The following is a 57,173-nucleotide window of genomic DNA, read 5'->3' on the forward strand; positions in this document are numbered from 1 at the left end:
GAACGGTGCGGCGTACTTCAGCTGGCCGCCGCAGCCGCGCACCCTGGCCGTGACCATGGCCCAGGTGGATGCCCTGGCCAAGCTCGGCGCGTCGGTGACGGTCTTCATGCTCGGCGATGACCCCCGGTTGGCCGCGTTCGTCGACCTGGTGGCCCGCCGCAGCGGTGGCCGTGTCGTGGCCCCCGACCTCAACGGTCTCGGCGCCGCCGTGGTCAGCGACTATCTGCGTGGCAGGCGCGGCTGATCGCGACCTTCACAGGCCCTCGTCGAATGGATATCGGGCACCGAGAGCCGACCGGTCGCCGAGCCACAATGTCATCACGAGGTCATCGGCGACCTGGACCAGCACATCGCGTCCCTCGACCGCGGATACCCAATCCTTGGGCAACCCGGAGACACCATGGATGGCGCCGAGCAGGTTGCCCGCGACCGCGCCGGTGGAATCGGAGTCACCGGAGTGGTTCACCGACAGCAGCAGCGCTGCCTGCACATCGCCGGTCCTGGCTGCTTGCAGGGCGCAGTACACCGCGATGGCCAGGCACTCCTCGGCGATCCACCCTGCACCGACCTGCTCGACCTGTTCGGCGCCGGCCGCATGCTCGGACAACTCGACGGCTCGTGCCAGTGCCGCCACTGTTTCCGCACCGGCGGGGAACGCCGTGAGCTGAGTGAGAGTCTGCTGCACCGCGATCGGCAGCTCGATACCGCTCACCACGCGATCGACCAGTGCCGCGAACGCGCCCGCCGCGACATATCCCGTGGGATGCCCATGCGTCAACTGCGCGGCCCGCGCGGCCGTAGTGAATGCGTGATCAGGTCCCGCACCGGCCAGTCCGAACGGCGCGGACCGCATCACGGTGCCGCATCCTTTCGACCCCGGATTCACCTGTCCATTCTCGCCGAACGGACCCGGCGCGAGAAATCCTCGTGCCTGCTGACTCAGCCCGGACATGCACGCGTTCCCCGGCGCACGCGCCGCATACAGGAACGGCAGACTCGCCAGCCACCCATCGGGTTCGGCTGTGGGTGCCTCCTGTCTCTGGGTCTGTAACCAGCGCAGATAAGCCCGTCGCAGCGCCGGCACCGGGTCGGCGCCCGGCGCGGCCCGCAACAGCCCCTCCGCGGTGAACAGCGTCATCTGGGTGTCATCGGTGATCTGCTGCCCCGCCGCCTCGACATACTGCGGTAGAAAATCCGTCACGCCTTCGGCGCCATACCGCTGGCGAATCTGCGTCAGCTGCAGGAATTCGATAGGCCACCCGAGCGCGTCACCGACCGCCCCACCCAGCAGAGAACCCCGGACCCGGTCGAAGATCGTCATGTAATCCACCACGGGGCACCATCATTACGCATCCGTCGCACATGTGCCCCCCATGTCGTCTTCGGGGGTCACATCATCGACACCGGCGCCGACTGGGGGCAGCGACGGTCAGAGTCGATGCTCGTCGACCGATGTGCTCAGGCCCGTACCGTTGAGGTCCAGGTACAGCAGGCGCTCGGTGATCGACAGGGTGACGGTGTTGCGACGTTCGATCGCAGCGACGGCGGAATCGACGAAGTCACGATCGAAGCTGTAGAGGGGAATCGAGTCGGCGCGATGGATCCGCTTGCCGCCTAGTTGCGCCAGCACTTTGGCGGGCTCGCGATGGGTGTAGATGGCGACGCGTTCAGCCAGTTTGCTGCCTCGGTGCACCCGCTCCGCGTCGGGTGCGCCGACTTCGATCCAGGCGGTGAGGCGCCCGGTGAGATCGCGCACCAGCACCGCGGGCTCGTCGGTAGACGAAACGCCGCCGTCACTGAAGGCGATCCCCTCCTCGTACTCGAGGCAGTAGGCCAACAGTCGCGTCAGCATGAACTCGGCTGTTTCGGACGGGTGGCGCGCTACCCGCAACTCCAAATCCTGATAGACATCACGGTCGACGTCTGCCAGTTGAACGGCGAAGCTGTGCAGAGTTGCGCTGAGGGCCATAGGAGCAGGAGCTTAAAGAACCCCACGTGCACGCCCCACAGCGAGTCCCACCAGACCATCTACGGCACGAAATCCACCTCTGCAATCGGTCGACTTCCATCGAGCGCTCGCAATACCGCGTGACCGGCGTCCGGATCGCCGACCGCGATCCGCGCGCTCCCGTCGGGGTAGGACTTCGCGACGATACCGGCCCGGCGCAGCGCCGTCGCGACGCCGGGGCCGGGCAGGTACAGGAAGTTGGCGTGGCTGCGGGGCACCGCCATCCCGCGGTCGCATAACGCGCTGCGCAGGGAGTCGCGCTCCGCGGTGATCCGCAGGGTCCGCTCGGCGAGTTCGGGTTCGGCGGCGTAGGACGCGCAGACCGCGGCCACCGCCGCCGCACCCATCCCGAACGGCAACTGCAGCCTGCGGACCCGCGCGATCAGCTCGCTGCTGCCGAACGCGTACCCGATACGCAGTCCGGCCAACCCGTACGCCTTGGAAAACGTGCGCAGCACAAGGAGATTGGGGTATTTGCTGATCAGCGGCAGCGGGTCGACGTATTCGGCGGCACCGAGGAATTCCATATAGGCCTCGTCCAGAATTACCGGCACCCGGGGAGGAACACCGGACAGGAACGCCTTCAGCTCGCTCGCCGGGATCGCGGTGCCGGTCGGATTGTGCGGCCGGCACACCACCACCAGCGCGGTCCGCTTGTCGATGGCTCGCCGCATCGCCCACAGATCCTGATTGCCCGCGACATCCAGCGGTACCGGCACGGCCTCGACGCCGGTCATTTCGGCCAGGATCGGATAGCCGTCGAAAGTCGGTGCGCCGTAGACGATTTCGGCGCCCGGCGTGGCTACCGATTGGAGGATCTGCATTGCCACACCGGTGGCGCCCGACCCGACCACCACCTGATCCGACCGCACCCCGACATGCTGTGCGATCACCGCAGGCAGCCGTCGAGGCAGGAACTCTGGATACCGGTTCGCCTGCGTCAGCGCCGTATTCACCGCCCGCAACACCGAAGGCAGCGGTGGGAACGGGTTCTCGCTCAAGTTCAGGTCGAAGAGGGGCTGCACGCGCGGCGAGCGATGGTGGCGTGAAGGCCTGGTGTCGTGCCGGCCCGGCTCGTCGGCGAGACGCAGGCTCATCGCGCGGCTCCCCAGCGGACGGCCGCAGCGCCCGCGAAGTCGCCCGCATGCGCGAACGCCGCCATCATCACCAGCGATCCATTGCGCAGCCTACCCGCGCGGTTCTCCACATCCAGGGTCACCGGGATCCCCGCGGCGAAGAGATTGCCACAGGAGTCGAAGGTGTCCGGGTGCCGTTCGGGCGGAAGCTCCAGCGCGTCGTGCCAGTTGCGCAGGAACAAGCGGTTCGGCTGGTTGGTGACGAAGGTATCGATGTCGCGTCCACGCACACCGATCCGGTCGCAGACCGCGAGCGCCACCTCAGGGACCAGGCGGTTGCCGCGGGCGAACACCTTGGTGATTTTGGACTCGGTGAAGCTGACGCAGGCCTGCCCCTCGCCCGGCTCCCAGTACTTGCGCTCTCCATTGGTGGAAAAGTCCATGTCCCCGGCGAACTCGGGATAAGTCTGGCATTCGATGTCGAGGATCGGCGCGCTGTCGTCCTTCACCAGCAGACCGACCCCGCAGCCGTCACCGGGCACCGGCGCCTGGGCCAGCTTGCGGATCTCGGTCTGGGCGAACACCTGCCCGGAGCAATTCTGCGTCGCTGCTATCAGCGCGGTGCGGGCGTCGGTCGTCTGCAACACCATGCGAGCCATCGCCATCATGTGCACGAACGCCGCGCAGCCCCCGTTGTGCACGTCGTAGACGTACGAGGGACGAATGTCGAGCCGCCGCGCCACCTCGGGGCCACAGCCGAGCACCGGATTGTCCGGAAGCTGGGTGTGGGTGATCAGCACGTCGACATTCGCGATCATGTCCGCGCCGTGGCGGTCGATCAGCGGCGCGACCGCTCGCTCGACCATGTCCACCGCTGTCTCGTCTCGCGCCACATGGTGCCGGCCCTTGGGAGCGCGGAACATGACGTTCTTCGCCATCCGTTCCGAGCGTGCGAACTGGGTGAAGTACTCGGTGCCGACCGGGTCGCCGGGTAGGTAGCTGGCCACGTCGACCAGGCTGACCGGGGGCAGAGCAGGGGGGTTCGTGGAGTTCATCGGTGACGCCTCACTTCATCCAGTCGGGCTTGACGGGCAGGCCGTGCGATGCCCGGTACTCGCAGATCGCCTTGAGGTTGTCCATCTCCAGCTGGTGGCCGGCCGAGAACATGTCCCAGAAGTCGCCCACCCACACCGGCCGCTTCGGCGGTGCGGTCTCGGGATAGGGGTTCTCGTCGTAGAACGGATGCTTGCAATTCACCCACAGCACCACCGAACCCGGCTTGTTGAACACGACCTGCGCGTCGACCACGCGCATCAGGTAGATCATCCACAGGTGCTGTCCCTGGTCCCAGGCGCAGTGGTAGTCCACCGTCATGGCGTCTGGGTTCGCGACGGTGCGAGTGAAGATCTTGGTCGCGTCGCCGAGCCGGTCGTAGGCCAGCCACAGTCCGGGTTCCTCGGTCTCGACGAAACCGCGCAGGCTGTAGCTCCACTCCTCCAGCGACCGGGTGTCGGCGAGATACTCGTACACCTCGCGCGGCGGTGCGGCGATATACGCCTGGACCGGGCAGTATTCGCCGTAGATCTGGTCGTGCGGATACACCGACCGCAGCATGTCCATGATGATCGGGGTTGTCGCGTCCTTGTCGGAGTTCTCGATGCGCAGCACGCCGGGAACGGCACCCTCCGCGATGTCGCTGAGTGCGGGCAGGGAACTTGTGGTCACGGTGGTACTCCTCACAGTGGTGGACTCCTGCACCCGATCGGCCCCGGCCAGGGCGTCGCGAGTGTGTTTCATCAGGAAACCCCGGATTGTTCGATGGACGTCAGGAAGGGAAGGAACGGAGGGATCTCGTCGGCGTCGCAGTCGATCGAAAGGAACGACGGCCCTTCGGTTTCCCAGCAGCGACGCAGCGCGTCGGCGAGTTCGTCGGCGTCGCCCACGGAGAATGTGGACAGTCCGGGAAACATGCTGCCTACACCCCTGCCGATATGCGCGGGCTGGAATCTGTTGAAGCTGTATCGATCCCGGTAGTACAGCTGTTCCCTGGTCACGCACATGCCGTGCGCGTTGTTGTTGAGCACGATGAACGTGATCGGCAGCGCGTGCTCGATCGCGGTGTGCACCTCCATGCCGTGCATGAAGAACGCCCCGTCACCCGCGATGACAACGGTGCGGCGAACGCCGCTCGCTGTCCGGTGCCGCGCGAAGGCCGAGCCGATCCCGGCACCGAACGCGTAACCCATCCCGCCCATGCCGAGCGCGACGGTGAACCGTCCGCCCCGCGGTACCCGCAGGTGGTGCACGACGGAGGCGCCGGTGTTGCCCGCGTCCGCGAACACGTCCGTGCCATCCGGCAGTGCGGCGTCGATCGTCTCGACCAGGTCCCGGTAGCGCAGGCCGGGACCGGAGGATTCGGGCACCCGCAACGGCGTCGGTGGAGGTGCGGCGCGATCACGCTCGGAAGCCGTCGCGCCAGTGTCCAGTTCGTCGGCAAGGTCGGACAGCGTGCGCGACAGGTCGGTACTGGTGGCGTGGATGGCGGGGAGATAGGGCGGCGCGACACCGATGCTTGCCAAGGTGCCGTCGAGTCCATCCAGGCCGGTACTTGCGGTGACCGGCAGTTGCGTGCCCACCAGCAGGCACAGGGCCGCGGAGCGGACGGCCACGATCAGCTCGGGATGGCCCATGCTGCCTGCGACACCGCGGAATCCGGGGTCGGTGTTGTCATAGGTGTCCTTGGCGTCGGGGGTGACTCCTACGGCGGCGTCGAGGACCGTGGCCAGGCGGGCGAGCGCCTCGCGCGCGTTGTCGCGTGCGACCTGGTCACCGGCGATGATCACGATCTTCCCGGTGCGCCGGGCCGCCGTGAGCGCGGTGCGCACGTCGGCGAGTCCGGCCTTGTCCTGCCGATAGTTTTCGGCGGGCAACCGGAGCGGCGGAACGTCGCCGATGTCCTCCTGCTGCACATCCTTGGGCAGCAGGAGGACCGCGGGCCCGCCGCGCCGGGCGGCGCCGACCGCCCTGGCCACCTGATCGGGTAGGTCGGCGCCGGTCTCCACTCGCGCGCAGTAGGTGCTGACCGCGCCGAACAGGCGTACCGCGTCGATGGTGCCTGCCTGCCCGCTGGTGTCCTGAAAGGCGCCGTTGCCCTCCAGTGCGGTCGGCGGTTGCCCGACAAGTGCGAGCACCGGAACCCGGGAGGCGAACGATTCGGCGAGTCCGGCGACGAGATTCATGGCGCCGCCGCCGGATGTCGCCGCGACCACACCGATTCCGCCGGTCGAGCGGGCGTAGCCGTCGGCCATGGTGGCCGCGGAGAACTCGTGCTTGGCGACCACTCCGGTGAGGTCGCCTGACGCCTCGAATATCGCGTCGTACAGATCTTCGATATTGGCGCCGTCGACCCCGAAGATATGGCGCACGCCCAGTGCTGAAACTGCTTGCACCAGATAGTCGACTACCCGGTTCTGCATCGGCACTCCTTCCTGTACACGGCGTGTCGCCGAGCACACGCGATATTGCGTACACGAGTGATACGGGTGAGAACGCCGGATGGTTCAACCCTTAACCGTAGTCAGTCTCGTACGTGCGTATACATCTACGTATAGTAGGTTCATGCCGAACAAGACGATCTATGTTGCCGATGACGACCTCCCGCTCTTCCAGCGCGCGCAGGAGCTGGTCGGTGGCAACCTCTCCGGGGCGGTGGTCACGGCGCTGCGCCGTTTCATCGAACTCGAAGAAGGCCGACTGGAGGGCTACGACGAGATTGTGCTCGGCGTGGGTCGCGATGGTGTGCGGCAGGTCCGATTCTCCGGCACCTTGCTCGGGGAGTGGCGCGACGTCAACGACACTCGCATCGAGCACGTCCGGGTGTATCGCACCCGCAAAGGCAAGTATGTGATGCACGCCCAGTACTCGAACTGGGATGAGTATCCCGCCGACGCGGGCGCGAATTGGCTCAAAGACTGGAAGGATCCGAAGAGTTGGCGCCGTCTGCTCGGTGTCGGACAACAGGATTGGGGCGAGTTCCTCTTCGTTGTGGTGGATTCGCTCGACGAACTGAAGGGGCAACTACCCGGCAAGTTCTACCAGCGGGTCGTGGACGTGGCAGAGGGGCCGAAGATCGAGGATCTCGACATCTAGTCGAATCGCCCAGCACGACAATCGAGTAACGCATCGAAGCGCCGCACCAGAAGAGCGGATCGATTGCCTGGTGCGGGGGCATCGCGATGGTCGGATATGTGGTCGTCCTCGATCTTCCGGCGGCAGACGCGCTGATCGATTGCCGCACCGACGATCCCCCGCCGAAAGTATCGGCGGGGGATCGTTCGATCGCTCAGACCGTTCCGGCCAGCAAGACCTTGCCGCTGGCCGCGGACCGGATCTCGACGGTGCGAACCTGGTCGGGCGGGCCGTCGATGGTGTAATCGACGGTCAGCTCGGTGCCGGGGGACGCGGGCCAGCGGCCGAGTTCCTGCTGCTGTCCGTCGTTGCGGGTGACGTACAGGGCGAGGGGCCAGTTGTAGCGCTGGTCGCTCGGTGCGTAGCTGCAGGACATCACTACGCGCGTTCTGTCTCCGGCCGGAAGGAGTTTGAAGCTCGCCGAGACCGGCGTCGGCTCCAGCGGCTCCATCCGGCGTTCGGCGAAGACCTGCTCGGAGGTGCCGGTGTCCGACCCGGTCACTGTGACGGCGATGGGCACCGCGATCGCCACCGCGGCAGCAGCCGCCGCCACCGCCGTGCCGATGGGCACCCACCGGCTGCGGCGGCGTCGGCGCTCGGCCGCGTCGGCGAGCCGGGGCAGCAGCTGTGGCATCGGCGGCGCGGCCTCGGCCGCGGCGGTCTCGGTGGGCCCGATCATCGCCAGCGCGGTCTCGGTGTCGACCAAGGCGAGCATGCCGGGCAGCCCGGCGAGTCCGGTCACCGCGGCCTGGCAGTCGGGGCAGCCCGCCAAGTGCTCCTCGTACTTCTGACGCTCGGCCCGGGTGAGGGAGCCGAGCACATACGGCGCATCCCACGTGGTGTAGTCGTCGGTGACATCCGTCATTGATTCGTCACCCCCATCTCCTGAAGTGCCAGTCGTAAGGCCCGCATGCCGTAGTGCATTCGGGATTTCACCGTGCCCGCCGGAATGTCGAGTTCTTCGGCGATCTGATGAGTGGAAAGCCCTTGATAGTAGGCCCGCACGATCACCTCACGGTGGTCGCCGCTGAGCCTGCCGAGAGCGTCCGCGATCAGCCAGCCGTCCAGCGCGCGGTCCGACTGGTCCGGCGTGGGTTGTTCGGGCGGACTGTCGGTGCGGAACTCGCGTCGGTTGCGGGCGCTGCGATGCTCATCCACCACGAGATTGCGTGCCACGGTGAACAGCCACGCACGTGCCGAGGTAGTCGATTGATCCAAGACGTTCGGGCGTTGCCACGCACGCAGCAATGTCTCCTGCACGATGTCCTCGGCCCGCCCCGGGTCTCGGACCAGACCAAGCGTGTACCGCCACAAGGCGGTGGCATGATCGCGATAGAGAACCCGCATCAGCTCGGCTTGATCGTCCGGCTTGTCCGCCGCTCCCCGTATTCTGCGCACAAGTAGGTACCTCTCTGCTTGTGTTGCGGGGCTGGTTATCGGTCGTAAGCGATAAGTTACTCATGTTCTGCCGGATCAGTCGTCATGTCTCATACCGTGTCTCCTGCTATCCCTTCGAGGAGTACACGTACTCAGTTGCGTTCTAGTTCAATCGGGTGCGTCGCGAGCAACGAGAGAGGCAGCGGCTGGCGGCGCAGCACGTGGGCCCACAGGTCGGGGCGGCCGGTGCTGATCGGATCGGACGGCAACGCCGACAGCACGATCCAGTCGTCGTTCTCCAGCTCGCCTTCCAGCTGCCCGAAGGTCCAGCCCGCGTAGCCCGCGAAGACCCGGATGCCCTCGACGAGGGGGCCGATCCGTTGCGGGTCGGCGTCCAGGTCGACCAGGACGACCCGGCCGTCGATGCGGCGAAGTCCGGGCACATTCTCGATCCGCGCGCCGACCCGGACGGTGCCGAGGCACAGCGCCGCGTCCCGCTTCACCGGGCCGCCGATGAACAGCGTGCGCGGCGCGGCGACCGCGTCGGTCCAGCGGGGGAGCACGTCGTGCACGGCCGTGTCGCTCGGACGGTTCAGCACCACCCCCAGGCTGCCCGCCTCGTTGTGCTCGATGATGTAGACGACGGTGCGCCGGAAGGTGGGTTCGACCAGTTCGGTGGCCGATACCAGCAGTGTTCCCGCGCGCACCACCTGTTCGCCGTGCCGAGAATCGCGTCGTTTGCGGTCACCATGCCCGCCGCGAGTTTGCCGATCGTCCGGGTCTTCTGCGCGTGCCACCACGACATCATCTCAGCTGTTCGCCCACAATGCGCCTTCTGCGACCGACTTCTGTCTTCCGGATTTGCCCGAGCCGATGTCGGCGCCCGCCGCACCGGTTTTCCGGCATCGTAGAGTCCAGATCATGGAACCGCCCGAGGTGCTACTCGAGAACAGCGACAGCGTGTACGACTTCTATCGCGAGCACCGCCAGAATCGACTGCAGGCTTGGGGGGCGTACGCCATTCTCGGCCGCCGATACCATCCGCGTGTCGCCTACGCCGAAGGTGCGCGCGAACTGCTCCGCAGGGTGATCAAGCAGGGGCGGCCGCTGCTGATCGCCATCAACCACCTGTCCGAGAACGACCCGTACACCGTCGCGGCGGCGGCTTGGCGCAGCGGGCTGCGGCCGGTGATCGGGCGGGTGCGCGTGCTGGCCAAGGACGAGCTGTTCATGGAACCCGACCAGCGGCGCAAGATCGACATGATGGGCGGCATCCCGGTCTTCCGTGGCAAGGACCACGGCATCCGCGCGGTGAACGCGGCCGGTCAGCGCATGATGGATATCTGCGCTGAGCGGATGGCCCGCGGCGACGGCGTCGCGGTGTTCCCTGAGGGCACCTGCAACGATGTCGACCCGACCAAGGTGCAGACCGTAGGTAGCGGGATCGGGCACATCGCGTTCCGCGCGATGAAACTCGATGCCGAGCCGGTGCTGGTGTCCGTCGGGCTGAGCTACGGGCCGCGCCAGGATCCGACGGTGCCGCCGACGAGGGAAGAGGCGAAGTCGGCCAGCTTCTACTTCAGCGTGCCGGTGCTCGACCTGCCGACCCGGCCCGGTGACATCGCCCGCTTGGTGCGGGCGGACCTGCAACAGGCATTGGACGGCGCCGTCGCGGCGTACTGAGGGCTCATGCCGCTCGGCTCCGGCATGAGCGCGTCGGCGGCCGCGTCGCTCACAAGGGCAGGTTCAGCCGGTCCCGGGCCCAGTGCGGCACCATCGTCAAGTATTCGGGGCGCGTCTCGATGAAGTGATGGACCGTCCGGCACATCGGCAGCGCGCCGAGCTTGTCGTCTCGGGTGCTGTTCAGCGCGGTTTCGACCAGCAGCCGTGCATAGCCCTGGCCCTCGTAGCGCGGGTAGATCTCGGTGTGCACGAACGCCCGCTCGGACGCTGTGTCCTGGTATTCGGCATAGCCTGCGATCGCACCGTCGACGTAGATCTCGAAGCGTTCCAGTGCGGTGTTGTTGCTGACCTCGGTCGACATGGCTCGAAGCTACTCCGGTGCCTCGGTAACCGGGTAACCACCAGGTCGACCGGGCGAAATCCCGCCGCCGACTTGTCTGTCGACGCGAGTCTGCGCAGAATGCTCTTGATCGAGGCGTCCGCACCCGAGCGAGGCAGGCCCGGGAGGTAGACAACATGATGAGGACGCTGCGCATATCGCGGCTCGCGGCAACCGTGGTTGCCGCGAGCCTGCTCGGAGGATCAATCGTCACCGGCCTTGCGCAGGCCGAGCCGGGCATGGTGTTCGGGGCATGTCCCGACCGTGCCGTGACGGCCGACCGCGGCGTGCGGTGCGCTGTCGTCAGCGTGCCGATGAACTATGCCGAGCCGAACGGGCCGAAGATCGAGCTGACTGTCAGCCGGATGGCGGCCAGCGGCGAGCGCGCGGGCGTTCTCTTCGCCAATCCCGGTGGCCCCGGCGCCGACGCACTGGACTACTGGGCACGACGGTCCGAGGTATTCCCCCACGATCTCGGCGCGCACTACGACCTCGTCGCCGTACAGCCGCGTGGGCTGCGCTGGGCTACGCCGCTCGACTGCGCAGCGGGTACGAAAACCGAAGAGGGCGAGCGAGTTTCACTTGGTGGCGGCGACCGCGATGCCATCAAGAAGGCTTGCGACGCCGCACGCCCCGGTTACCTGGACACCATCACCACCGAGAACACCGCGCGCGACTTGGACGCCGTGCGCGCCGCGCTCGGGCTGGAGCGGATCAGCTACCTCGGCACGTCCTACGGCACCTATCTGGGCGCGGTGTACGCGGCGCTGTTCCCCGAACGGGTGGATCGGATGATCCTGGACTCCAATGTCAACCCGGACTGGGTGTGGACCGAGGAGTTCGCCCAGCAACAGGTGGCAGGCAAACAGCGCCTCGACGACCTTTTCGCTTGGATCGGTGAGCACGACGGCGAATACCACCTCGGCGACACGGCGCTGCAGGTCTACCGGAACTGGGTCCGGCTTGCGGCCGATCAGGGCGGCGGCTGGTACGCCAACCTGACGCCGCCGCCCGCGAGTGTCGCCGATCTGCCCGGCGCGCTGCCCGAGCCGCTCGCCGAGATCGCGCGTGACGGCTACAACGGCAGCGTCGAACAGCTGGGCAAACTACAGAACCTGTTGCGCACCTTGGTCTCCGGCGGTGTATCGGCGCAGGTGCCGCTGCTCGGCGCGACGGCCGTCGCCACCTACACGCGCACGTTCTGGCCGATCTTCGCCCGCGCGATGGCCGACGTGGCCGTCGACCCGGCCAACGTGCAGCGGCTGCGAGCCATCGAGGGCGCGACCTCGACCGACCCCACCGGGCGTTTCGTCTTCGCCGCCGTCACCTGCAACGAGAACGCCGTGCCTGGCAGGCCGGAGCTGCTCGGCGCCGCGGTCGGCACCATCGCCTCCGGCGGCGACGCCATGGACGCGCGCGCCGACCTGGTCCGGTCCGGGATGGCCTGCGGTGCCTGGAAACCGGTGACGAAGCCGGTGCGGATCACCGGGGCCGGCCTGCGCACCCCGCCGCTGGTCCTGCAGAGCCGTCACGACGCGCTGACCAAATACGAGGGTGGCCCAGCCATGGCGAAGGCACTGAACGGTGCGCTGATCACCGTAGACGGCGGCGACCACGGAACCTTCGGCCGCGGCAATGCCGCCGTGGACGGGGCGGTGCTGACCTATCTGCGGACTGGGCAGGTCACCATCACCCAGGCCGACCAGGCCCCCCTGCCCGCGAGCTGATGGAGGGCCGTCGTGCGGTTGCCCCGGCGGCGCCCGACAATATGGGGATGACGCGCATGTCCGCACCCCGGGTGATTCTCGCCCCGGACAAATTCAAAGGATCGCTCAGCGCACCGCAGGTGTCGGCGGCCCTTGCCGCGGGTTTCGCGCGGGTCGCGCCGGAAGCCGTCATCCGGCAGGTGCCGGTCGCCGACGGCGGTGACGGCACGGTCGAGGCGTTCGTCGCCGCGGGCTGGACGTGCGTCGAACTGACCGCTCCTGGGCCCACCGGTGTGCCGTGCCGCACCGCCTACGCCAGGCATGAAGCGACCGCGGTCGTCGAACTGGCCGCGGTGGTCGGTCTGGCGAAACTGCCCGGGGGGCAGCATGACCCGCTCGGCGCGAGCACCTACGGGCTCGGCGTGGTTGTGGCGCACGCCATGGACAACGGTGTCACCGACATCGTGCTCGGTCTCGGCGGCAGCGCATCCACCGACGGCGGCGCGGGCATGCTGCAAGCGCTCGGCGTCCGCATTCTGGACCCCGATGGGCAGGAATTACCCCCCGGGGGAGCCGCTTTGGCACGCGCCACGCGCGTGGACCGTTCCGGGCTGCATCCCGCGGTCGCCGGCACGACCTTCACCTTGGCCTGCGACGTCGACAATCCGTTGCTCGGGCCGACCGGCGCCGTCGAGGTGTACGCAGCACAGAAGGGCGCGGGCCCCGCCGACCTCGAGGTCCTCGAGTCCGCGCTCGCCACCTGGGCGCGCGTCACAGGCCCCGACTTCGCACTCCGCGCGGGCGCGGGCGCCGCGGGCGGCACCGGTTTCGGCGCACTCGCCGTGCTCGATGCGCAGGTGCGCAGCGGGATCGAAGTCGTGCTCGAACTTCTCGACTTTCCCGCGCTGCTCGCCACCGCCGCCCTCGTGATCACCGGCGAGGGATCGCTGGACCGGCAAAGTCTGCACGGCAAGGCGCCGGTCGGCGTGTGCGCGGCGGCCCGAGAAGCGGATGTCCCGGCGATCGCCGTTGTCGGCCGCACTTTGCTCGCGCCCCAAGAGATACGGGACGCAGGCTTCGCGCGCTGCTATGCGCTCGCCGACCTGGAACCCGATCCCGGCCGCTCGATGGCCGACGCGGCGGCACTGCTCGAGCGCATCGGTGCGCGGATCGCGGTCGACAATCCGGCTTAACCCGCGGACGCCAAGAGGTTGGCGGCGAGTTCGTGCCGATGCCGCTCGCCCCACTCCTCGAGCGGACGCAGGGCGACGGCCAATTCCTCGCCGAGCGGAGTGAGGGAATATTCGACGCGCGGAGGGACCTCGGCGTACACCTCGCGGTGCACTACACCGCCGGACTCGAGTTGACGCAGGTTTTCGGCGAGGACCTTCTCGCTCACGCCGTCGAGCAGGCGGCGGATCTGGCCGAAGCGCTGCGGGCCCGCGCCGAGCACCCACATCAGATGCAATTTCCACTTGCCGCCGACGACGTCGATCGCGACCGTCATCCCACACACATCGTGATCTGCATCACTGCTCATGTCCACCGCGCTCCTTTGACCTCATGTCGAACCTCGAGGTAAGCAACCACACCCCGACGTTCGGTCTTCCCGACTCTACCTGCGGCAACGACCATGGATCCCGGCGCCGACAACAACCGAACGAGAACTGAAGGGACACCTCATGTCCGAGCAGACCCCCCGCTCCGTCTCCGTCATCGGCCTCGGTCCGATGGGCCAGGCCATGGTCCGGGCATTCCTGGACGCGGGTGTCGAGGTGACGGTATGGAACCGTAGCTCCGACAAGATCGACGCCATGGTCGAACTCGGTGCGAAGCGCGCCGCGACCGTCGCCGACGCGCTCGACGCCAACGAGGTCACGGTGCTCAGCCTCACCCACTACGCCGCCATGTACGACGTGCTCGGGCAGGCGACCGACCACCTGAAGGGCAAGGTGATCGCGAACCTGTCCTCGGATTCCCCCGAGAAGGCACGAAAGGGTGCGGAGTGGGTCCGCTCGCACGGCGCACAGTTCCTCTCCGGCGGCGTCATGTCGGCGGGTGACAACATCACGCACCCGGCGTCGTACATCTTCTACAGCGGCCCACGCGAGGTGTTCGACGCGCACGCCGAGCTGCTGCGCCCGCTGAGCCCGCAGGAGTACCTCGGGGCCGACGACGGTCTGGCGCAGGTCTTCTACCAGGCCCTGCTGATCATTTTCCATCCTTGGCTGCTCGCCTTCGACCAGGCGACCGCGGTGATCGATCGCTCCGGCCACGACATCGCGAAGTTCGTCCCGTTCGCGATCCGCTCAGCCGCCGCGTTCCCCTACTTCATGGAGGAATTCTCGGTGGCCAACCAGAATGGCGGCTGGGCGACGTTGGCGAGTCTGAAGATGATGGACGCGGGCGCGCAGCACATCATCGACGCGAGCGAGGAAGTCGGCGTCGACGCCACGTTCTCGCATACGGCACAGGCGTTCTGGCGCAAGGCCGTTGCCGCTAGTGAGCAGGCGGGTACGGCGGTCTCCACGTATGCGTTGATGCGTGGCGACGGGTAAACGCCGAAGTCCCAGCAGGATTCGACAAGTGGCGGCGGTGGAGAAGACGACCTCACCGCCGCCTCGAGTCGGCCGCTCGGCGCGGCCCAGGTCCAGGCTCGGCCTGGGCGCTGTGCCCCGTCGGGCGCCCTATGCCTCATGTCCCCGCGCCTCGCGGTAAGCCGCGATCGAAGGTTCACCTTCGAGATCGCGCCTGCGGGCGACAAGGTGGCGAAGCTGACTGTGGTGCACGACGGCTTCGAGCCGGGCAGTCATCTGTGACTTCGAAGTCGAACACGCCGATGTTGTCGGTTATATCGCTCGCCGGGTTCGGGAGCGGTACCCGAAAGCCGAGCTGTATTTCGCCGTGTTCGGGGCGATGACCAAGGGGCGTGACTTGAAAGTGGCGAGCTTCGATGATCTGACCGGGGCCAAAATAATGCGCGCCGCCGAGTTCGAAGCTATCTTCATCGCAGCGACGATGAGCCCTCCCGGTATCGAACCCCCGCTAGAGTTGCGATGACACGGAAAAGAGGCGGTTGCCCGATGAGTAGTGTGAACATAGTCCCCGACCTCGCGCAACGTATCGCCAGTGTGGTTCGCCAGATGATGGGAGAAATCCGGCCACAACTGATCGATGCTGCGCTGACCGGTCGTCGCGCGGAAAATGAGAATTGCGCCATTCCGACAATTTCCTGTCCGATTATGACCTGTGGATGCATGAACGCTACAAAGAGGTGTTAGTCGAACACATCCCCTCGTTCATCTACGCCTCAGAGGAAGCTGATCCGGAAGTCATCGGAGATGAATCCGACCCGGATTTATGCGTGCTGGTCGATCCTCTGGACACTAGTGAGCTGGCCGTGCGCGGACTATACGGATACACACATATATTGGTCTACTCACGTACTCTGGCTCGGCCTGTTGCCGCTGTGGTCGGCGATATTTTTCACCATGTTCAGATATATTTAGCGTTCCGCGATGTCAGTGGTGGCGATTGCGCGTTCATCATTACCGAAGACGGCGATGAGCACCTTCTCGACAGGCCGTCGAGCGCGAGCCTTACCGAGGCATTGGTCACCAACTACATGATGCGCCCCGAGCAACGATTCCAGCCACTTGCTGTGCAGCAGGAGTTCATAAATGCGCTCAGCGCACCGGCTCGGGATGGAAAAGCAAGGGGTCGTATCGGTGTCGATTTCGGATCGATTGGCCTGTGTCACGTAGCCGCCGGGTTCTCCGACGCTATGATCGAATTCGCAAAGGGATTCGCAATCTGGGACCTATCCCCAGGGCACTATATTCTGCACGCTGCAGGGGGTAGCGTGATCGATCTTTACGGAGCGCTAATTCCGTTGGACTATGATCTGGGCTCATTGTCCGAAATCAAGAGCGCAATGAAGCGACGTCAAAAATTCATTGCTGCCGGAAATATCGAACTCGCAAACGAAATCCGCACAACGCTTCATACCTGAGACCTGTCAGCAGCTCATGGGGTCCGGTGGATGCCTGGCGTCTGCCGGGTTCGTCGTGTCGGGTGCGGCGGCCGTGATGCCGAACCAGCGGAACCAATCCCTCGCGATAGTCGACTTTTTCATTCCTGTGCACGTCCGGTTACGTGCGCCGACCTGGGGACGACGGTTCCGAGCGTTGTCTTCGACCGCAGGTCAAGAGATTTCGTGAAGAAGCCTTCGACGTTGGTATCCGCCAGAACCTTTGGCGCACCGCCAGGGAAGTGGGCTTCTTCCGTGTCGGCGACCTGGCGCACCGCGATCGTTCGGCCGAGCGTCTTCGCCAAGCATTATTGCTCGGGGACGATGAATATCGCAGCGCCCGTGCGGATGTACTCGCGGTCCTCGTGTCCGTTCGCCGCCGGGGCGACCGCCGCGACCAAGATCAACCGGACCGCCGTGGCCACGACACCGGCTCCGTGAACAGCCACTGAAGAAGCCGTGCGAGCGGCGCATGGTGGAGGCGAAGTGTGAGCGCGGCCTCCGTGGTGTGCCTCTCGTCGTTTTGTGGCGGGCAGGAGAAGAGAGAGCGGTGCTCTTGACTTTGGGTCCGGTCGGTGGAACGCTTCTCTCAATAGAGAGCAGTGCTCGCAAATAAGGAGTAAGTCATGGACCTCGGCACCCGCTACATCGGCCCCTCCGGCATCGATCCGATCATGAACCGGATCGCTAATCTGCTGCCCAAGCTGGGGATCAGCGTGATGGGATCGCGCCTGCTCGCGGTTCGGGGACGCAAGAGCGGCGAGTGGCGGACCACGATGGTGAACCTGATGGTGCGGGAGGACGGCGCCCGCTTCCTCGTCGCACCGCGAGGGCACACACAGTGGGTGCGCAACCTGCGTGTCGCGGGTGGCGGCGAGCTGCGGCTCGGCCGCAAGGTCGAGGCGTTCGCCGCCACCGAGATCGCCGACGCCGACAAGGTGCCAATGCTGCGGCTTTACCTGCGGAAGTGGGGCTGGGAGGTCGGCAAGTTCTTCGAGGGCGTGACCAAAGACGCGACCGACGAGGAGCTTGCCGCCATCGCGCCCGGCTTTCCGGTGTTCCAGATCAAGTGACGAATCGCCGGTGTCGTCAAGCCCGATCGAGGCGAACTCGACCGGCTCACACCGAGCGGGCGAGGAATTCGATCGCGGCGGCGTAGCCCTGGATTCCCATACCCGCGACCACCGCGGTGGCGATCGGGGAGATGTAGGAGTGGTGCCGGAACTCCTCTCGTGCGTGCACATTGCTGATGTGCACCTCGACGATCGGGAGCTCCGGTATCACCAGTGCGTCCCGCAGCGCCACCGAGGTGTGGGTGAGGCCGCCGGGATTGATGACGATGCCCGACTCGACGCCGCGCGCCTGATGGATTCGATCGATTAGCGCGCCCTCGGAATTGGACTGGAAGGCGACGATCTCCCGGTCGAATCTCGCCGCAGTCTGCTTGCACAGTTCCACGACGTCGTCGAGCGACGCCGACCCGTACACCTCCGGCTGACGGGTGCCGAGCATATTCAGATTGGGGCCGTTGAGGACGAGGATCAGGCCCGGTGTCGCGTCGACGGTCGCCGGAGCCATGCACGCAACACTACAGCGTGTCTCCCGGTGAGGGTCGGTAGACACCGTCCTTCTCGGACGTCCTCTACGCACGCCGATATGGCGTGGGTGTTGGTTCCCGCGTCATTCGGGCCGGTTTCACCCACACGAGTGTGTGGGCCAGTGCCTTCCCGTCGGCGGGCGTTGGTGACCGGGGCTCGCGCTTCGGGCTCCCGGACCTGGGAGACATGGTGTTGTTCGCCCCAGGCGGCGAGGTTGACCGCGGCATTGCGATCGCGGTCGAGATGGTGTCCGTTCCCGCACCGGAAAACCCGGTCGGCCAGTGTCAGCTCACGGTTTCGGGTTCCGCAGCGAGAACAGAGCTGGCTGGAGGGATACCAGCGATCAGCGAGGACGACTGTGCCGCCGCGCCAAGCCTGCTTGTAGAAGACCTGGCGGGCGAATTCAGCCCACCCCGCGTCGCTGATCGCCCGCGCCAGATGCCGGTTGCGTAGCATTCCGGCGGTATTCAGGTCTTCCAGGACGAGCCGGTCGTGGGTTTTGACCAGCTTGTTGGAGGCCTGATGCAGGAAATGGTGGCGAATATCGCGGACGCGTGCGTGGTGGCGACCCAACCGGGCGGTTGCCTGTCGTCTGTTGCCGGAACCCTCAATTTCCGTGACACCGCCTTCGCAAGGCGCCGTTGCTTGCGCATCCCGGCTGCCAACGCTTTCGGTGGATCAGTGATTCGCGCGAGCTCGGGCCCGTCTCCGGTCGCGGCGACCAGGAACGCCGACGACCCGCGATCGACCCCCACCCAGCCACCATGATCCCCATCCCCGCGGGATGGGTGACACCGGCCGGGGTGCAGGTCGGCGGCTTCAGCATTCAGCGTGACCCACCACCGCCCGGCCCTCTGGCTGAGTGGGGCGAACAGGATCTTCGCTCGACCGGTCGCCAGCATCCGCCGTATGCGGCGTGTGTCATCGTGGACTCGCACCGTCCCGATTCCCGGCAGGGTCACTGATCGTGGACAGTTGTTGTCACCGACCCTGATCGCGGGGCGACGTCCCTGGGAGTGCTTGTTGCGCAACCGGAAAGAGCGAGATGTTGCGGTCTTCTTCTTGAACCGAGGGAACCCGATCCGACGGCCCTTGCGGGTACCGCGACGAGAGTCCGCCCAGCTCGCCAGCGCCCGCCACAATCGATGGCCGCTTCCTCGAACACCTGCTGGCACACCTGATCACGCCACACCAAACCGGTCACCACCACCGTGGCGGTGCCGTTGGTATCGACGGCGAAGACCCGCCCGGCATCCTCGGATTTCTTCCACCGGTTGAAATGGTTGATCAGATCGAACCCCGACTACGGCACCGACACCCTGGGCTCAGTCTTGCGGGCGGTCAACGCCGACTTCACCGCATGCAGGCATTGATTGAACGCGAACCGCGCCGCCCCGGCATGCCGCGACAGCACTGTCCGCTGTTCGACCGTCGGGTCCAAGCAGAACCGAATGATGTGTGCCGCACCACATCAGCAGCATGCCACCAGCCACTGACAACAATAGCCCGCATCGACCTCACCGCAGCATTGGCCCTAGCTAGACCCGACCGCCCTACAATCCCTGGGGCCCTTCCGAACGTAGGTCGTCCACTTTGCGCATCGCGTCGCGCAGTTCCGCCAGCCACGACTCAGCGTGTTTGCCCGCCAGTTTCACCGTCCAAGCCAGCGCGTCGGCGCGGGAACGGGCGACCCCAGCGTCGACCAGGGTATCGAGCACCTTTCGTTCCGGCTGACGCAGCCGGGTCATGACGGGAACGGCCAGGTGGGTGAACATGATCCGTTCCCCGTCCACTGAGACGCCCCAGGCGACATTGCGCTGGTAGCGGTGCTGCGCCTCGTTCGCGATCTGCATGCGGGCCGGACGAGTGGACTCGCGGAACCGGGCGACGGCGCCCTCTTTGGTCGCGCGCGGAACTTCGTCGGTCGGCGCTTCCGCATCGCCTTTGCCGGCGGCTGCCGTTTTCTCGGATTGCGGGATCGGCAACTCGCCGATGACGACGATCTCGTCCCGGTCCACTTCGATGACCGGCGGACCGGTGAACCAGTCGCTCGGCAATCGTCCGGCGAACCAGTCGGACACATCCGCGGGGTCTGGAAGGTCGGCCTGCTGCCAGCCTCCTGGTCGTCCGAAACCCCGTCCGCGGTGTGCGTTTCTCATGAGGATCACCTACTTACTATGGTGCTGCGCTGTTGTTGATTACAAGATTACGTCGCAAAGCGCAGTGGTGGTTCCGCCCTGCGCGAACAGGATTCGGTCCTCGACTTCGGCGCTTGGAACGGCGCGCTGGGGGTACCTAAAAAGACACAATCGCCGAGAGCGGGACCAAGTGCACGACTTCGCGCGGAGGCCGGTACGGTAGCGGCGCCGGGTAGGTGGACAAGATCGTGAACGGTCTCCCGAGATGGAGGGTTTCGGGCACAATCAGGATCCTGAGCATGGATAACGTCCTCACTACGGAGGCGAAACGGGTAGGTCTATTCGGGTACGGTGGTCTTGTTACTGAAGTGACAAGAGTGAAGAGTGGGCGACATGGATGTGTGGGGATCTCGCCGCTTTCGCGTTCGGGGCGTAATGGCACTCATGGGGGTGGCATTACTCGCGATCGGGATCGGCTCGTGCGGGATACACGAGAAGCAGAGTGAAGCCGAGACTGTTGTCGAACGCTTCACCGATCTGCTCGACGATCAGGACTACGCCAAAGCGGCGGACCTGACGTCGTACCCCACGGCGGCCTCGGCAACGTTGAAGCAAATGTTCGAGGGCCTCCATCCGGGCAAGGTCGACTACCGGAAGACCCAATTCATCGGTCTCGACGCCGAGTCCGCGATCTTCAGCATGGACGTCGAATGGACCTTCGGTGAGCAGAAGACCTGGAACTACAGCCTGCAGGGCAATGTCCGCAAGTTGGCCATCGGCTGGCGGATCTCCTGGGAGCCCACGCTCGCCATGCCGCAGCTTTCGCACAATCGCACCGTCCGGCTGGTGCGAACCCTGCCGTCGCCCGCGCCTCGGGTCAACGACATCGCCGGTGAGCCGCTGATGACCGAGCAGATCATCAACGTGATCAAGCTCGACCCCGCGAAGACGGCGGACCCGGTCGCCTCGACCGACGCGCTGGCCAGGGCCATCGAGCCGGTCGCGCCGCTGATCACCGGGGCATCGCTCATGCAACAGCTGGCCGCCTCGCAGGGCAAGCCGGTGGTCGCGGTGAATCTGCGTGAAGGCGATTTCGCCATCCTGGAACCGCGGATGGCGCCGATTCCCGGCGTGGTCATGGAGAAGCAGCCGCGGCTGATCTCCGCCGACCGCCGGGTCTGGTCGCCGATGCTGGACGCGCTGCGCAAGGTGCAGCAGGAAAGCCAGGAGGCGCACTCGGGGTGGGGTGTCCAACTTTTCGAGCAGGACGGACGGTTCGTCGGTCAGCTCGCCGGCCAGCAGGGCCCGCCGGGACCGGACATCGCGGGCACCATGGACCAGCGCCTGCAGCGCGCCGCCGAGGACGCGGTGGTCAGCGTGGGCACGCCCGCCTCGATCGTGGCGATCCAGCCCTCCAGCGGGGCGGTGGTCTCGGTCGCGCAGAACAGTTACGCCACCGAGCACGGCCCGGTGGCTTTCACCGGGCTCTACCCGGTCGGCGGGAACATCGAGCTGTTCCGTCTCGTCGCCGCGGTGGCAAAAGGCAAGCCGCCGCAGGACGTTTCGGTGCAGGACGCGGCCGAAGCGGCGACCAGCCTCGGGGTCGGTATCGACTTCAAAGTGCCGGGCCTCGATGAGGTGACCGGCAGGCTCGCGATCGCCGGACGCAGCGCCGAGCAGGTGCGCCAGGGCGGCGGTTCGGACGCGGTGCTGGCCAGCCCATTCGGGATGGCGATCGCCGCGGCAGCCATCGCGCGCGGCTCGGTGCCGCCGCCGATGATCGAGGTCGCCCGGTCCAGCACCACCGACGCCCAGCTCGGTCCGCTGTCGCCCGAGGCCATCGACCGGCTGCGTGGAAGGCTGCGTGACGCGACGAACGCGCCCGAACTCGCCAGTGTGCGGCGCTACCGGGACATCAACGCGTTCGCCGCGACCGCGGGCCCGGACGGCTGGCTCATCGGGACCATGGGCGACTTGGCCTTCGCTGTCCACATCAGCGACGTGGACAGCGGCGACGCGACCGCTCGGATGGCGGCCAGGATGTTGCAGGCGCTGGCGACTCCAGAACCTTGATCAGTTCAAGGCTTTGATCGCCGCGCGCCAGCCGAGCAGGAACAGTGCGAGCACCGCGCTCGCGACCAGCACGAAACTGAATGCTGTTCCCTGACCGCTCACCACACGCAGCAGCATGCCGCCGCCGACGGTGCCCAGCCAGACCAGGATCCCGGTCGGCCACGGGGCAATGCCGTCGAACCGCTCATGGCCGACCTTGCCGATCTGTCGGCCGACCACGGCGGCGATGGTCCAGCCGGCCGCGAGTCCGATCGCGAAAGGCCACAGGGTGCGCAGCAGTCCGGCGAGTAGCGCTTCGTCGTGGCTGCGCCTGCCGATCACACAGAAGAGGACGACGAGCAGCGCGTCTGCCACCAGCGGCACCAGTTTCCTCACGGGGAAAGCGTAGTGGGCACACCGGGACCGCACCCTCCGACACCACGGTCGCGGGGTTTGCTTGCCGGTGGTGAATCGCCGGAACGCTACCGCTTTGGATTACAGTCGCCGCTGCTCGAATTCCTTTTCGAACTCTGCGTCATCGGCCTGCCGGGTGCGGAACCGGAACAGGAAGACGATCCAGCCGACGATGGCGACCAGGATGAAGCTCACCAGACGGTACACGAACGCCGCGGCGACCGCCTGTGCGGCGGGCAGCCCTGCGGCCGCGGTGAGTCCGTATATCAGCGTCGCGTCCACATAGACGATGCCGCCGGGCGCGAACGGAATCGAGCCGACCGCCTTGCCCACCGCGAACGCGAGCAGCAGGCCTGCGACCCGCGGGTCCGCGCCCACCGCGTAACACGCCGCCCCGAGGCAGGCCACGTCGGCGAACCGGTGCACCAGCGCCCACACCGTGACCCATGCGCCGTCACGCTTGCCGAGGTCCACCGATTCCAGCTGGCCGAGCACATCGGCGATCTTGCCGGCGCCCTCGTCCGGCGGCCGCTTGCGCAACCGGTTGGCCAGCGTGAGTAACCTGCGCAGCAGCGTGTCCAGCGAGCCGGGATGGCGCGAGACATGGTTTCCCGCCCAGACCAAAGCAGCGACGGCGGCCAGCGAGAGGATCAGCTTGAACGGGCCGATTCGGCCACCGGCCAGCAGCGTTCCACCCACGCCGAGCAGCGCCAGACCCACCGCCGCGACCACGCCGGAGAAGACCAGCTGCCATGAGGCGACGATCGGGCTCGCGCCCCAGCGCCTGGTCTGTCGATAGGTGAAGGCGGTGGAGAACACCTGGCCCGCGGGCAGGGTCACCGACATGGCGGTCGCGCCGTAGAGCACCGCGACGGATTTGCGCTGACTGACGGCGACGCCACCCGCATTGAGCAGTCGTTTCTGCACCCTCGCGAAACCGCTCATCGACAACGCCTGCATCCAGACGCAGGCCGCCACCCAGCCCCAATGGATCTCGGTGAGTTTTCGCCAGGATTCGTGCAGACGCGGCCAGAGATACACGCCCTCGGCGATCAGCAACGCCAGCAGGGCGACGCCGAGCACCCATTTGAGCCACCAGAATTTGCCACGGCGGGAATTCGCCGTGGGCGGCGGCGCAGGTTGTCCTGCCAGTTCCCCGTTGGCCGTCACGCCGTCAGCCTAACGAACGCACCGTTTCGACGTCTGCATCGTCGCGCGCGTCGGCCCCGTCTTTCGGCCAGGCCAACAGCGTTTTTCTGCGCCTGCCGCGCAGCTGTACCTCGTCGCCGGTCTCCCACTGGTCCTGCTCGCTTTCCTCGGCGAAATACAGTGCGCTGCCCGAGGCAAGTGTCCGGCCGGGCCGGTCTTTGGCCAGTTCGGTGAGTCGGGACGCCTCGTTGACCGGGTCTCCGATCACGGTGTATTCGAAACGGTTGGCGGCACCGATATTTCCGGCGACGGCAAGACCCGCCGATACACCGATTCCGATATCGAGACCCGGAACTTCCCGCAACGTTTCGCGTAGTTCGCGCGCGGCGGCCAGCGCTGCGGTCGGCGCGTCCGGCCGGTCCAGCGGTGCGCCGAAGATGGCCAGCGCCGCGTCACCGACGAACTTGTTCACGAAGCCGTTGTGGCGGTCGATCACATCGACCACGATGCGGAAGAACTCGTTGAGCAGGCTCACCACCTCGGTGGGCGGGCGCTCGGCCGCGGTCGCGGTGGAACCGACCATGTCGACGAACAGGACCGCGACGAACCTGGTCTCGCCACCGAGCTCGGTGCCGTAGTCGAGAGCGCGCTGTGCCACCTCCTCGCCGACGTGCTGGCCGAACAACTCTTGCAGCTGACGGCGCTTGGCGGCCTCCTCCATCATCCTGTTGAAGCCGACCTGCAGCAGCCCGATCTCGCTGCCGTCGAAGACCTCGACCTGCACGTCACGCGCGCCGCCCTGCACCCGGTCGATGGCCTGGCTGAGCTGTCGCACCGGGTCGGAGATGCTGGAGCCGGTGAGCATGGACAGCGCGAGGGCCTGCATGATCACCACGCCACACAGCAGCAGGATGGAGATGGCCAGCGACTGCGCGGAGAACTTCACCTCCGAGGAGATCTGGGTGACGCACAGCAGCACGATGGCGATGGTCGGAGCGAAGGTCCCCATGCCCCAGGTCATCGCCATCCTGGTGCCGACGCCCGGGGTGAGGGTGTGGTCGAAGATCCCCTCGGTCAGCGCCTGGGCCGCGACCGGGCGCAGGATGCGTTCGCCCAGCATGTAGGTGAAGCCGAACACGATGGTGGCGGCCATGCATTCGGTGATGATCACCGCGCCCGCCAGCGCGGGGGTGTCCTTGATGATCACTGCCGCGAGAATCGCGCCGCCGATCAGCCACAGTGCCAGATGCAGGATCGCCTGGCGTAGCGGCGCGTGCAGCGCGGCCATCTGCTCTTGGCGGCTGGGCGGTCCGCCGCGCATCTGCCAGCGCATCACCGGACGCAGCATCAGCGCGGAGGCGGCCATGCTGAGCAGGCCGCCGGTCGCGAAGACCAGAGCCGGAATCAGCAGGCCGGTGCGCCTGGCACCGGAGGCCTCACCCTCGGGGACCGGTAGCCCGTACTGGATGAACGCCCACACCAGAACCGCGCCGAAAGCATTCGCCAGCAGCATCGATGTCAGGTACAGCGGCCAGCGCGTTCGCATGGTCTGTTTGACCGCTTCCAAAGGCGCCGACACGAGACCAATCTAGCGTTTCGATCATGTGAGCATGCTCGCGGCGCTGGACGCCCACCAGGGCGTTGCCCCGGCCTTGCTCGGCCCGGCGGGGCTGATGGCGGACAGAGTCCGGCTGCGCCCGTTAGGCTCACGGAGATGACCCAACCGAAGTCCAGTTCACCGCGGAAGGGCGGCCTGACGGGGCCCGCAGCGGAAGCGGTGCATCCGATCGTGCGCGTCTCGGCGGAGTGGGGCTGGCGGTTGCTGGTGCTGTTCGCGCTTGCGATCGCGCTCGCGACGATCGTGCAAAGACTGGCCACGGTGGTCATCCCGCTCGCCATCGCGCTGCTCGCGGCCGCGCTGCTCGCGCCATTGGTGGATTGGACGCAGCGGCTGGGGGTGCCTCGCGCGGTGGGGGTCTTCGTCGCGCTGGTCGGGTCGCTCGGCGTGGTCGCGGGCATCATGACCTTCGTTGTCGAGCAGTTCGTCGCCGGTGTGCCGCAGCTGACCGACGAGTTCACCCACAGCATCCATCAGATCCAGGACTGGCTGATCAGCGGGCCGCTGCAAATGAGCAACGAGCAAATCCGCAACGCGGGCGACACCATCGTCAAGGCCATCCAGTCCAATCAGGACAGCCTGACCAGCGGCGCGCTCACCACCGCGACCGTCATCGGCGAATTGCTCACCGGTATCTTTCTGACATTGTTCATCCTCATCTTCTTCCTCTACAGCGGGGATCAGATCTGGCAGTTCGTCACCAGGATCATCCCAACCGGGCAGCGCGAGCGTGTGCGCACCGCGGGGCAGCTCGGGTTCGGGACGTTGGTCGGGTTCGTCCGCGCGACCGTGGCGGTCGCGGCGGTGGACGCCATCGGCATCGGTGCGGGGCTCGGCATTCTCGGTGTGCCGCTGGCGCTTCCGCTGGCATCGCTGGTGTTCATCGGCGCGTTCATCCCGATCATCGGCGCCTTCCTCGCCGGGTTCATCGCGGTGTTCATCGCGCTGGTGACCAAGGGCCTGGTCACCGCCCTGATCGTGCTCGGAATCATCATCGCGGTGATGCAGCTCGAGGGCCATGTGCTGCAGCCGCTACTGCTCGGCCGGGCGGTCAGCATCCATCCGCTCGCCGTGGTGCTGGCGATCACCGCGGGCGTTGTGCTCGGCGGGATCGCGGGTGGTCTGCTTGCCGTGCCGTTCGTCGCGGTGATGAACACGGCGATCCGGTCGCTGCTGGCGGACAGTCCCGAGGAGCTGTTCGAGGAACTGCGGACCGGCGACGAACACCGCAAGCTGTATTCGGCCGAACCGGATCAACCCGATCCCGGCCGGTTCGACGTGGCGGCGACGCTGGTCGAGGCGGCGGAGAAGGCGGAGTCCCCCGCCACCGGTACGGAACCCGATGACGGCGCGTCGAAGGGCTGAGCCGCGCTCGGCCGATGTGGCGACCACGCCGCTGTGGCGGGCAGCCCAGGCGCTGCGGCTGGTGACGCTGCTGTACGCGGTCGGCCAGCAGATCGCCTCAGCACCGCACTACACGAACCAGCGGCTGAGTTGGGTGCTCATCGCACTGATGGCGGTGTGGTCGGGCGTATCGGCGATCATGTCGGCGCAATGGAATTTCCCCGATGTGGTCCGGCTGCGCGGCTGGGTGGTGGCCGGCGACCACGTGGTGGTGATCGGAATGATGGCCGCCACGCGGCTGGTTGCCGACTACGACTGGTACCACGGGCATCAGACGCTGCCGACGACGCTCTGGGCCACCAATGCCGTGATCGGGGCCGCGATCCTGCGCGGTCCGATCGCAGGCGTGCTGTCCGGCGCGCTGATCTCCTCGGTGGCGCTGACCGTACGCGACCAGTGGGGACAGGACGTGTGGGCGGATGCGACCGTGCCAGTGCTCGTCTCGGTCGGACTGGCACTGGGGCTTGCCGCCAACACCGCGCGCCGCGCCCAGGATCAGTTGGAGCGTGCCGTGCGCCTGACCGCGGCCACCGAAGAGCGCGAACGTCTTTCGCGTGAGGTGCACGACGGTGTGTTGCAGGTGCTCAGCTACATCAAGCGGCGCGGAATCGAGATCGGCGGCAGCACCGCGGAATTGGCGCACCGGGCCGGCGAACAAGAAGTGGCGCTGCGGGTGTTGCTCTCCGAGCAGGCCGATCGCGGCGACTCCGGCGGGGCCGAGGTCGATCTCCGGCCTTTGCTGACCGCGCAAGCCACGCCGAAGGTGTCGGTGTCGACGCCCGGCACTCCGGTTCAGGTCGGTCGATGGGCGGCGAACGAGATCGCTGCGGCCGTCGCCACGGCGCTGTCGAATGTCGACCTGCACGCCGGTCACGACGCGAATGCCTATGTGCTGCTGGAAGACACCGGGGACGAGCTGGTGGTCACCGTGCGCGACGACGGCATCGGCATCCCGCCGGGACGGCTTGCCGAGGCGGAAGCCGAAGGGCGGCTGGGAGTGTCGCGGTCGATCGTCGGGCGGATCGCGGCGCTCGACGGGAGCGCGGACCTGCTGACCGAGATCGACGGAGGCGTCGGGTTCGGCACCGAATGGGAATTCCGGGTGCCGCGGACATGAGCGAGCGTAGCGTGCGAACAACAGGCACAGTCGCGCATCGTTCGGTCACGCGAACAATGGACACAGCCGAGTTTTCGGTCATGGTGGAGCTGAGCGCAGGCGAGCTGCCCCAATGAGCGAACACAGGAGGCGCGGATGACGGACGAGGCGGCTCGGACCATTTCGGTGATGGTGGTGGACGACCACCCGATGTGGCGGGAAGGCGTGTCCCGGGACCTCACCGAGGCCGGATTTCGGGTGACGGCGACGGCCGACGGCGTCGGCGCGGCGAGCAGGCGGGCCGCGGCGGTGCGACCGGACGTGGTGCTGATGGATATGCAGCTGCCCGACGGCAACGGGGCGCAGGCCACCGCCGAGGTGCTTCGGGTGTCGCCGGAGAGCCGGGTGCTGGTGCTCTCGGCGTCGGCCGAGCGCGCCGACGTGCTCGAGGCGATCAAGGCGGGTGCGTCGGGATACCTTGTGAAGAGCGCGTCGGCGGCGGAGCTGATCGCGGCCGTGCGCGCGACCGCCGCTGGTCAGCCGGTGTTCACGCCCGGACTTGCTGGGCTCGTGCTCGGCGAGTACCGGCGGATGGCCACCGCACCGGCTCAGCCAGACGAGCCGCACCGGCCCGCGCTCACCGAACGGGAGACCGAGGTGCTCCGGATGGTGGCGAAAGGAATGTCCGCCAAGCAGATCGCGTCACGGCTCGGACTCAGCCATCGCACGGTCGAGAACCATGTACAGGCCACGCTGCGAAAACTGCAGCTGGCGAACCGGGTCGAACTGACCCGCTACGCCATCGAGCAGGGGCTCGAATAATCGGAGGATGCAACCCGCGGAGGCGCCGTGGATCGGGGATCGCCCTGATGTGTCCGGAGTCGAACGCTCGGTAACCTCGACGGTATGGGCGGCCCCGAATCGGTATCCAATGCGGTCGGCTCCGGCGGCGGAGTGGGCGACCGGGACCTGCGCGTATCCGACGTAGAGCGCGAACACGTCGGTCAACTGCTGCAGCGCGCCGTCGGGCTCGGCATGCTCTCGCTCGGCGAGTTCACCGAGCGGATGGACACCGCGCTGGTCGCCAAGACCCGTGGGGAACTGAACGCGGTGCTCATTGATCTGCCCGGCGTCCGGCTGGTCGGCCGGCCTGTCGTACCGCCCCCGACCTTCGTGAACACGTCACCCTCGTTGGTCAAGAACCAGCCCGGCACCGTGACCGCGGGCAGCGTGATCCGTGCCCGGATGTCCGGGGTGCACCGGCGCGGCCCGTGGCAGGTGGCGCCCTCGCTGTACTTGAACGCCTGGTTGTCCGGCGTCACCTTGGACTTCACCGAGGCGATCATGTCCACCCAGGTCGTCGAGCTGCGCGTCGACGACTACTGCAGTTCGCTCAACCTGATCGTGCCCGCGGCGGCGACGGTCGACCTGAACGGTCTGGACCTGCTCGGCTCCAGTGTGAACAACAAGGTCCGCACCGGACCGCCGCTGGGGCCGTTGCACCTGGTGGTGCACGGGCGGATGCGGTTCGGGTCGGTGACCGCCAAGCACCCGTTCATCGCGCACTGGCACCGTTTGATGGGCCGCTGAGCCGGAGTTCAGACGGCCGTCCGTTCCGCGCCGTCGGATAGTCGGTGTAGCCATTGCCCGAATCGTGAGCGGTTGTCGGCGACTCATTTCAGGCAGCCGTTCCTTGCGGAGCGGCAGTCCCTGTCGGATCAGCGCTGGTCGCGGTGGCATTCAGTATGATGAAACTTGACATCGATGTGAGGTTCGAGTCGGAATGTGAAAGGCGTGGTGTGAGATGCGCATCGGGGAGCTTGCCGCACGCACCGGCGTCAGCGAGCGGTCGCTGCGCTACTACGAGGAACAGGGGATGCTGGTCGCCGACCGCACGCCCGGCGGCCATCGCGACTACCCGGAACAGGCGGTGGATCGGGTCATCCACATTCAGGAGTTGCTCGCGGCGGGCCTCACCAGCAAGAAGATCGCACGGATCCTGCCCTGCATGCGGGACGCGGACGGCGGCCCCAACCAGTACGCCACCCCGAAACTGGTGGCCGAGCTGGAGACCGAGCGGGACCGCATCACCCGCACCATCGCCGATCTCGTTCGCTCGCGCGAAGTGCTCGACGAGGTGATCGATCGGGCGGCCGACCGGGCGGTCTAGGTGTCGCCCCCGAGGCGCCGTGTGAACGTGCGCAGCGGCACCCGCCGATCGCGCTGAAAGCCGGTGGCGACCATCGATCCGGTTTCGAAACGGCCACATTGTGGGGCGGAATGGGCGACGTGGCCGATGTCGGGTAGATATCGGCTCTCTACCGGGGGTTTCTACTCATGCTCGGAAGAGGCGGCGGCACTGAGCATAGGGCTATGACTACATCAATCGATCCGGCGCTGATTTCGCGGCTTTCCGGTGAGTTCGCTGTGTTGGGGACGCAGATGGGTGCGCTCGGGCGTGATCTGGAGTTGCTGCGTGAGCAGGTGGCGACGGGTTCGGCTGCAGTGCGGAGGGGCCAGGCTCCTGGTCATGCGGGCGGTCTGGCGTCGGATGGGACTGACGCGTCCGCTTCCCGTGGGGATGCGGCTTCTGCGTCCGGTGGGCTCGAGGTCCCGGTGGGAGAGCGGGGCTCGGTTTCGACCCCGTCCGGTGGGTCGATGGCGGTGCCACCACCTTGGCCCGGGCATGCTCCGATTGCCGGAGGGGGGATTCCCGTGTCGCCCGCGTACGTTCCGCGTTTCGCCGCGCCGCCCGGCGGTGGCTGGGGTGGAGGTGCTTCGTGGTCGCCGAATGCGCGCGGGCCGATACCGGGAGTCGTGCCGCCGCGTCCGCCCGTCCCGCCGCGTGCACGTGCGCCTCGGGCTCCGCGGACCCCATGGTGGCAGCGGGACGGTGTGATCAGTCGAATTCTGGCGGTGGCCGGCGTTGCGGTGACCCTGATCGGTGTGGTGATGCTGCTGGTACTTGCCGCGCAAGCCGGATTCTTCGGGCCGGTGCCGAGAGTTGCTGCCGGTGCGGTGTTCTCGGCGGTACTGGTGGGTGCGGGTGCGCGCGTGTTCGGGCGGACCGGAGGACGGGTTGGCGGTATCGCACTGGCGGCCACCGGTATCGCGGGCGCATACCTGGATGTCGTCGCTGTGACTGCGATCTATCACTGGCTGCACCCGGTGCTCGGGTATGCGGTGGCTCTCGGTGTCGCGGCCGCCGGCATCGGGGTGGCGATGCAGTGGCGGTCACAGCCGTTGGCGGTGCTGGTCGTGCTCGGTGCTGCGCTCCTCTCGCCGGTGTTGACCACCGGGCTGGTGCTGCTCGCGTTCTTGATCGTGCTGCAGTTGGCCTGCGTGCCGGTGCATATGGTTCGGAAGTGGCCGTATCTGCACGCGGCGCGGACGGTACCCGCCGTGCTGGCGACGTTCGTGTTCGTCGCGGGAGCGGTACTCGACGGTCCCGCTCCGGAAGAGCGGGTATGGCTGCTCACGGCCGCAGCGGCGGTCGCGCTGGTCGGGCTCGCCGGGACGATCGTCGTCGTGCGGCGCGCTCCCACCGACCTCACCGCCTCGCTGATGACAGCGCTGGCGACGGTGCCGATGCTGACCGCGCCGGGTATGTACCACCAGCGGCTCAGCGCGGTGATCGTCGCGTCCGCCACGGCCGCGGTGCTGCTGCTCGTCGCCGTGGCGCCCATGGTGCCGAAACTTCGAGAGCAGGCGAGGATTCCGGCGCACACGGCCGGGGTCGCCGCCGTGGCGGGCTCGATCGCAGTGCTCGAGGCGTGCCTCGGCGCGACCCGGCCGCACACCTTGCCCATCGCCTGGTTCCTGGTGGCGCTGGCCTTCCTCGGCGTGGCCGGTCAACAGCGGTCCCGGGTCCCGGCGGGAATCGGAGCGATCTTCGCCGTGCTCGGCGGGTTGGCGCTGCTGAACGTCGCGGGGCCGGAAATCCTTGCTTCGCAGCAGCGTTCGGAGATGATCCTCGGCGTGGCTACCGTGCTCGGCGCGGTGCTCGCGCTCGCGGTGGTCGCGGTGGCGCTGTGGTGTGCGCGGCGACTGCCCGGCACGGCGACGAGCAGCGGGGTGCAGTGGATCGCCGCGAGTGCGGCCGGTCTCTACGCCGTGACCGCCACGACGGTGTCCATCGGTGTCGCGACCGGCTCGCGGAACGGATTCCTCATCGGCCACAGTGCCGCGACGATCTTGTGGATGTCCGGCGCCACCGCTGCCCTTTTGTTCGGCCTCCGCAGGCTCGCCAGCTCACCCGCCGTGACGAGACTCGCCCTTGGCTCCGGATTGTTGGTCACCGCAGCCGCTTTGGCCAAGCTTTTCCTCTTCGACCTGGCCACCCTGGACGGTCTGGTCCGCGTCGCCGCGTTCCTGATCGTGGGCGTCCTGCTCCTCCTGGCCGGAACTCGCTACGCGCGCACCTTCGCCGAGGTGGGAGCGGGACGCGATTCAGGCGATGCGGCGGCCCGTTGACACGACGCAGACCACGGACAGTGATGCTCACCGATGCCCCGAACCCCACACTCGACGGCGATGGTTGTTCACTCGCGATCGCGGCGGCGCAGCAGTTCGTTCACGCTGACCGTGCGTCCATCGCCGCCATGGTGGCGGCCTTCGTCGGGCTTGCCGATGGGGCGACGGGAGGAGCGGAGTTCGGCCATCCAGTTCTCGATGCTGCTGCGGTTGCTGTCCGACCCGGCAGCGGACTCCGTGGTCGGCTCGGCGTCGGGGGCCGCGTGCTGGGCGGGACTACTGGTGTCGTCGCCCGGGGTACCGGGTGGCCGAGGCTCCGGCGGCGTGGTGGCCCGCCGCGGCGCGCCATCGTGCGCAATGCCCGACTCGACTGTCGGAACCTGTGCCAGGTCCGAGAGCGGTCCCGGCGTCGTGCTCGAGAGCCGGTGCCGTTCCGGCGCGGTGCCCGAGTGCCGGTGTGGTTCTTGGGTGGTGCCCGAGTATCGGTGTGGTTCTGGCGCGGTGTCTGAATGGGGGCGCGGTTCTGGGGCGAAGCTCGAGAGTGGGTGGGGTTCTGAGGCTGCGTTTGAGAGCGGTTGCGGTTCCGGCGCGGCTGCGATCGTCGGGGTCGACCGCGGTTCCGGTGGCAGGACCGACGGCGCGATGTGGCGCGGGTTGTTCTCCGGGGTGGGCATCGAGGGCCCACTTCCGCGTGGCACGTTCGGCTCCCACGGCAGTCCCGCGGACGGATTCGATCGCGGGCTCGTCGGATCGTGCGGAATCGCGGGCATCGACGGCGGTCGTGGGTCACCGAGTGGAGTCCACGGGCGGGGGTGATCACCCTGCGGGGGCAGGGAGTTCGCTTGCGGTGTCGGTCGCGGCCGGGTCGGGTCCAGGGGCGCGGGCGCCTGCGGTGTGGAAGGTGCGGGCACTGCCGCAGGCGGCATCCGGTCCAACCGCCGGGTGGGCGCCTCGGCCTCGATCTCCTCGACTGTGCGCGGCCTGCGCGGCTTACGCGGCACCTTGTTCGGGTCGGCGACCGCGGCCATCTGCATGGTCACCGGGTCGGTGATCGGAGTGGTTTTGACCAGGTCGACGAGCTCGCCGCCGCCGACGCGCTCGTCGTCGAGAATCGGTTCGCCGAGTCCGATCTTCTCCTGCACCTTCTTCATCCAGGCAGGCGCCCACCAGCAGTCGTCGCCCAGGAGTTTCATCGTGGCCGGAACGAGCAGCATGCGCAGCACCGTCGCGTCGATGAACAACGCTGCGATCATGCCGTAGGCGATGTACTGCATCATCACCAGGTCGGAGAAGGCGAACGCGCCGGTGACGACCAGCAGGATCAGTGCCGCCGCGGTGATGATGCGACCGGTCTGCGCGGTACCGATCCGGACCGCCTCGGTCGTGCTCGCCCCCGAGGCGCGCGCCTCGACCATGCGCGACATCAGGAAGACCTCGTAGTCGGTCGACAGACCGTAGATGATCGAGATGATCAGCACCAGCACTGGCGACATGATCGGCTGAGGCGTGAAGTTCAACAGTCGAGCGGCATGACCGTCGACGAAGATCCAGGTCAGGATGCCAAGGGTGGACCCGAGTCCCAGCGCGCTCATCAGCGCCGCCTTGATGGGCAGCACCAGCGATCCGAAGGTCAGGAACATCAGCAGCGTCGTGACCAGCAGCACCAGCCCGATCATCAACGGCATCCGGCCCAGCAGCGCGTCGATACTGTCCTTCTGAATGGCCGGTTGGCCGCCCACCAGCATCGTGACGCCATCGGGCAGTTCCATCGAGCGTAGGAACTCGATGGTCGGATCGGCGTGCTCCGAATCGGTCAGCGTCGTCGCGGTCTTGAAGATGGTGCGATCGTTCGGCGCCGTACTCGGCGGGTAGGCGAATTCTCCCGCGAGCCCGGGCGCCTGGCTCGCGCTCTTGACCGCCTGACCCACCGCGGGTGTCAGGTCGGTGCTGTCGATCACGAAGACCAGTTCGATCGGATCGGACTTGCGCAGCGGGAAGACGCTGTCGAATTCTTTCTGCGCCAGCCGTGTCGCGTTGTCGGGCGGCAGATAACGCTCGTTGATGCCGCCGAACTGAAGATTCTTGACCGGGATGATCAGCAGCAGCAAGACGATGCACAGCGGGATCGCGATCTTGAGCGGGTGCTTCATCACCCATCGGGTGGATCGACCCCAGAACCCGCTCTCCACCTCCTCGGCGGTCTTGGTCTTGCGGAACTTCCTGAAGCCCAACATGTCGACGCGCTTGCCCAGCACACCGAGCATGGCGGGCAACACCGTGATCGAGGTCAGCGCCGCCAGCGTGACCGTCGCGATCGCGCCGTAGGCGACCGATTTGAGAAAGCCTTGCGGGAACAGCAGCATCCCGCCGAGGCTGGCGACGATCATGGTCGCGGAGAACACGACCGTTCGACCGGCGGTCATCACCGATCTGCGCACGGCGGCCCGGGTGCCGTACCCCTCGGCCAGTTCCTCCCGGAATCGGCTCACGATGAACAAGCCGTAGTCGATGGCCAGCCCGAGTCCGATCATCGAAACGACTGGGGAAACGAACGAATTCACCTCGGTGAACTCGGTGATGAGACGGACGATGCCCCATGCGCCGATCACCGTGAGCCCACCGACGATCAGCGGCAGGGCGGCTGCGACGATTCCGCCGAAGATGAAGAACAGCAGCACGGCCACGGCCGGGATGGCGAGGATCTCCATCCGTTTCTGATCGTCGGCCATGGTGTCGTTCAAGGTGCCCGCGACCGCCTGCAACCCGGCAACCTGCACGTCCACGCCCGGGATGTCGAAGACGTCCTTCACCTTGCGGTAGTTGCGCACCATCTCGGTGTCGTTGTCGCCTTTGATGGCGATCGAGGCGAAGGCATACTTCTTGTCCTTCGAACCGAAGAGGCTGGTCTGCGCGGGCGCCGCTTCGGTGCGCCAGTACGTCCCGTTGATCTTGGTGATCTCGTTCGGGTGATCGCGCGGCAGGCTGTTCAGGTTGGCGACGATCTTGCTGCTGAATTCGGGATCGTCGACGGTCTTCCCCTGCGGCGCCGTGTACAGCACGATGACGTCGGAGTTGTGGTCCCGGTCGAATGCCCCGTCCTTGATCTTCGCCGCACGTGCGGATTCAGACGTGGGATCATCCCACCCGCTGGAACTGAGGTGGTCTTCCAGACCGAGGCCGTAGGCACCGAGAGCAAGGAGCCCGGCCATGAGGACGCCGATGGTGGCGAAGCGCAGCCGGTAGACCAGATCGCCCCAGCGTGTGAACACTAAGCGACTCCTTGGGCGGGGCGAGAGGTGAGCAGTGCCGACAGCGGCCGGAACGGCTGCAGCCAAGCACCCTCGTCGGGCAGTGATTCGAGGCTCACTCGGGGCAGCGGTTCACGGAACACGCCCGGAATGTCCTCGAGGTCGATGAATTCGAGAGTATCGGATGTTACGGCCCAACTCGCGTGCTCGCGGAAGCCGAGTACCTGAACCGGCACGCCGGTGGTGGCGAGTTCCTCCAACGGCTCGCGGAATGCCTGGCCGTCGGCCGAGGCGACCATGATGCCGGCCAGGCCCGCACCGCGGCTGCGTAGCGCGATATGCGCCAGCATATCGGCGTCGACATCGGAGTCCTCATCGATCTTCGGTTTCGCGAAGACCGCGTAGCCGACGTTGCGCAGAGCCTCCACCCATGGCCGCACGACGTCCGCGGTGCCCGGTGCGATGTTGGTGAAGACAGTGGCTTCGGGCTCGACCCGGCGCGCGCTGCCGACCGACAGTTCGGCGGTTCTGGCCAGCAGCCATCGGCCGAGCGCGTCGAAACGGGGGCGGTAGGCGGCGGTCGGCCGCCCGCCGAGAATGGCGCCGAGGCCCATGTCGAGGTTCGGGGCGTCCCACACCAGCAGGGCCCGGCGGACGTCCGGCGTCACACCGCCGAGCTCTTCCGCTCCGCCTCCCTGCACCCCCCCGGCAACATCGACCACTTCGTGGGCCATCGCACTGACGCTCATCGGTCGATCTTCCCCCATATGAGCTCCGTGATGGCGCTGCCGGCGCGATGTGCCTTGCCTTCGAATTTCGTGACCGGTCGTTCGAAGCCGATCGGCGCGGTCGCTCGATGCTCGGCGCTGACCCCTCCCGTGGTTTCGTTCAGTCCTCTCAGCATTGGTTCTGCCGTGCCGACCTGGTAGATGTGCTCCGCGTAGCCTGCGTGGTCGGTGGCGACGTGCAACACGCCGCCTGCCTTCAGGCGATTCGCGATCAACGCGACCGTCGCCGGCTGCAGCAGCCGCCGCTTGTGGTGCCGCGCCTTGGGCCACGGGTCGGGGAAGAAGACGCGAACGCCCGTGAGCGATTTCGTGGCAATCATGTTCTCCAGCACATCGACGGCGTCGCCACGCAGCAGCCGGATGTTCTCGATCCGCTCGCGCTCGATGCGCTGCACCAGCTGGGCGAGGCCGGGCTGGTAGACCTCGATGCCGATCAGGTTCAGGTGTGGTTCGGCCTGTGCCATGGCGGCGGTCGCGGTGCCGGTGCCACAACCGATTTCGATTACCAGCGGGGCGTCGCGGCCGAACCAGGCGGACGCGTCCAACGGCTCGTCGGCGACTTCGCGGCCGATCGTCGGCCACATCCGGTCCCAGGATTGCTGCTGGGTCGCGGTCAGCGCGCCACGGCGGGACCTGAAGCTGGTGACCCGTGGATACAGGCGGGAGCCGGTCTTGCGTCGGGGCCCGACTTCAGCCGGAGCCGAAGCTGTGGACGGCGGGCCCGGAACTGACTCGGCAGTATGGTTCGCGGCGTCGTTCACGGCGTCCATTGTCCAGCATCGAGTGATCAGGGCGTCAGTCGGTCGCGCTCGGATCGCTGAGCAGGAGGTCAGGCGGCACGCGCCGGTGCGATCCGTGCCGCGGGCGCCTGCTCCTGACGCAGCGGACGGCCCAGCGCGACCTTGGCCGCGGTCACCGCCATGCTCAGTAGGCCGCGCACTCCCGCGGGGGAGGCCGCGACCGACCATACGGTCGTATCCCCGTCGTCGCTCACCGGTTGCCCGGCGAAACGCTCGGCCAGCCAATCCAGACTGATCGGAGTGGACAGCGGCAGCAGCGAAAAGTGCTCGCTGAGCCGGTCGCGCACGTAGGTGACCACGGCGCCGCCGCGTCGGTAACGCGCTACCTGGCCGTCGATGCCGTCCGCGTGGATGATTTGGTCGTGCACTGGCTGCACTACCAGCAGCGGGCAGGTGGGCGTCGTGTTGCCGAGCCGCAGATCATCGAACATCGCCCGCAGTTGCGGTGTGTCGAGCACCTCGGTGAGCGGGCGGCTGAGGAAGTCGTCCACCTTCTTGTTGGCCAAGCCGAGAATCGCGCCCAATGGTGTCGCGTTCTCCGCGCGGACGACGAAGCGGTGGCCCTCCGGTGTCAGCTCGTTGTCGATCACCGCGGCCAGGGCGGGATACAGCCTGCGTAGTGCGGCGATCACGATGGCGGGCAGGCCCGCGTAGGGCGTCCCGTTCAGGCGGTCGAACACCTGGCGAGGGTCGCCGACCGGTGCGCCGAGCACCGCGCCGACGATGTCGAGCTCCGGCGCGTACGTCGGCGCCATCTCGACTGCCCACGAGCTGGCCATGCCGCCGCCGGAGTAGCCCCACACCGCCACGCGGGTGTCGGCGCCGAGTCCGAGGGGGGCGAACCGCAGGGCGGCGCGAATGCCGTCGAGCGTGCGGTAGCCGGGCTCGCGCGGGGCACCGAAGTTTCCGTGCGGGCCCTCGTGGTCGGCTATGGTGACCGCCCAGCCGCGGCGCAGCGCGTTCGCGACGAGCAGCCATTCGAGCTGGGTGACCGAGCCGAGCGCGTCGGCGCCGTGGCGCAACGCGTACGACGGCGAACACTTCTCCGTGACCGCGTCGATCGCGGTCTGGAACGCCAGCAGTGGACGGTCCTCGTCCGGCTCGGCGCCGATCGGCAGCAGAACCGTGGTGACCGCCGCTTCCGGGGCGCCGTGCAGGTCGCAGCTGCGGTACAGTAGCTGCCACGCCGAGACCTGTTGCGGGACAATGCCGAAAAGCGCCAGATCGATCTTCCTGCTGCGGAGGATGGTGCCGGGCATCTTCGCCCCGAACCCCTTCGGCGGCCGGTGGAATGGATCTTGGCTCGGCAACAGGGGCTTGTGGTCCGCGGCTGAAGCGGGCTCCGGATCGACAGTGCCGATGACATTCGCGGTCATGACACCTCCTCATCGTCGAGTCGGTTGCTGCATTCGAACGGCGCGTTGATCGAAGCGTTATTCGAACATTGCGTTTTGATAACGGCGGGACCATAGGAGGGTATATGACCGACCGCAGGTCTGGGAAGCCCCTGGTACAAGGCCGCGGGACTAGAATTTTCGGCATAGGCGGACCGACAGTGTTCATCACCGGCGCCGCGGCCGGAATCGGACGGGCCACGGCCCAGCTTTTCGCTGCGCACGGATACCGCGTCGGGGCCTACGACATCGACGAAGTGGGCTTGACCAGGCTCGCTGCCGACATCACCGGCAAAGGTGGCAGCGTGCGCACCGGGGTGCTGGATGTGACGAAGAGCGCGCAGTGGGCGCAGCGGCTGGCCGAGTTCCACGCCGAGGCCGGGCGGCTGGACATTCTGGTCAACAACGCGGGCATCCTGCGCGCCGGGTCGTTCGAGTCCATCGAGCTGTCCGCCCACCAAGCGATCGTCGAAGTCAACTTGGGCGGTGTGCTCGCCGGAACCCACTGCGCGTTTCCCTACCTGCGCGACACCCCCGGCGCGCAGGTGGTCAACCTGTGTTCGGCGTCGGCGATCTACGGCCAGGCCGAACTCGCGAGCTATGGCGCAACCAAAGCCGCGGTCAAAAGCCTCACGGAGGCATTGGATCTCGAATGGGAACGCCATGACATCCGCATGATCGCGATCTGGCCGCTGTTCGTGGCGACCGCGATGGTGGATGGCGTGGCGACTGGGACGACGAGGTCGTTGGGCGTGCGGCTGACCTCGGATGATGTCGCCGCCGGAATCTGGGACGCCACGCGCAAGCGCGGCCGGCTGCCCAAGGTGCACTACGAGATCGGCGCGCAGGCAAAGGTACTGGCGACCGTCGCCAAATACGCGCCGAACTGGGCGGTGCGGACCGTGAACAAATACTTCAGCGGCCGCTGAGCGGTCGAGCCTGTCCCGCGACCCGACTTCTGACAGAATTGCGCCCCGTAAAGGGGGTGTGCAGCATGCAGACAGCCACCGAATCTCATGGGCCGCTGCGGGAGCGCGGCGTACCAGCGTCCGAACGCGACCAGTTGGACAAACTGCTCGCCGAGTTGCGCTTCGGGACGGGCCGGGACGCGCGGATCGGGTATGCCGCGGCCGCGGCCGTCAGCGCCTGGCGTAAACCGCCACGCATCCAAGTGACCGGACGCGCGCACGCGGGACGGACCACGGTGCTGCACGCGCTCGCGCTCATGTCCGCGGTGGAGACCGAGCCGGTGGACGAGCCGGGGCTCCCCGATCCGGTACTCGACGCTGACCTCGTCGTGTACGTGGTGTCGGCCGCGCCGACACCTGCCGACCGTAGGATCCTCGCCACGCTGCCGCCGGGGCGGACGGTCGTGGTGCTGAACAAGGCCGACGCGATCGGCGCCCGTTGGGGAGACGCGGTAGCCGCGGCCGAGCAGTACGGCAGGGAGCTCGGTATCCCGGTGCTTCCGGTGGTTGCGTCGCTGGCTGCGCACACCAGGGCAGGTGCGGTGACCGGCGACGATCTCGCCCTGCTGCGCAGGCTCGCCGCCGAGGCGGACCCGTCGTTGATTCTCTCGGCGGATCTGTTCGTCGCGCCGGGGCCGGATCTCGCGGAGCGCGAGCAGTTGTTGCGGCGCTGGGATCTGTACGGCGTGGTCTGTGCCTATGCCGCCCTGCGCCACGACCCGGAGCTCGCTGCGCAGGCGCTGCTGCAGATTTTGCACGCCGCGAGTGGAATCGACGCGCTGCACCGGCTTCTACAGCGCCGCTACGAACAGGTATCCGCGCTGCGCGACGGCGAACTGCTCGACGAACTGGCCCGGCTCGCCGCCCGCGCGGTGCCGGGCGAGGGCGAGCGCGCCCGCGACGTCCTGGAGTCCTATCTCTTCGGTGACGATGCCCTCTGGCTCGGACTTTGTGCGGGTCTGGCCCGGCCCGAGGTCGCACACCTCGCCGCGGGCTATCCGTCCCCGGCGCCCTCCGACGCCGACGACGCGATATCCCGCGCCGCCCGGTGGCGCGCCGTCGTCTCCAGCGACATGCCCCCCGCCGCCCGCCGTGCGGCACTTCGCGTGCACAACGGCTACGTCCGACTATGGGAACGGATGAGCAGTGCCGGACTCTGAACCTGCGGAGCCGCCGACGGTGACGTCCCATGGCGAGACGGCCGAGTCCGACGTCGAGCGGCGCGCCGCGGCAGAGCAGACGGAGCAAGCAGTCGTCCGCCCCGCTGCCGCCCGGCCCGAGCGAGCAGAGTTCGCGCCGTCCCCCGAGGTCGAGGCGGTGGTGGCTCGATGGAACCCGCAGGGCATCGCCCTGCTGCGCGCGGTGCACGGGTCCGGCGCCGCGAGCGCGGTCACGGTGATCGGCCCCTCTGATGCCAACACCACGCTGCTGCGGACCGAACTGGCCCGGTTCGAGCCGCGCGTCGAACTCTCCGAGCCGCTGCCGGCCGCGAGCACGACGGTGGAGACCACTACCTCGCCCTCGGTCGGCGTGCCCTCGGCGGTCGCACTGATCCTGCTGGACGCGGGCACCGCCGTCGGCGCGGACATGCTCGGCCTGATCGGGAGGCTGCGCGCGGACGGAACACGAATCCTGCTCGCCATGAACGGCATCCACGCCTACCAGGACTGGCGCGCCGTGCGGTCGCGCAACCTGGAGCTGTTGGCCGCCCATGGTGCGGCCGACCTGGCCATCGTGCCGGTCTCGGCGCGGCTCGCGGTGGCGGCCCGCACCGCGGGCGACGCGGGATTGCTGGATCGTTCCGGCCTCGGCGCGCTGCATGCGGAGCTGACCGCCGCGGCCTCCGGCGCCTATGCGGCAAGCGGTGAGCGGCTCGCGGCGGTCACCGGTCGGGTCCTGTCCGACACGCGTCAGCGGGTGGTCGAGCAGGTGTCCGCGCTGCGCTCCGGCGCCGAATCGGCGCGGGTGCGTGAGGAGCGGGCGGTGCTGCTCGCGGGCCGCGACGGCGGACGCGCCACCGCGATGTCGACATTGCGCGGGCAACTACATCTGGCCAGGGTCGACCTGATGACCGACATCGGCGCGCAGGTCCGTGCGCTGCACGCCACCACTCGCGGCGAACTCGAACGGCTGCGCCGCGCCGAACTCCGCGGCTATCCCGACCGGCTCCAGCAGACCGTCACCGAACTGGCGGGCGCCGTCGACCGCACCATCGACCACCGTCTCGCCGAACTACGCGCTCGGATGGATGGCGTCGAGGGCGGCGTGCCGCCGCGACGGCGTGATCCGGCCCCGCGTGTCGGCCCGGACCCTGAGCCGAGACATCGAGGTGTCGAAGATCACCTCATGATCGCGCTGGGCGCGTCCGCCGGCGTCGGCCTCGGTCGCCTGTTGGTTGCTCCGCTGTCGCTGCTGCCCGCGCTGGACGTCGCCAGTGTCCCGGTCACTCTGCTGCTCGGCGGCGGTGCCGCGGCCTGGGTGGTCCGTGCGCGCGGACAGCTGGCCGATCGAGCGCACATCCGGCAATGGGTGGCCGACGCGTTGGTCAATGTAAAAGCCCAGCTCGAGCAGCGGGTGGCGACCGCACTCGTGGAAACCGAAACCGCGTTGGCCGACCGCGTGGTGCAGGCAAGCACCGCGCGAATGGTCGACACCGACCGCCGCGTTACCGAACTGGAGGCCCGGCTGCGACGGATGGCGGCCGAACAACCGGGACAGCTCGCCGCATGCGAGCGCGATATCCGAATCATCGATCGCTGGATCTTGCCTGTTGAAGGAAGTAAGAGATTGGGTACATAGTGAGGAACCCGATTCCGTACCGGTCGTCACATCGCGTTAATCTCTAATCAGGAACTTGGGCGTCCGCTAAGTCCTGGTACGCCGCCCATCCTGGGTGCGCTTTCGACTGGTCGTAGCGGGTGCCTTCCCGCCAACGGTGGCGCTCGGTGTGTTCGCGCTGGTCATGGGCCTAGGGCCAGGCGGCGAAGCATCGAACAGCCGCCCATCTCAGGAGAGTTTTTCATGACCTCAGCGACCATTCCTGGTCTTCGTGGATCCGACGGCAAGGCGCCGACCGAGCACAGCGAACTACTCGCCTGGGTACTGGAAGTCGCAGAACTCACTCAGCCGGAGCGAGTGGTCTGGGCTGATGGTTCGGACGAGGAATGGGACCGGCTGACCGAGCAGCTCGTCGCGGCGGGGACGTTCAAGCGGTTGGACGAGAAGAAGAAGCCGAACTCCTTCCTCGCGCTCTCCGACCCCTCCGACGTGGCCCGGGTGGAATCCCGCACCTTCATCTGTTCCAAGACCGAGGCCGATGCGGGCCCGACCAACAATTGGGTCGACCCGGCCGAGATGCGCGCCATGATGACCGAGCTGTACCGCGGCTCGATGAAGGGCCGCACCATGTACGTGGTGCCGTTCTGTATGGGGCCGCTCGGCGCCGAGGACCCGAAGCTGGGTGTCGAGATCACCGACTCCGAATACGTCGTCGTGTCGATGCGGGTGATGACCCGAATGGGCACCGCCGCCCTGCAGAAGCTGGGCACCGACAAGCCGTTCGTCAAGGCGCTGCACTCCGTGGGCGCGCCGCTGGACGAGGGCCAGCCCGACGTGCCGTGGCCGTGCAACGACACCAAATACATCACCCACTTCCCCGAGGACCGAGAGATTTGGAGCTACGGCTCCGGCTACGGCGGCAACGCACTGCTGGGGAAGAAGTGTTACTCGCTGCGGATCGCGTCGGCGATGGCCCACGACGAGGGCTGGCTGGCCGAGCACATGCTGATCCTCAAGCTGATCTCCCCGGAAAACAAGGCCTACTACATCGCCGCCGCGTTCCCGAGCGCCTGCGGTAAGACCAACCTCGCGATGATCCAGCCGACCGTGCCGGGCTGGCGGGCGGAGACCCTGGGCGACGACATCGCCTGGATGCGCTTCGGTAAGGACGGCCGCCTCTACGCGGTGAACCCGGAGTTCGGCTTCTTCGGCGTCGCGCCGGGCACCAACCGCAGCTCCAACCCGAACGCCATGGCCACGATGGACGCGGGCAACACCGTCTACACCAACGTCGCGCTGACCGACCACGACGACGTCTGGTGGGAAGGTCTGGAGGGCGAGCACGACCACCTGACCGACTGGAAGGGTAACGACTGGTACCTCCGGGAGACCGAAACGCTTGCCGCCCACCCGAATTCGCGCTACTGCACGCCGATGGCGCAGTGCCCGATCCTGGCTCCCGAGTGGGATGACCCGCAGGGCGTGCCGATCTCGGCGATCCTGTTCGGCGGCCGCCGCAAGACCACGGTCCCGCTGGTGACCGAGTCCTTCGATTGGCAGCACGGCGTGTTCATGGGCGCCACGTTGTCCTCGGAGCAGACCGCCGCCGCCGAGGGCAAGGTCGGCACCGTACGTCGCGACCCGATGGCCATGCTGCCGTTCATGGGTTACCACGTCGGCGACTACCTGGGCCACTGGATCAACGTCGGCAAGAACGCGGACGCCGCGAAGTTGCCGAAGATCTTCTACGTCAACTGGTTCCGCCGCGGCGCCGACGGCCGGTTCCTGTGGCCGGGCTTCGGTGAGAACTCCCGCGTGCTGGAGTGGATCATCGGACGCATCGAGGGGTCGGCCGATGCCGAGGCGACCGCGATCGGCAAGGTCCCCACCGCCGCGCAGCTCGACTTGGACGGCCTCGACGTCGACGCCGAGGACGTCGACGAGGCGCTCGTCGTGAACGCCGACGAGTGGCGCAAGGAGATCCCACTGATCGAGGAATGGTTCGAGTTCGTTGGCGACAAGCTGCCTTCCGGCGTGCGTGACGAGTTCGAGGCGCTCAAACAGCGTCTGGGCTGACACTCCTCCAAAAGTAGCACCGCCCGCGTCATCTGGCAGATGACGCGGGCGGTTTCTTTTGCACGGCAGGCGATTCCCGTGTCGAAGACGGGCGACGGGAGCACTTGGTGAAAACTTTCATCGGGCTTCCGCGCATCTCAACCCAGGCGTTGGGAGTGTGAAGCCCGAGATCGAGCGAACTCCTGATAAAGCACTGATTGTTGAAGTCGATGCTGCACCAGGAGTCCGGTTGTCGTCATCACTGATCGACGTGTGTCCATCGCGCCCGACACGCGGAGGGGTCTACGGTCATCGAGCGGGGACGTACCGGTCTTCCGCGCGACCCGTGCCCGGCAACGCCTTTCGGTAGGGCCGGGCCGAGGCCGAGTCGGAACCTCACTCCTTGTCGCCGGCTGGCTTTTCCTCGTCGTACGGCTGGTTCATGGTGTTCTGGAACTTGATCGCAGAGGCAATGCCCACCGGAATGCCGAGCACCGCGGCGCCGATGATGGCGCCCAGCCCACCGAGCAGACCGGCACCGGCAAGACAGCCTGCGATGATGGTGAGGCCTGCGGCATCGAGGATGGGCGCCCCGACGACCCCACCGGCCACAGCGCCGATACCGCAGCCGACAGCCACGCCGATCGCACCACCAGCCAGAGATCCGGTCGCGGTGGCCAATTGGAACTCGTTGACAGCGGCCTGTATCGCCGCGTCGAACCGCTCGGTGTGCGGATCACCGCTGATCTCGTCGAGATGCATATCCGGTGTCGCGGCTTGCGCAGCCGCCTTCACCTCTGCCGGAGCTTCGACGGCCTCGAGGGCTTTCGGCTCGACCGCGAAAGACGCGACGCCGGCCACCGTGGTGCCGGCCGCGTCCTTCACCTGAAACTGCCCGCCCTGGGTGATGAGGGTGGACATCCCGGTCTCGATGACCACGGACTCGTCCAGGGTGTTGCTGGTGTATTGCACGCCCGGCACGATCTCGGTGCTCAATGTGCGCCCGTCCGGCATCGCGGGCTCGGCTACCGCAGTAGCGGACCCAACTCCCACGGCACTCGCAACCGTCAAGGCAATAACGGTAGCGCGGGTGACTTTATTCATGTAGGCCCTTATCTCTGATATGCACTGACTGCGCAGTCTCGGTCGGTCCTCAGCTGAGCATTTCGCCGATCATGGGTGCGAATCATCTGTACGCACCACATCGACGAACCTCATTTGTTTTCCGTGCCGTCCACTGAGCTCTCGACTTCAGGGAGGTAACTTAACGGAAACGATTTTCGTTGTCCACGAGCTTCCCATCGGCGGTAATGGTTTGGGAATCTATCAGAGGTAGACGAAAGCCGGTATGTGGCAATGTTTCCCGAGAAAATTCTGAGACCGCGAACACATTTCCGCGCTGGGTGCGACCTCAAACCTACTGCGGCAATTGCCGACTCGTAGGCCGTACGGCCGACAAGGAACGCACGGCAGCGGTGGAGCGAGTCGGACACGAAGGACTTCCGTCCGATGTAGTGAGAATCCTCGGACTTGAATAAAGCGCAACCGCCGTCACCCGGGGTGTGTCGAGACATTACCGACAAACCTCCCAATTCGGATGCGCGGATGGCAATGGCCAAGCCGTAGCCGAGAGTGACACGCGACCGATATGGGAACGACTCTTCTGCCGAATCAGTCGACTGGACGTGGCGCGATCAAGCCCGCGATGGGCTCGCCACCGGCGGCGGCGGACAGAACCTCGTAGACGCCATTTCCCGTCTGCTCCCAGGAGAACTCGCGTGCGCGTGCGCGAGCTTTCTCCCCCATGACTGTGCGTGCCGCCGGATCGTCGATCAGATCGCCTACGGCATCGGCCAATTGGGTGACGTCGTCGACCAGGATGCCGGTCGCGCCGTCGACGATGGAATCGGTGAGCCCGCGCGAACTCCGGTAACCGATGGTCGGCACGCCGTGCTGGGCGGCCTCGATCACCGCGAGTCCCCATCCCTCCTTGCGCGAGGGCAGCACGTGCACCCACGCACGCGCGAGCAGTTCGTGTTTGCGGCGTTCGTCGACGTGGCCGTGAAAGGTGACGGCGTCGGCGATGTCGAGTTCGTGGGCGTTGTCCTTCAGGTTGTCTGCCCACCAGCCGTCGCCGATCACGTCGAGGCGCAGCCCGGGGACGCGGTCCCGCAGCCGGGCGACGACGGCGAGCGCGTCCTCGATCTGTTTGTGCGGCACCAGGCGTGAGAGCACCACGACGGTCGGTGCGGCTGTGCGCGTTTCCGCGGCTCCGGTGGGCGCGTCGACTGGAACCGGTTCGGCTCCGTTACGGACCACCGCGATACGCGAACGATCCACGCCGAGCGTTGCCAACTCCTCGGCCGAAGGCAGCGAAACGGTCAGATATTGGTTGCCCCGATGCACGCGCGGCGACAGCCGCGACTCGATCCACCAACCGATTCGACCGACGAGTCGCCCCGCCACCGGCCACTGCTCGCGATGTCCGTGGTGCACCAGCACCACGGACGGCGCCTTGGTGACCGCGGTGGCGAAGAACGGGATGCCGTTCTGGGTGTCTATGACCGCGTCAGGGCGCACGCCGCGCATCGGGCCGAGGCCGAGCCTGCCCAGCGCGAGCGCGGCGAGTGCGCGCGGATATACGGTGTAGCGTCCGCCCGCCCTGCTGATGTCGATGCCGTCGATGCGTTCCCGTCGCGGCGCTCCCGGATAGCGGGCGGTGCGCAGGGTGACCTTGATCCCGCGTGCCGCGAGCTGTGCGCCGACCTGCTCGAGGTACCGCTCACTGCCGCCGCCCTGCGGGTGTCCGGTGTCACGCCAGCAGAGCAGGAGGACTTCGCGCACGGTGGAGCTTCTCTCGGTCAGGTGGTCCGGCAGGGACGTCGAATATCGCGGTATACCCTAACCCGAGCACCCGCCCAGAATGCCGACCGTCGGGGTTGTGCGAAACTCTGCGCCGTGCTCAAAGCCGAAACAGTGCCCACGTGGGGCAAAGCACCCCGGTTCGCCCGTCGGGCGACCCTGCGCCGATCGCTCCGATTGCTCGGCAGTTTCCGGTTCGAGCAGACCGATCCCGCGCTGTTCTACGGCGGTCTTGCCGCCGACAGCACGACGATGATCGCGGACTTCTACGCCGACCTCACCGGCCGATCGCTGGACGGCGCCACGATCCTCGATGTCGGCGGCGGACCGGGCTACTTCGCGGACGCGTTCGTCCGGACGGGTGCGCGCTACATCCCGGTGGAGCCGGACCCCTCGGAGATGCACGCCGGGGGACTCTCGGTGGCGGGTGCGGTACGCGGATCCGGGATGGCGCTGCCATTCCGCGACGAGGCGGTGGACATCTGCTTCTCGTCGAACGTCGCCGAACACGTGTCACAACCCTGGGTGATGGCCGATGAGATGGTGCGGGTAACGAGACCGGGGGGGCTGATCGTGCTGTCGTACACGGTCTGGCACGGACCGTTCGGCGGGCACGAGACCGGACCGTGGCACTACCTCGGCGGCGAGTACGCCGCGCGGCGGTATCGGCGCAAGCACGGACGAGAGCCGAAAAACCGGTTCGGCAGCTCGCTGTTCGCGGTGCGCGCCGCGGATGGATTGCGTTGGGCGGCGCGCACTACCGCCGACGTACGTATGGTCTTTCCCCGATATCACCCTCGGTGGGCCTGGTGGTTGGTTCGCATTCCCGCCGTGCGTGAGTTACTGGTGAGCAACCTAGTCGTTGTAGCAGCTAAAAGTTAGCCGAGCTAATGCTCGTGTCGTCCGCTACGCCAGCGCCGCTTGCTGTAGGGCGCGCGCAGCGGCTCGCTCCAGGGCGATTCCAGGATGGCGAGTCCGACGGTCTCCAGTGGGGTCAGCCCGACCAGATCGGCCAGCGTCCTGACGGCGGCGACGGCCTCCGCGGCCTGCATGGCCGCGGTCGCTTGCTCGATCGTCAGGGTGCGTCCGGGTAGGAAAGAGACCACCCATCCCCCACTGCCGACGCACTTCGCTTGATGCTCGGTCTGATCGCTGGTCATCAGCGATCGGCGAATCACTTGCACAGCCATGACTCGGACTCCCCAGTTACGGTATCGGTTCATGAATCGAGCGAGCTGATCAGTAGCTACAGCATCCCTTGTCCAGCAGTAGAACGCAATAGTGCGTTTTGTGAAAAGCGAACCGAGAGGTCGGAATTCACACTGCTCAGAGCGTTGCCCCGAGGAAAAACTAGAACAGGTTACAGACAACTGAAGCGCCAAACTGTAACGTGTTCTCATGCACTACGACAGCTTGTTCATCGGCGGCCGCTGGACTGCGCCAGCCACCGCCGAGCGCGTCCAGGTCTTCTCGCCTGCCACGGTCGAGCCGGTGGGCAGCGTTCCCGCGGTGAGTCGGGCCGATGTCGACGCCGCGGTCGCCGCCGCACGTCATGCCTTCGACCACGGCCCGTGGCCGTCCACGCCGCCGGAGGAGCGCGCCGAGGTGCTCACCCGTGCCGCCCGACTGATCGAGCAGCGCTCCGCCGATCTCCTGGCCGCCCTCGTCGCGGAGGTGGGTACGCCGCAAGTGATGGCCATGACGCTGAACCAGCTCCCCTCGGTTGCCGTGCTGGACGCCTATGCGGCGTTGGCGAAGTCGTTCCCGTGGCGCGAGACCCGCGTCGGCGGGTTCGGCACCACCCGGGTCACCCGCGAGCCGCGCGGTGTCGTCGCCGCGGTCACCGCGTGGAACGTTCCGCTGTTCCTCGCGGCCAACAAGCTCGCGCCCGCGCTGCTCGCGGGATGCGCGGTGGTGCTGAAACCTGCTCCACTGACGCCGATCACGGCCAACCTGCTCGCGGACATCTTCGCCGAGGCCGGCCTGCCGGAAGGCGTGCTCTCGGTCCTGCCCGCTGAACCCGATGCGGCCGAATACCTGGTCTCGCACCCCGGCGTGGACAAAGTGACCTTCACCGGAAGCACCGCGGTCGGCAAGAAGATCGGCGCGATCGCCACCGGACAACTCAAGAGCGTCTCGCTCGAACTCGGTGGCAAATCCGCGGCGATCCTGTTGCCGGACATGGATCTCGCGGCCGGTATTCCGGTGCTCGCATTCTCCGGCTTGATGAACAGCGGGCAGGGCTGCGTCGCGCAGACCCGCATTCTCGCGCCGCGCAGTCGATATGACGAAATCCTCGAAGCGCTGGTCGAACACGTGAAGACGATGAAGGTCGGCGACCCGACCGACCCGAGTGTGCAGCTGGGTCCGCTGGTTTCCGAACGCCAGCGCGACCGGGTCGAGGGCTACATCGCCAAGGGCAAGGCCGAGGGCGCGCGGCTGGTGTTGGGTGGCGGTCGTCCGGAAGGTCTGGACCGGGGGTGGTTCGTCGAGCCGACGATCTTCGCCGATGTGGACAACAAGTCCACCATCGCCCAGGAGGAGATCTTCGGCCCGGTGCTGTCGGTGATTCCGTACGGGACCGAGGAGGAGGCCGTCGCCATTGCCAACGACTCGGTCTATGGCCTCGCGGGGTCGGTATGGACCACGGATATCGAGCACGGCGCCGAGATCGCGTCACGGGTGCGTACCGGCACCTATGCGATCAACTGGTATGCCTTCGACCCGAGTTCACCGTTCGGCGGCTACAAGAACTCCGGGCTCGGGCGGGAAAACGGCCCGGAGGGTCTTGACTCGTTCTGCGAGCAGAAGTCGCTGCTCATGCCACTCGGCTGGACGGGATGATCAGCCGGTCGGCATGACCACTCGGAGGACAGGGGATCCGTCGCTGTCCGGCCGGTTCGGTGCGTCGACGATCTCGACATGCCAACCGGGCGGCAGCACCGACTGCAGACGCCCAGCGGCGCGGCGCAGCGGGGTGCTCGCGGTCGCCAACTCGACTCCAGTAACCAACGGGGCCATGGATGCCGCCGTCTCCAGATCAGCCATGCTCCAACCACCTCTCGCGCGTCGATCACGACGTTCGCCGCGGGAATCGCGGGATCCGATGTCGGTAGGGAAGTAGTTCAGTCGATTGGTTAACAATCAGCGATCTTACTGGATGCTCATGGGACCGGAGAACACGGCAAGCATAAGATATGGATACGCGAATCCTCTCGAAGATTTTACCCCTTGACGCGTCGCGGTAAACCCATTCGCAGGCAAAAATTCGCGACCGTTCAGCCGGCATTGTCGGGTCGGCGTGATCAGCAAACGAGTTTCGTTGCCCGAACATACTGCCATGCAACGACATATGTGGCTTCTCACGTCGCCGGCGTGGCTCCCGTCGTTGCCCGCAGGTGCACCCGGAGCGCGGTAACGCTGCCGAATCCCGATTTGCGCCGCAACGGCTGCAACCGGCAACTGAGTGCTTTCCAGCAACTCGCAGGCACACGGTGCACTGCGCATCGATCCACCGCCGCGGCGTGGTCCCCACCTCGGCCTTGAACCGACCGATGAACGTGCGCTCGCGCATCACCGCGTGCGCGGCCAGCGCCGAAACATCGACCGCAGCTGTCGGTTCGGTGACGGCCCAGGGCAGTATTGCGGCGAGGCCACCGCCGGTATCCCGTGCGCCGAGCGTATCCGAATGTACTAGGCCTGGCTGCCATCCCTATGCGGTGCGGCCACGTTCCATCTGGCCAGTTCTGCCGCTGTATGCGCTCCCAGTTCCCCGCCGACCAGATGCTGGCACAGGTCGAGGCCCGCCGACGTGAGTACGTCGCCGTCCAGGTGCAGCGCCGTCGCGTTCCAGCGCCACGAACGGGTCCATATCCGTGATGACGAGGTGGAAATCGCGGTGGCCGGTTTTGGTGCTCAGCGCGGCAAGCAGGCCCTCGTGTCGGAGAAGTCGGCCGTCCGCAGCACCCGGACGGTTGTGTCGGGGCTGACGTGCGCGGGGACAGGCTTGGCGAATTTCGTCCGGCAGGGAATCTTTCGCCGTCGATAGCTACCCATCGAGGATTCGGATCGCAGCGCTCGACCTGCTGGAGCTGCGCCGTCACGTGCTGTTTCTACTGACTCGGCCGCACACCTCATCGCTGCGATTCGCCCTCTGTGGCACCGCATCGCGACATCCATGGTGCCGCAGTGGTTTCGCTGATCGGGGTATCGAACCTCGGGGCAGGCCGAGGAGTCAACCAAACAGGCAGTCCTGGACGAGACTTCCGAATGTATGGCTGTGAACCCGAGTGGGTCTCGTCTCTCATGTGCAGCGAACCGACAACTAAGGCCGCCTTGTTAATGAATAAGCAAAGAATTGGTTAACGGCTAGTTAGGAATGAGCTTCGCCGCGGGAAGGCAACTATCTGACCCCAACAGTGGGAAGAGACGTCGGCCGGCGTTGCAGGTCGTCTGATTTAGAGTCCTCCTATGACATCCGTGACCGCTCTGGTCGCTCGCGCCAATGGTGTTTCCGGGGGCATGATTCGACGTGCGCCTAGGTGTTCGCCGGATCGCTCGTCGGGTCCGGTCGGCGATGACCTCTTCACTGGAGCGCGCGCCACTGTCGCACATCTCTTCGATCAAACATAGCTAGTGCACAGTTGACTTTCAGCAAAGAGATGGCTATCGACGGTTGGAGGTGTTGCGGGCGCCGTAAGTATCGGCCCTCGGGGGGTGAATTGCGCACGTATCGAACATTTTCGCTTCATCAAAGGTTCAAAATCGTGGTTACTCTTGTTGTTGCGTCGAGGCCCCCCATCGCCGCGTTGTTCCTCCAGCGGATCGAGGGCCCGGTGCACCTCCTGATTCCGGCCGAAACCGGACATCTCTGGCGCGCCGCCGGAGTGGATGTGCCATTGCATCCGGTGGCGTCATGGACCGATTACAACGGTCTCGCCGCCGTGGTCGCGAAGCTGCCGGTGGCCCGGGTCATCGGCACCGACGAACTCACCATCGCCGCAGCGGGTTTCCTGCGTTCACTGCTGGGTTTGCCAGGGCAAACCTGGGATCAGGCGATCGCGTTCACGGACAAGGCGGTGATGAAGCGGCGCCTGCGTGAGGGCGGAGTTCCGGTGGCGCGATGGGCGGTGGCGCACAGCTTCGCCGAGGCCGCTCAGGCGGCAGAGGAGATCGGGTGGCCGGTTGTCGTGAAGCCGCGCCGCGGTTTCTGCGCGCTGGGCACCACAAAGGTCACCTCGGCCCGGCAACTGGACGAATTCGTAGCCGCGGGCAAGTTCGACGGTCGGGTTCCCGCCGGGGATTCCGAGCGGATGATGCAAGCGTCCGGTGTGTATGACGGGCTGACCGCCGCCCGCGACGGGTTCCTGGTCGAACGTTGCATCGACGTCGATGCGGAGTTCAGCTGTGACATCGTGGTATGGCAGGCAGAGCCGTACCTGACGCTGACCACTCAATACCCCGTCACAGTCTTGGAGGCGATCGATACCGGCAATGTCTGGGAAGGTATCGCGCTACCCGACGCCGATCCGGCCGCACGGGCGGTGCGGGCTCTGACCCTGCGCGCGATCGAGGTCATGGGCCTCACCAGCGGACAGGTGCACTGCGAGATCTTCCGCACCCGTGCCGGTGATTACGTTTTGGGAGAGATCGCCTGTCGAGCGGGCGGCGCCGCGCTACCGCTGCTTTCGGAGATCTTGTTCGGCGTCAACACGATTCGCGCCGGCGTCGATATCGCGGTCGACCGTGAGCCGCCCCGCGCACGCGCTCGCACCCACCCCTTTGTCGCCGTCGTCGGTGTGCCGCTGGCGCCGGGACAGGTGCGGAAGGTACCGGCACAGGCCGACCTAGAGGGTCTGCCCGGGGTCCTGCGCGCGGACGTGCGGGTCCACGAGGGTGATGTGTACGGCGGCGGACTGGGCTCCATCGGTGCCGCCGCATACCTGTTCATCGAGGCGAATACGGTTGAGCCGATCGCTGCCAGGATGCGTGAGATCCGCGCTGCGGTGGAACCGATGTTCGTGGTCGACGATCTGGAACGGGACCTTTCACTGCGATGACCACGGAAACATCCGAAGAATACGCGATTGATCCGCCGACGGCCCCGCAGCCCGGCGTATCCGGCGGGCTGCTGCTGGTGCTGTTGCTCGCCTCCACTCTGGGCATGATGGCGGGCGCAATTGTCATGCCGGTTCTCGAACTCATCCGCAACGAGTTCGGAATCAGTGTCACGGCGGTAGGTTTCGTGGCCACGGCGCACTGCGCCCTGATCGCGGTGACCAGCCCGCTGGTGGGCAGAGCGATAGATCGCTGGGGCGTGCGTATCCCGCTCGGCGCTGGGCTTGTGCTGTACGGTGCCGCCGGAGGCGCCGGCTTGGTGACCAGTTCCTTTCCAGCACTCATCATCACTCGTATGCTGCTGGGTGTCGGCGCGGCCGCGGTCTTCAGCGGCACCACGGTGGCACTGCTGGCCGCGGGATCCGGTGCGCGACAAGATCGAATCATGGGTTGGCGCACCGCGGCGGTGACCGCGAGCGGGGTGATCTGGCCGATGCTGGCAGGGCTCCTCGGCGGAATCTCATGGCACGCGACATTCGGTATCTATCTGGTAGGGATTCCCCTCGGCGTGGCGACCCTGCTCCTGATGCCGAATGAGCGGAAACGGCTCTCGGGACACACTCCTCTGTCCGCCTTCGACTTGCTGCGCCGATATCCCACGCTGCTCGGCTGGAACGCGCTGATGGCATGCATCGGACTGATGATGTTCAGCCTGGTGGTGTTCGTGCCGCAGCGGCTGGCGCAGATCGGGATCCACGAGCCGGTCTTCTCCTCCCTGTTCATGGCGCTACTGTCGCTCGCTTCGAGCCTGATCGGACTGGGCTACGGGCGGATCCGCGCCCGCGCCGGATTCGATGCGGTGCTGCGCACGGGAGTGGCTTGCTGGCTGGGTACTTTTCTGTTGCTGGGCGTGAGCAGTCACCCGGTGCCGATCTTCGCCGCCGCGGCACTCTTCGGCATCGGCTACGGCCTGTTGCTTCCCGCGGTGACAGTGCTTATCGGCGAGACACCACCCGCGTCACAGCGCGGCCAGGCGACGTCGCTGTCGGGAACCGCCGCATTCGTCGGTCAGTTCTTCTCGTCACTGATATTCGGGCCCGTAATGGGGGCGACATCGATCACTGCCGGTTATCTGCTCGCCGCTGGCATCGTGACCGCGATAATGATAATCCTGCTCCGCAGTCGAATTCGAGATCCACGGCCGAAGCCGGCCGCGGTCGGACGCTGAGCGCAGTGGCCGCACCGACGGGCATGGATTGGGAATGGGCCACCCGCACCGGTGGTGCACTGTCCAAGGAGCAACGCCGCAGGCTGGCCGTCGAGACCGCCCGTACGCTGCCCGCGGTGGTGCTCAACCGGGTCCGGCTGACGTTGGGCCGCCGCGGCCGAGGCAAACTCGAGCCCGCCGGCCTGCGGCTGCCCGATTCCGCCCTGTCTGTCGCGGCGGAAACCGAAGCGCGCGAATGTCTTTCGCCGCATGTGCTGGAACATTCGCTCCGAACCTATTACTTCGGACGGGTGCTGGCCGACCTGGACGGTGCGGCCTATGACGACGAACTGGTCTACGTCTCCTGCCTGCTCCACGACTTACAGCTCGAACATCCCACGCCGGGAAGGTGTTTCGCGGTGGAAGGTGGCGAACGAGCCGTCGCGCTGGCGCTCCGCGCCGGCGCTCCCCACGAACGCGCAAACGCGATCGGCGCGGCTATCGCCGCTCACATCACCCCCGGCGTCGCCGACGATCTCAGCGATCCCGGCGGCTTCGTCTCCGCGGGCGCGTCGGTCGACGTTCTCGGCGCGCGCCTGGCCGAACTGGACCGGAACTGGGTCGCGGAACTGCTGCGCCGCCACCCACGCCACGACTTCAAGCGACACGTGATCGCGGCTTTCGAAGCGGAGGCGAAAGCAGTGCCCGAAGGCCGGGTTCGCTGGCTCGACAGTGCGGGCTTTCTGCATATGATCCGAATGGCACCGTTCACCGAATAGCTCGAAGTCCCTCGAAGTCCCGTTTTCGCACAGACGGGGTTGATGATCCGTGCTACCCCCTGGTTTTCGTTCGCGATCGTGCACGTGCGCCGAGGGCGATCAGCGGACCGGCGATAAGAATCGCGCCCCAAAGGAAGTGAGCGGCACACGCGAGGACGCGGTGCGTCGTCGATGATCCACGCAGCTCGATGACGCCGGGCACGCGGTACAGCGCGAGTTCCGGGTCCTGGTACCTCGGCTCGAGCTGGGCGAGCGTCGTCGCCGACGCACCGAGCGGTCCGGGGGTGGTGTGTTCGACCAGCACCCAACCGACTCCGAGGCGCGCCAGATCCGAGGCCGAACCGCCTTGCAGTAGAAGGATTTCCACTTCTGCGGCGCGGGTTCCCTCTCCGGCGACGGTCCGGCCGCGCACCGGAAGCTTCCCGGTCTGCAACACGTCGTTGGGTAGCATGCGCGGCGCCGGGTCCAGCACCGGGACGACGCCGCTGTAGCGGAACTTCCGGAACATCCCACCCGGTAGGGCCGCGATATTGCCAGGACCGTCGACCAGTTCGGCGACCCGCTGCCAACTGCTCGGATAGGCCACAGCATGAACAGCTCCGCCGACGCCCCATGCGAGGTCGAAGAGCGGGAGCACCAGTAGCGCGACGAACACCGCCGCGACCGTGGACGTCACAGCCGTGCGCGCCGTCTTGGGCGTGGGCGCGGGTGTCGTCGGCAGCGTGGTGTCGGCCGGGAACCGCCGGGCGAGCAGAGCGCATCCTGCCGCGGCGCACAGTGCGTAGGCGGGCATGGCCAAGGCCACGTACTTCTGGGTGTCGCGCAGTAGGCCCGCGCCGGGCACAGTGGCAACCAGCCACTCCAGCACGTGCATGCCCCACGTTGTCGCGCCCAGCGCGGGAAACAGGATCGCGACCGCGGCCAGCAGCAGCAGAGTGCGGCCGACGTGCCTGAGATCCGGCTCGTCGGCATCGGTGGCAACCGCTCGCACACCCAACGCGACGATTACCAACAGCAGCACCGTCCCGATCGCCGCGAGCGGCGTCATTCGTGAATCCGGCACGGCCTCCGAGTTCCAGATTCCCCCGAGCCCAGCCAAGGTGCCCAGCGTCCCGAGACCAGGTTCGGCCCGCGCGGCGAAGGCCGCGATACCCGCGGGATCGGAGGGCTCGGCGGCCGAGCCGGACAGCAGGGTCGCGGTCAGCCACGGTGCCGACGCCGCCACCCACAGGGCAAGTGTCGCCGGCAGGTGCCGCGGTCGGACCAGGATGAGCGCGGTGCAGCCCGCGAGCAGTGCGCCGGTCGGCGTGAGCCCCGCGGCGGCGAGCGACCCCGCGAGTGCGCCCCACCCACGGCCGACCCGATCCCCCGCACGAATCCGATGGGCGGCCAACACGGTCCAAGGCAGCGCCGCGTAACCGGTCAAGAGACTCCAGTGTCCTTGCAGAAGGCGCTCAGCCACATACGGATTCCACAGCGCGACCGTCGCGGCGACCAGCTGCGGTCCGATCGACGCCCGCAGCAGTTCCCGAGCGAGCACCGCCGACCCGTACGCAGCCGCCCACAGCGCCACCACCAGGATCACCTTGACGATGAGCCCTCCGTCCACCACGGGCGACAGCGTCGCGAGCAAGGCGTCCTGCGGCACTGCCCGTGGCGCCGCGTCGCCCAGCCCGAGCGCGGAATCGGTCGGATAACTCCGCGGTGTACTGACCGCGTCTCGCAGTAGCAGATACCCCGGTCCCAGCAGCGGCCCGGCCACGATCAGCGCCCCCACGGCGCTGTACACCGCGGCAACCCATCGCCCATGACCGCTCTCGTTCACGCCTGAGCACCCTACGTCCTGCC

Annotated in this window: 53 protein-coding genes (1 of these 53 running past the window's edge); 25 read left to right on the forward strand and 28 right to left on the reverse strand. The window is 66.9% G+C overall.

The genetic code is table 11. The annotated features are described in order from the left end of the window. On the forward strand, positions 1-244 hold the end of the coding sequence (locus tag AB0H00_RS01515; protein WP_357259045.1) for a VWA domain-containing protein. Its footprint begins 1,709 nt before the window's first position; only the last 244 of its 1,953 coding nucleotides appear in the window; the start codon falls outside the window, past its left edge; its stop codon occupies positions 242-244. A gap of 9 nt (positions 245-253) precedes the next feature. Here AB0H00_RS01515 and AB0H00_RS01520 read toward each other — a convergent pair whose 3' ends face one another. From AB0H00_RS01520 to AB0H00_RS01545, 6 genes are all read right to left on the reverse strand, one after another. Then, positions 254-1,321: an ADP-ribosylglycohydrolase family protein gene (locus AB0H00_RS01520; RefSeq protein WP_357259048.1), complete on the reverse strand. Its 1,068-nt coding sequence runs from the start codon at positions 1,319-1,321 to the stop codon at positions 254-256. Positions 1,322-1,429: 108 nt separating this feature from the next. Then, positions 1,430-1,969 (reverse strand): YaeQ family protein, encoded by a 540-nt coding sequence (locus AB0H00_RS01525; RefSeq protein WP_357259050.1) that lies wholly within the window; start codon positions 1,967-1,969, stop codon positions 1,430-1,432. Positions 1,970-2,028: 59 nt separating this feature from the next. Beyond that, a complete protein-coding gene (locus AB0H00_RS01530; protein WP_357259052.1) occupies positions 2,029-3,105 on the reverse strand; it encodes an aminotransferase class I/II-fold pyridoxal phosphate-dependent enzyme in 1,077 nt (358 codons plus the stop codon). Continuing rightward, on the reverse strand, positions 3,102-4,139 hold the full coding sequence (locus tag AB0H00_RS01535) for a 3-oxoacyl-[acyl-carrier-protein] synthase III C-terminal domain-containing protein (protein WP_357259055.1): 1,038 nt from the start codon (positions 4,137-4,139) through the stop codon (positions 3,102-3,104). Before AB0H00_RS01535 ends, AB0H00_RS01530 begins: the two co-directional genes overlap by 4 nt. A gap of 10 nt (positions 4,140-4,149) precedes the next feature. Further along, positions 4,150-4,809, reverse strand: coding sequence for an SRPBCC family protein (locus AB0H00_RS01540; protein WP_357259058.1), 660 nt, complete (start codon positions 4,807-4,809; stop codon positions 4,150-4,152). 71 nt (positions 4,810-4,880) lie between these two features. Beyond that, positions 4,881-6,560: a thiamine pyrophosphate-binding protein gene (locus AB0H00_RS01545; RefSeq protein WP_357259061.1), complete on the reverse strand. Its 1,680-nt coding sequence runs from the start codon at positions 6,558-6,560 to the stop codon at positions 4,881-4,883. Positions 6,561-6,702: 142 nt separating this feature from the next. Between AB0H00_RS01545 and AB0H00_RS01550 the strand changes: the two genes are divergently transcribed. Beyond that, positions 6,703-7,233: an EXLDI protein gene (locus tag AB0H00_RS01550; protein ID WP_357259064.1), complete on the forward strand. Its 531-nt coding sequence runs from the start codon at positions 6,703-6,705 to the stop codon at positions 7,231-7,233. A 193-nt stretch (positions 7,234-7,426) separates the two neighbouring features. Here the strand turns inward: AB0H00_RS01550 and AB0H00_RS01555 are convergent, their stop codons facing one another. The 3 genes from AB0H00_RS01555 to AB0H00_RS01565 all read right to left on the reverse strand — a co-directional run bounded on the left by AB0H00_RS01555 (position 7,427) and on the right by AB0H00_RS01565 (position 9,446). Beyond that, entirely contained in the window at positions 7,427-8,137 is a 711-nt protein-coding gene (locus AB0H00_RS01555) for a zf-HC2 domain-containing protein (RefSeq protein WP_357259067.1), read from the reverse strand. Further along, complete coding sequence (locus tag AB0H00_RS01560; protein WP_357259069.1) at positions 8,134-8,670, reverse strand: sigma-70 family RNA polymerase sigma factor; 537 nt, start codon at positions 8,668-8,670, stop codon at positions 8,134-8,136. The genes AB0H00_RS01555 and AB0H00_RS01560 overlap by 4 nt, the downstream gene beginning before the upstream one ends. 131 nt (positions 8,671-8,801) lie before the next feature. Then, the gene (locus AB0H00_RS01565) at positions 8,802-9,446 is read right to left on the reverse strand and encodes a YqgE/AlgH family protein (protein WP_357259072.1); all 645 of its coding nucleotides are present in this window, start codon (positions 9,444-9,446) and stop codon (positions 8,802-8,804) included. 124 nt (positions 9,447-9,570) lie between these two features. On the opposite strand from AB0H00_RS01565, the gene AB0H00_RS01570 reads away from it, so the two are divergent. Beyond that, on the forward strand, positions 9,571-10,332 hold the full coding sequence (locus AB0H00_RS01570) for a 1-acyl-sn-glycerol-3-phosphate acyltransferase (RefSeq protein ID WP_357259075.1): 762 nt from the start codon (positions 9,571-9,573) through the stop codon (positions 10,330-10,332). A gap of 49 nt (positions 10,333-10,381) precedes the next feature. Here the strand turns inward: AB0H00_RS01570 and AB0H00_RS01575 are convergent, their stop codons facing one another. After that, on the reverse strand, positions 10,382-10,693 hold the full coding sequence (locus AB0H00_RS01575; protein ID WP_327110851.1) for a GNAT family N-acetyltransferase: 312 nt from the start codon (positions 10,691-10,693) through the stop codon (positions 10,382-10,384). Positions 10,694-10,848: 155 nt separating this feature from the next. On the opposite strand from AB0H00_RS01575, the gene AB0H00_RS01580 reads away from it, so the two are divergent. Together AB0H00_RS01580 and AB0H00_RS01585 are read left to right on the forward strand one after the other, a co-directional pair. After that, positions 10,849-12,438, forward strand: coding sequence for an alpha/beta hydrolase (locus AB0H00_RS01580; protein WP_357259078.1), 1,590 nt, complete (start codon positions 10,849-10,851; stop codon positions 12,436-12,438). Positions 12,439-12,485: 47 nt separating this feature from the next. Further along, on the forward strand, positions 12,486-13,610 hold the full coding sequence (locus AB0H00_RS01585; RefSeq protein WP_357259081.1) for a glycerate kinase: 1,125 nt from the start codon (positions 12,486-12,488) through the stop codon (positions 13,608-13,610). On the opposite strand, the gene AB0H00_RS01590 is transcribed toward AB0H00_RS01585, so the two are convergent. Continuing rightward, positions 13,607-13,963 carry a helix-turn-helix domain-containing protein gene (locus tag AB0H00_RS01590; RefSeq protein WP_357259084.1) on the reverse strand — a complete coding sequence of 119 codons (357 nt, stop codon included), beginning with the start codon at positions 13,961-13,963 and terminating at the stop codon, positions 13,607-13,609. The genes AB0H00_RS01585 and AB0H00_RS01590 overlap by 4 nt on opposite strands. Positions 13,964-14,099: 136 nt before the next feature. Here AB0H00_RS01590 and AB0H00_RS01595 point away from each other — a divergent pair, with 136 nt between their 5' ends. From AB0H00_RS01595 to AB0H00_RS01605, 3 genes are all read left to right on the forward strand, one after another. After that, a complete protein-coding gene (locus tag AB0H00_RS01595; protein ID WP_357259087.1) occupies positions 14,100-14,975 on the forward strand; it encodes an NAD(P)-binding domain-containing protein in 876 nt (291 codons plus the stop codon). 138 nt (positions 14,976-15,113) lie between these two features. Continuing rightward, on the forward strand, positions 15,114-15,236 hold the full coding sequence (locus AB0H00_RS01600; RefSeq protein WP_357259090.1) for a hypothetical protein: 123 nt from the start codon (positions 15,114-15,116) through the stop codon (positions 15,234-15,236). Positions 15,237-15,628: 392 nt separating this feature from the next. Then, on the forward strand, positions 15,629-16,429 hold the full coding sequence (locus tag AB0H00_RS01605; protein WP_357259093.1) for an inositol monophosphatase family protein: 801 nt from the start codon (positions 15,629-15,631) through the stop codon (positions 16,427-16,429). Between the two features lie 119 nt (positions 16,430-16,548). Here the strand turns inward: AB0H00_RS01605 and AB0H00_RS01610 are convergent, their stop codons facing one another. After that, complete coding sequence (locus AB0H00_RS01610; protein ID WP_357259096.1) at positions 16,549-16,752, reverse strand: hypothetical protein; 204 nt, start codon at positions 16,750-16,752, stop codon at positions 16,549-16,551. Positions 16,753-17,073: 321 nt separating this feature from the next. Between AB0H00_RS01610 and AB0H00_RS01615 the strand changes: the two genes are divergently transcribed. Then, positions 17,074-17,520 (forward strand): nitroreductase/quinone reductase family protein, encoded by a 447-nt coding sequence (locus AB0H00_RS01615; RefSeq protein WP_357259099.1) that lies wholly within the window; start codon positions 17,074-17,076, stop codon positions 17,518-17,520. Between the two features lie 46 nt (positions 17,521-17,566). On the opposite strand, the gene aroQ is transcribed toward AB0H00_RS01615, so the two are convergent. From aroQ to AB0H00_RS01635, 4 genes are all read right to left on the reverse strand, one after another. Beyond that, the gene (gene aroQ / locus AB0H00_RS01620; RefSeq protein WP_357259101.1) at positions 17,567-18,025 is read right to left on the reverse strand and encodes a type II 3-dehydroquinate dehydratase; all 459 of its coding nucleotides are present in this window, start codon (positions 18,023-18,025) and stop codon (positions 17,567-17,569) included. Continuing rightward, on the reverse strand, positions 17,989-18,657 hold the full coding sequence (locus AB0H00_RS01625; RefSeq protein WP_357260368.1) for a transposase: 669 nt from the start codon (positions 18,655-18,657) through the stop codon (positions 17,989-17,991). Before AB0H00_RS01625 ends, aroQ begins: the two co-directional genes overlap by 37 nt. Before the next feature lie 691 nt (positions 18,658-19,348). Beyond that, entirely contained in the window at positions 19,349-19,486 is a 138-nt protein-coding gene (locus AB0H00_RS01630; RefSeq protein ID WP_357259104.1) for a helix-turn-helix domain-containing protein, read from the reverse strand. 112 nt (positions 19,487-19,598) lie between these two features. Beyond that, entirely contained in the window at positions 19,599-20,204 is a 606-nt protein-coding gene (locus AB0H00_RS01635) for a hypothetical protein (RefSeq protein WP_357259107.1), read from the reverse strand. 423 nt (positions 20,205-20,627) lie between these two features. On the opposite strand from AB0H00_RS01635, the gene AB0H00_RS01640 reads away from it, so the two are divergent. After that, positions 20,628-22,256 (forward strand): NTF2-like N-terminal transpeptidase domain-containing protein, encoded by a 1,629-nt coding sequence (locus tag AB0H00_RS01640; protein WP_357259110.1) that lies wholly within the window; start codon positions 20,628-20,630, stop codon positions 22,254-22,256. On the opposite strand, the gene AB0H00_RS01645 is transcribed toward AB0H00_RS01640, so the two are convergent. The 3 genes from AB0H00_RS01645 to AB0H00_RS01655 all read right to left on the reverse strand — a co-directional run bounded on the left by AB0H00_RS01645 (position 22,257) and on the right by AB0H00_RS01655 (position 25,344). After that, positions 22,257-22,631 carry a DUF3054 domain-containing protein gene (locus AB0H00_RS01645; RefSeq protein ID WP_357259113.1) on the reverse strand — a complete coding sequence of 125 codons (375 nt, stop codon included), beginning with the start codon at positions 22,629-22,631 and terminating at the stop codon, positions 22,257-22,259. Positions 22,632-22,730: 99 nt separating this feature from the next. After that, positions 22,731-23,819 (reverse strand): YbhN family protein, encoded by a 1,089-nt coding sequence (locus tag AB0H00_RS01650; RefSeq protein ID WP_357259116.1) that lies wholly within the window; start codon positions 23,817-23,819, stop codon positions 22,731-22,733. Between the two features lie 4 nt (positions 23,820-23,823). Continuing rightward, the gene (locus AB0H00_RS01655; protein WP_357260371.1) at positions 23,824-25,344 is read right to left on the reverse strand and encodes an adenylate/guanylate cyclase domain-containing protein; all 1,521 of its coding nucleotides are present in this window, start codon (positions 25,342-25,344) and stop codon (positions 23,824-23,826) included. Positions 25,345-25,512: 168 nt separating this feature from the next. Between AB0H00_RS01655 and AB0H00_RS01660 the strand changes: the two genes are divergently transcribed. The 6 genes from AB0H00_RS01660 (at position 25,513) to AB0H00_RS01685 (ending at position 32,389) form a co-directional block, all read left to right on the forward strand. Next, the gene (locus AB0H00_RS01660) at positions 25,513-26,781 is read left to right on the forward strand and encodes an AI-2E family transporter (protein WP_357259119.1); all 1,269 of its coding nucleotides are present in this window, start codon (positions 25,513-25,515) and stop codon (positions 26,779-26,781) included. Beyond that, a complete protein-coding gene (locus AB0H00_RS01665; protein WP_357259122.1) occupies positions 26,759-27,937 on the forward strand; it encodes a DUF5931 domain-containing protein in 1,179 nt (392 codons plus the stop codon). Before AB0H00_RS01660 ends, AB0H00_RS01665 begins: the two co-directional genes overlap by 23 nt. A gap of 135 nt (positions 27,938-28,072) precedes the next feature. Next, positions 28,073-28,738: a response regulator transcription factor gene (locus tag AB0H00_RS01670; protein ID WP_357259124.1), complete on the forward strand. Its 666-nt coding sequence runs from the start codon at positions 28,073-28,075 to the stop codon at positions 28,736-28,738. Between the two features lie 132 nt (positions 28,739-28,870). Then, positions 28,871-29,506, forward strand: a complete 636-nt coding sequence (locus AB0H00_RS01675; protein WP_357260374.1) for a DUF1707 domain-containing protein — start codon at positions 28,871-28,873, stop codon at positions 29,504-29,506. Positions 29,507-29,720: 214 nt separating this feature from the next. Further along, the gene (locus AB0H00_RS01680; protein ID WP_357259127.1) at positions 29,721-30,086 is read left to right on the forward strand and encodes a MerR family transcriptional regulator; all 366 of its coding nucleotides are present in this window, start codon (positions 29,721-29,723) and stop codon (positions 30,084-30,086) included. Positions 30,087-30,811: 725 nt separating this feature from the next. Beyond that, on the forward strand, positions 30,812-32,389 hold the full coding sequence (locus tag AB0H00_RS01685) for a DUF2339 domain-containing protein (protein WP_357259130.1): 1,578 nt from the start codon (positions 30,812-30,814) through the stop codon (positions 32,387-32,389). 68 nt (positions 32,390-32,457) lie between these two features. Here the strand turns inward: AB0H00_RS01685 and AB0H00_RS01690 are convergent, their stop codons facing one another. From AB0H00_RS01690 to AB0H00_RS01705, 4 genes are read right to left on the reverse strand one after another with little or no spacing between them, the layout of a single operon-like run. Next, a complete protein-coding gene (locus AB0H00_RS01690) occupies positions 32,458-35,658 on the reverse strand; it encodes an MMPL family transporter (RefSeq protein WP_357259132.1) in 3,201 nt (1,066 codons plus the stop codon). Beyond that, positions 35,658-36,386 carry an NYN domain-containing protein gene (locus tag AB0H00_RS01695; protein WP_357259135.1) on the reverse strand — a complete coding sequence of 243 codons (729 nt, stop codon included), beginning with the start codon at positions 36,384-36,386 and terminating at the stop codon, positions 35,658-35,660. Before AB0H00_RS01695 ends, AB0H00_RS01690 begins: the two co-directional genes overlap by 1 nt. After that, complete coding sequence (trmB, locus tag AB0H00_RS01700; RefSeq protein ID WP_357259138.1) at positions 36,383-37,195, reverse strand: tRNA (guanosine(46)-N7)-methyltransferase TrmB; 813 nt, start codon at positions 37,193-37,195, stop codon at positions 36,383-36,385. Before trmB ends, AB0H00_RS01695 begins: the two co-directional genes overlap by 4 nt. A gap of 59 nt (positions 37,196-37,254) precedes the next feature. Continuing rightward, complete coding sequence (locus AB0H00_RS01705) at positions 37,255-38,601, reverse strand: lipase family protein (protein WP_357259141.1); 1,347 nt, start codon at positions 38,599-38,601, stop codon at positions 37,255-37,257. Positions 38,602-38,765: 164 nt separating this feature from the next. Here AB0H00_RS01705 and AB0H00_RS01710 point away from each other — a divergent pair, with 164 nt between their 5' ends. The 4 genes from AB0H00_RS01710 (at position 38,766) to AB0H00_RS01725 (ending at position 44,441) form a co-directional block, all read left to right on the forward strand. After that, positions 38,766-39,548: an SDR family oxidoreductase gene (locus tag AB0H00_RS01710; protein ID WP_357260377.1), complete on the forward strand. Its 783-nt coding sequence runs from the start codon at positions 38,766-38,768 to the stop codon at positions 39,546-39,548. A gap of 65 nt (positions 39,549-39,613) precedes the next feature. Next, on the forward strand, positions 39,614-40,747 hold the full coding sequence (locus tag AB0H00_RS01715) for a hypothetical protein (RefSeq protein ID WP_357259144.1): 1,134 nt from the start codon (positions 39,614-39,616) through the stop codon (positions 40,745-40,747). Further along, the gene (locus AB0H00_RS01720; protein WP_357259147.1) at positions 40,734-42,386 is read left to right on the forward strand and encodes a hypothetical protein; all 1,653 of its coding nucleotides are present in this window, start codon (positions 40,734-40,736) and stop codon (positions 42,384-42,386) included. The genes AB0H00_RS01715 and AB0H00_RS01720 overlap by 14 nt, the downstream gene beginning before the upstream one ends. 222 nt (positions 42,387-42,608) lie before the next feature. Next, positions 42,609-44,441, forward strand: coding sequence for a phosphoenolpyruvate carboxykinase (GTP) (locus tag AB0H00_RS01725; protein WP_357259150.1), 1,833 nt, complete (start codon positions 42,609-42,611; stop codon positions 44,439-44,441). Between the two features lie 375 nt (positions 44,442-44,816). Here AB0H00_RS01725 and AB0H00_RS01730 read toward each other — a convergent pair whose 3' ends face one another. Together AB0H00_RS01730 and AB0H00_RS01735 are read right to left on the reverse strand one after the other, a co-directional pair. Continuing rightward, complete coding sequence (locus AB0H00_RS01730; RefSeq protein WP_357259152.1) at positions 44,817-45,491, reverse strand: hypothetical protein; 675 nt, start codon at positions 45,489-45,491, stop codon at positions 44,817-44,819. Between the two features lie 600 nt (positions 45,492-46,091). Next, positions 46,092-47,264, reverse strand: coding sequence for a glycosyltransferase family 4 protein (locus AB0H00_RS01735; protein WP_357259155.1), 1,173 nt, complete (start codon positions 47,262-47,264; stop codon positions 46,092-46,094). 114 nt (positions 47,265-47,378) lie between these two features. Here AB0H00_RS01735 and AB0H00_RS01740 point away from each other — a divergent pair, with 114 nt between their 5' ends. Continuing rightward, positions 47,379-48,164: a class I SAM-dependent methyltransferase gene (locus AB0H00_RS01740; RefSeq protein WP_357259158.1), complete on the forward strand. Its 786-nt coding sequence runs from the start codon at positions 47,379-47,381 to the stop codon at positions 48,162-48,164. A 5-nt stretch (positions 48,165-48,169) separates the two neighbouring features. On the opposite strand, the gene AB0H00_RS01745 is transcribed toward AB0H00_RS01740, so the two are convergent. After that, complete coding sequence (locus AB0H00_RS01745; protein WP_357259161.1) at positions 48,170-48,472, reverse strand: hypothetical protein; 303 nt, start codon at positions 48,470-48,472, stop codon at positions 48,170-48,172. Between the two features lie 208 nt (positions 48,473-48,680). Here AB0H00_RS01745 and AB0H00_RS01750 point away from each other — a divergent pair, with 208 nt between their 5' ends. Continuing rightward, positions 48,681-50,126, forward strand: a complete 1,446-nt coding sequence (locus AB0H00_RS01750) for an aldehyde dehydrogenase (RefSeq protein WP_357259163.1) — start codon at positions 48,681-48,683, stop codon at positions 50,124-50,126. Here AB0H00_RS01750 and AB0H00_RS01755 read toward each other — a convergent pair whose 3' ends face one another. Further along, positions 50,127-50,330: a hypothetical protein gene (locus tag AB0H00_RS01755; RefSeq protein ID WP_357259166.1), complete on the reverse strand. Its 204-nt coding sequence runs from the start codon at positions 50,328-50,330 to the stop codon at positions 50,127-50,129. Positions 50,331-52,048: 1,718 nt separating this feature from the next. Between AB0H00_RS01755 and AB0H00_RS01760 the strand changes: the two genes are divergently transcribed. Genes AB0H00_RS01760 through AB0H00_RS01770 form a run of 3 tightly spaced genes read left to right on the forward strand, consistent with a single transcriptional unit; the run spans position 52,049 to position 55,325 of the window. Beyond that, on the forward strand, positions 52,049-53,341 hold the full coding sequence (locus AB0H00_RS01760; RefSeq protein ID WP_357259169.1) for an ATP-grasp domain-containing protein: 1,293 nt from the start codon (positions 52,049-52,051) through the stop codon (positions 53,339-53,341). Then, positions 53,338-54,567, forward strand: a complete 1,230-nt coding sequence (locus AB0H00_RS01765) for an MFS transporter (RefSeq protein WP_357259172.1) — start codon at positions 53,338-53,340, stop codon at positions 54,565-54,567. The genes AB0H00_RS01760 and AB0H00_RS01765 overlap by 4 nt, the downstream gene beginning before the upstream one ends. A gap of 23 nt (positions 54,568-54,590) precedes the next feature. Beyond that, complete coding sequence (locus tag AB0H00_RS01770) at positions 54,591-55,325, forward strand: phosphohydrolase (protein WP_357260380.1); 735 nt, start codon at positions 54,591-54,593, stop codon at positions 55,323-55,325. A gap of 52 nt (positions 55,326-55,377) precedes the next feature. Here the strand turns inward: AB0H00_RS01770 and AB0H00_RS01775 are convergent, their stop codons facing one another. Then, positions 55,378-57,150, reverse strand: a complete 1,773-nt coding sequence (locus tag AB0H00_RS01775) for a hypothetical protein (RefSeq protein WP_357259174.1) — start codon at positions 57,148-57,150, stop codon at positions 55,378-55,380. Positions 57,151-57,173: the final 23 nt, after the last annotated feature.

The organism is Nocardia sp. NPDC023852 (assembly GCF_040639505.1).
GTDB lineage: Bacteria > Actinomycetota > Actinomycetes > Mycobacteriales > Mycobacteriaceae > Nocardia.

Excerpts from the sequence above, each read along its gene's own strand:
- AB0H00_RS01520 (WP_357259048.1), bottom strand. The coding sequence starts at position 1,321 with ATGACGATCTTCGACCGGGTCCGGGGTTCTCTGCTGGGTGGGGCGGTC.
- AB0H00_RS01525 (WP_357259050.1), bottom strand. The coding sequence starts at position 1,969 with ATGGCCCTCAGCGCAACTCTGCACAGCTTCGCCGTTCAACTGGCAGAC.
- AB0H00_RS01530 (WP_357259052.1), bottom strand. The coding sequence starts at position 3,105 with ATGAGCCTGCGTCTCGCCGACGAGCCGGGCCGGCACGACACCAGGCCT.
- AB0H00_RS01535 (WP_357259055.1), bottom strand. The coding sequence starts at position 4,139 with ATGAACTCCACGAACCCCCCTGCTCTGCCCCCGGTCAGCCTGGTCGAC.
- AB0H00_RS01545 (WP_357259061.1), bottom strand. The coding sequence starts at position 6,560 with ATGCAGAACCGGGTAGTCGACTATCTGGTGCAAGCAGTTTCAGCACTG.
- AB0H00_RS01550 (WP_357259064.1), top strand. The coding sequence starts at position 6,703 with ATGCCGAACAAGACGATCTATGTTGCCGATGACGACCTCCCGCTCTTC.
- AB0H00_RS01555 (WP_357259067.1), bottom strand. The coding sequence starts at position 8,137 with ATGACGGATGTCACCGACGACTACACCACGTGGGATGCGCCGTATGTG.
- AB0H00_RS01570 (WP_357259075.1), top strand. The coding sequence starts at position 9,571 with ATGGAACCGCCCGAGGTGCTACTCGAGAACAGCGACAGCGTGTACGAC.
- AB0H00_RS01575 (WP_327110851.1), bottom strand. The coding sequence starts at position 10,693 with ATGTCGACCGAGGTCAGCAACAACACCGCACTGGAACGCTTCGAGATC.
- AB0H00_RS01580 (WP_357259078.1), top strand. The coding sequence starts at position 10,849 with ATGATGAGGACGCTGCGCATATCGCGGCTCGCGGCAACCGTGGTTGCC.
- AB0H00_RS01585 (WP_357259081.1), top strand. The coding sequence starts at position 12,486 with ATGACGCGCATGTCCGCACCCCGGGTGATTCTCGCCCCGGACAAATTC.
- AB0H00_RS01595 (WP_357259087.1), top strand. The coding sequence starts at position 14,100 with ATGTCCGAGCAGACCCCCCGCTCCGTCTCCGTCATCGGCCTCGGTCCG.
- AB0H00_RS01600 (WP_357259090.1), top strand. The coding sequence starts at position 15,114 with ATGTCCCCGCGCCTCGCGGTAAGCCGCGATCGAAGGTTCACCTTCGAG.
- AB0H00_RS01615 (WP_357259099.1), top strand. The coding sequence starts at position 17,074 with ATGGACCTCGGCACCCGCTACATCGGCCCCTCCGGCATCGATCCGATC.
- aroQ (WP_357259101.1), bottom strand. The coding sequence starts at position 18,025 with ATGGCTCCGGCGACCGTCGACGCGACACCGGGCCTGATCCTCGTCCTC.
- AB0H00_RS01635 (WP_357259107.1), bottom strand. The coding sequence starts at position 20,204 with ATGAGAAACGCACACCGCGGACGGGGTTTCGGACGACCAGGAGGCTGG.
- AB0H00_RS01640 (WP_357259110.1), top strand. The coding sequence starts at position 20,628 with ATGGGGGTGGCATTACTCGCGATCGGGATCGGCTCGTGCGGGATACAC.
- AB0H00_RS01655 (WP_357260371.1), bottom strand. The coding sequence starts at position 25,344 with ATGCGAACGCGCTGGCCGCTGTACCTGACATCGATGCTGCTGGCGAAT.
- AB0H00_RS01660 (WP_357259119.1), top strand. The coding sequence starts at position 25,513 with ATGACCCAACCGAAGTCCAGTTCACCGCGGAAGGGCGGCCTGACGGGG.
- AB0H00_RS01665 (WP_357259122.1), top strand. The coding sequence starts at position 26,759 with ATGACGGCGCGTCGAAGGGCTGAGCCGCGCTCGGCCGATGTGGCGACC.
- AB0H00_RS01670 (WP_357259124.1), top strand. The coding sequence starts at position 28,073 with ATGACGGACGAGGCGGCTCGGACCATTTCGGTGATGGTGGTGGACGAC.
- AB0H00_RS01680 (WP_357259127.1), top strand. The coding sequence starts at position 29,721 with ATGCGCATCGGGGAGCTTGCCGCACGCACCGGCGTCAGCGAGCGGTCG.
- AB0H00_RS01695 (WP_357259135.1), bottom strand. The coding sequence starts at position 36,386 with ATGAGCGTCAGTGCGATGGCCCACGAAGTGGTCGATGTTGCCGGGGGG.
- trmB (WP_357259138.1), bottom strand. The coding sequence starts at position 37,195 with ATGGACGCCGTGAACGACGCCGCGAACCATACTGCCGAGTCAGTTCCG.
- AB0H00_RS01705 (WP_357259141.1), bottom strand. The coding sequence starts at position 38,601 with ATGACCGCGAATGTCATCGGCACTGTCGATCCGGAGCCCGCTTCAGCC.
- AB0H00_RS01715 (WP_357259144.1), top strand. The coding sequence starts at position 39,614 with ATGCAGACAGCCACCGAATCTCATGGGCCGCTGCGGGAGCGCGGCGTA.
- AB0H00_RS01725 (WP_357259150.1), top strand. The coding sequence starts at position 42,609 with ATGACCTCAGCGACCATTCCTGGTCTTCGTGGATCCGACGGCAAGGCG.
- AB0H00_RS01745 (WP_357259161.1), bottom strand. The coding sequence starts at position 48,472 with ATGGCTGTGCAAGTGATTCGCCGATCGCTGATGACCAGCGATCAGACC.
- AB0H00_RS01750 (WP_357259163.1), top strand. The coding sequence starts at position 48,681 with ATGCACTACGACAGCTTGTTCATCGGCGGCCGCTGGACTGCGCCAGCC.
- AB0H00_RS01755 (WP_357259166.1), bottom strand. The coding sequence starts at position 50,330 with ATGGCTGATCTGGAGACGGCGGCATCCATGGCCCCGTTGGTTACTGGA.
- AB0H00_RS01765 (WP_357259172.1), top strand. The coding sequence starts at position 53,338 with ATGACCACGGAAACATCCGAAGAATACGCGATTGATCCGCCGACGGCC.
- AB0H00_RS01770 (WP_357260380.1), top strand. The coding sequence starts at position 54,591 with ATGGATTGGGAATGGGCCACCCGCACCGGTGGTGCACTGTCCAAGGAG.